Source organism: Pseudactinotalea suaedae, from assembly GCF_009733815.1.
In the GTDB taxonomy this organism is placed as follows: domain Bacteria; phylum Actinomycetota; class Actinomycetes; order Actinomycetales; family Beutenbergiaceae; genus Pseudactinotalea; species Pseudactinotalea suaedae.
This window is the reverse complement of the sequence record NZ_WNXY01000014.1, coordinates 1-57,671: the sequence shown is the minus strand read 5'-3', so window position 1 is coordinate 57,671 and position 57,671 is coordinate 1. Positions and strand designations below refer to the sequence as shown.

Genomic DNA, 57,671 nt, shown 5'->3' with positions numbered 1-57,671 from the left:
GTCGCCGAGAACACCCAGGTCACCGAGCAGGACGTGGCGTTCGGCCAGGCGAGCTTCGCGACGTACATGTACACCTCGAAGATCGTCCGTGCCTCGTTCCAGCTGCTGCAGGACTCCGGCATCGACCTCGACTCGTGGCTGGCCCGCAAGCTCGGTGAGCGCATCGCCCGCGCCGCCGCGATCCACTTCGCGGTCGGCACCGGCTCCGGTCAGCCGCAGGGCCTGGTCACGGGTCTCACCAAGGTCGTCTACTCCGGCACCGATGGAGCGATCACGTTCGACAACCTCGTCGACCTCGAGCACTCGATCGACCCGGCGTACCGCAACGGCAACCAGCGGTACATCATCGCCGACAGCGCACTGCGCGGCATCCGCAAGCTCAAGGACGGGCAGCAGCGCCCGCTGTGGGTCCCGGCGCTCGCCGGCGGCGTGCCGTCGACGATCAACGGCCACCCCTACACCGTGGACAACTCGTTCGCGGCGCTCGCGGCCGACTCCAGGTCGGTCGTGTTCGGCGACATCCGCGCCGCCTACCTGATCCGCCGCGTCCGCGGTGGCCAGGTGCTGCGGCTCACCGAGCGCTACGCCGACTACCTGCAGGTCGGGTTCCTCGGCTTCCAGCGCCTCAACGGCATGGTGCAGGACACCAACGCCGCGGCGGCCCTGGTCGCGGGCACCGCCGAGTAGCCGGCAGCGACCGGGCGCGGGAGAGATAGCCCGCGCCCGGTCGCCGCACCACCAGCACGACCCGATGACCTGAGGAGGTCAGCATGGCCAGCAAGAGCAAGACCGACACCCCGGTGGACATCGTCGCGGTGCCCTCGCTCCGCGCGGACGGCACCCCGGACCAGACCGCCGGCTTCGTCACCCTCGACGAGGACGGTGCGAAGGCGCAGAAGGAGGAGAAGGCGTCGGCCGACAAGGTCTCCGCCGAGCTCCAGGACCAGGTCGACCAGGTCTGATGTCCGAGCCCCGGCCCTGGCGGCGTCACGGTAAGGACCGCCGCCAGGGCCGCGGCGAGGTCACCTCGCCGCGCGAGACCGAACGACCCGAGCGGCCCGAGCGCGAGGCCGCGGCTGAGGTGATGCGCCCGCAGGAGCCGTCCGAGAGCGAGCGGAGGTGACGCTGTGGTCGACCTCGACGATCTGAAGACATTCATGCGGATCACCACCGCCGATCAGGACGAGATCCTCGAGGAGGCGCTCGCCGCCGCGAACGACTACGTCCGCGAGAAGACCGGCATCGTCATGACCGCCGCACCGGACGCACCGCCCACCAACGTTCGCGTGTACGCCTCCGGCCGAGCGCTGGTGCTGCCGTACATCCGCCTCGACCAGGACGCGATCCTGACCGTCACCGACCCGCACGGCAACACCGTGGAGCTCGCCGACTGCGACGTAAACGGCCGATCGGGCATCATCACCGTGCCTCGCGTCAAGGGCGGCTCGTGGACCGTCTCGCTGAACCTGCCGAAGGCGTCCGAGTCGCTCGAGCTGGCGGTCAAGATCATCGCCGAGCACCTGTTCGGCATCCAGCGCGGCACCGGCGGCGTCGGCCCCCGACAGGCCGCCTACGGGCGCCAGGAGGGCGACCGGCCCGCCATCGGGTTCGCCATCCCGCACCGCGCCAAGCAGCTGATCGAGCCCTACGTGGTCCCGGGGATCGGCTGATGGGCCAGGTCACTCGAATCGGCGAGGTCCTCGACGCCGTCCTAACGCTCGTCGGCGACGTGGCTACTGCGGACCCGCTCGGGGACGGCAGCAAGTTCCAGGTCCTCGACGGCCCGAAGGTCGGATACGTCATGGAGAACGCGATCTGTGTCGGCCTCACGGACGGACCCGAGCGACCCGGTTACGCGGCAGCAATCGAACCAGCTGCCGGGCTCGGCCGCACACGCACCATCGAGCGAGTCACCATCAGCTGCTTGCTGACGATGTCCACCGGCGACTCCGATGACGGCGTGCTCGCGCGGCTACGCACCGCCGCCACCACGGTGCTCGCCGGTATCGACGACGCACTGCGAGACCAGTCCGTGAAGCGCCCGATTTGGTCGCGGGCTGGACTCTCGGGCCAGCACGAGTGGATCCCGGTGCTGCACCAAGCCGGCGCCACCGTGAACGTCCTGTTCGCCGTCGAAGCGACGTGCTTGCTGTGACCGCGAGCACCGGAGACGTGACAGTCGGGCAGCTGCGGCGGCTGCTTCGCGACCTCTCCAGCGCACCGAAGACCATCCAGCGCGGCACCCGCGCTGTGATGCGAAGCGAGGGATCGCAGGTGCTCGCCGATGCACGCGCGAACGCTTCATGGTCGAGCCGGATCCCGCGAGCGATGCGCCTCCAGGTCACCCTCAGCGGATCCAACCCCGGGGTGGTCATCCGAGTCGATCGCAACGCGGCCCCGCACGGCCGCGTCTACGAAGGCATGGTCGGCGCCACGTTCCGGCACCCGGTGTTCGAGCAGCCCAACCGGCCCACCGTGTGGGTCGCCGAAGACGCCCGCCCCTATCTGGTCCCGGCTGCCACCGCGGCCGCTCCGCGCCTGCAGCGCGCGGTCGCGACGGCCGCCAGCCAAGCGCTGTCCGAGAACAACCTCTGAGGAGACCACCGATGGCTCGCAAGAAGCGCGCGATCTCGCGCGATGGCCGGGTGCTGATGAAGCACGCGGCCTCCGGTAACACGGCGTGGATGAGCAAGCCCACGATCCCCCATCACCGTCAGGCGGGCTGGGCGCTCGCCGACGCCACGACCGACCAGCCGCCGGCTGGCGACAACGGATCGCCCGGTGAGGGCGGCTCCAACCCCGAGAACGGAGAACAGGCATGAGCACCACCATCCCGGAGTCGGACCGCTTCTTCGCGGTCGAGATCTCCAAGGTCTTCTGGCTGCCCGCTGTGGCAGGCACCGAGCCCACGCGTCCGGAGATCACCGCGGGCACCGAGCTCGCCAACGAGATCGTCGACCTCGCCGGGTGGGACCCGACCCCGAACGCATTCAGCGTGAACACGCTCGGGTCCAGGTTCTCCCCGTCGATGACGGGCCGCACCTCGATGCAGGCCGCGACGATCACTTACGCCGCCTCGCTCGACGGGCAGGACGTCCGCACCGTGCACGACGTGGGCGACAAGGGGTTCCTCCTGATCGCCGATGGCGGTGACGAGCCCGGCTACCCGGCCCAGCTGTTCCCGGCGACGGTCTCGGCGATCACGCCGCTGCGGACGGTGGCCGAGCAGGAGCACCGTCTGACGGTGTCCTACTCGATCCCAAACAAGCCGCGCCAGGTCACCCTCCCTGCCGCCGCTGCCTGATGGGCGCGCGGGACCGGATCGAGGGCAAGGAGCGTCGCTCGACGACGATCTTCCGTGTCCCGCTCGCTGACCCCACGCAGGCTGAGGAGGCCCTGGAGGACGCGCGGACGTTCCTCACGGCTGAGACGGCCAGAGACGCGCAGGCCGGCGCTGGCGCCCCGTCGCAGGCCACCCTGGAAGCTCAGGAGGTCTACGACGGGGCGCTCGCGCGCGTCGAGGAGTGCTTCGAGCCGGTGGAGCTCGTAGCGCTGGAGCCGGCGGAGTTCGAGGAGCTGCTGGCCGAGTACGCCGGCGAGGACGGCGAGCTCGACGTCGAGACGTTCCGACCCGCTCTGGTCGCGGCGTGCGTCATCGATCCCGAGCTGAAGGACCCGGCCTGGTGGGCGGAGCAATTCGAGTCGAAGAAGTGGGCGCTCGGTGAGCGTGAGGCCATGTACGTGGCGTGCTGGCGCCTCAACTTCTCCCCGCCGCGGGGCCGCCTGGGAAAAGACTGACCCGGGACCACCTGTTCGCGGCTCGCATGCGCTACTGCGGGCCGAAGGGTATCCCGCTCGATGAGTTCCTGTCCTGGCCGCAGACCAGCCAGGACGCGGCGCTGGAGTGGCAGGCGCACGAGCAGCGCCGCTGCGGTCAGTGCGGTTACCACCCCGAGGAGCACCCGACCGGGGTGCACGCGCACGTCGATGTCTGTCCCGGCTGCGCAGCCCGCGCGAAGGGCGAGAAGGCCGCCACAGCGGCCGACGACGGCGCAGCGGTCCGACTGGCCACCGGGTCGCTGGGCACCTGCCAGCGGTGCATCACAGAGCACCAGGCGAACGTGAATCACCCACCGCCCCGATCCCGGCATAGCCCGGGCCACTGACGTCAGAAGCCCCGGGGGTGAGTCTTGGCAACCACCGGCGCCCAGCGTGACGTTCGCATTCGGCTCGAGTCCTCCTGGGAGGGAGCCGGGTTCGACCTCGCCACCCGCGCGGTCACGAAGTACGAGACCGACTACCGGCGCATGGCGCAGATGCAGATGCGTGCCGAGGCGGAGATGGCCGAGGCCGCGAAGAAGCGCGCTGCGGAGATCGAGGCGGCGAACAAGCGGCAGATGTTGGCGATGGAGGGCGCCGGTCGGGTGATCCTCGGCCTGGCGGGCGCCACGGCCGCCGGCCTGGTCCTCGCCACGGCGGCCGCGATCGACTGGGAGTCGGCCTGGGCGGGCGTCCGCAAGACCACCGACGGTAGCTCGGAGCAGATGTCGGCCCTGGAGGGCGAGCTCCGCCAGCTCGCGCGCACGCTGCCGTCAACGCACACAGAGATCGCTGCAGTCGCGGAGGCCGCCGGCCAGCTCGGTGTGAAGCGGGAGGATGTCGCCGAGTTCACCAGGGTCATGATCGACCTGGGTGAGACCACCGACCTGTCAGCGGATCAGGCCGCGACCTCGATCGCCCAGCTGATGAACATCATGGGCACCGCCGGCGACGACGTCGACGAGCTCGGCGCGACGATCGTCGCTCTCGGCAACGCCGGCGCCTCGACCGAGTCGCAGATCCTGCTGATGGCTCAGCGGATCGCCGGTGCCGGCAAGCTCGTGGGTGCAACCGAGGGTGAGGTCCTGGCGACCGCGTCGGCTCTGGCGTCGATGGGTGTCTCGGCCGAGCTCGGCGGTGGCGTGGTCTCGCGGGTGCTGCAGGACATCTACTCCGCCGTCCAGTCCGGTGGCGAGGAGGTCGAAGGCTTCGCACGGATCGCGGGCATGTCGGCGCAGGAGTTCTCCGACGCTTGGCGCGAGGACCCGATCCGCGCGCTGGCGTCGTTCGCCGACGGCCTGAACGGCGTCGAGGCGTCCGGTGGGAACGTCATCACCACCCTGACCGACCTCGGCATCAAGTCGAGCGAGGAGCAGCGGATCCTGCTGCAGCTGATGGCCAACACGGACCTGCTGACCGACTCGCTCGACCTGCAGGCGCAGGCGTGGAACGAAAACACCGCGCTGATCGATGAGGCGAACCAGCGCTACGCGACCACTGAGGCCCGTCTGCAGGTCGCCCGGAACCAGATCACGGACGCCGCGATCGACATCGGCGGCACTTTCCTCCCCGCTGTGGCGGACGCGACGAAGGTGGTCGGCCAGTTCGCAGCGGGGTTCTCGGCGCTCGACGCTCCAGGGCAGCGTTTCGTGACCATCCTTGGTGCCGGCGTGACCGGTCTCGGGTTGCTCACCGGCGGAGCTCTCATGGCGGTGCCGAAGCTGAAGGAACTCACCGCCACGGTATCCGCGCTGCGGGCTGGCTCGTCACTGCTCGGCCGCAGCGTCGGCAATGTCGCGAACCTGCTGATGGGCCCTTGGGGTGCGGCACTCGCGGCCGCGGGTGTCGCGCTCGCGATCTACACCCAGCGGCAGGGTGAGGCGAAGCAACGCACCGACGCTCTGCGGGCGAGCCTGGACGAGATGGGCAAGATCACCGATGACACCGCCCGCACGCTCAACGAGGCATTCGCAACGACGAAGGTCGACTGGCTGACCGACGACATCCGGCTCATGGGCACCTCGATCCGGGAAATCATGGACGAGGTCGGCGTCAGCGCCGAGGACGCCCGCGGCTACATCGAGGGCAACGCCGACGCCGTCGCCCGCGTCAACGCCCAGATGGACGCCTACCGCGAGCAGGGCGGCACCTTCACGATGCACCTGGCGCAGGCGAACGCGCTGAACGACTTCCTGGACGAGCACAGCGACGCACTGGTCGAGGCCACCGACCAGCAGGAGTATCTCGCGGAGGCGACGGGCGGCACCGCGCAGAGCCAGGAGGAGGCCGCGGCCGCGACGGCTGCCGCCACCGCCGAGACGGAGGCGCTCACCGCGGCGAACGAGGAGCTGCTGGCGTCCTACGCCGAGGCCGACGGCGCATTCATCGACCTGCTCGGCGGGTACCAGTCGGTGATCGACAAGAACACCGAGGTAGCGCAGGCGACCGCTGATTCCACCGAATCCTCCGAGGACTCGTGGCAGGACTACTACGACGGGTTCTCGGTCTCGCTGGCCGACTATCTCGCAGAGCTCGATGCCATGGTTGCCGCGCAGCAGGCATGGGAAGCCAACATGCTGCTGCTGTCGGGCCGGGTCTCGCAGGGCGTGCTCGACCACCTGGCGACGCTCGGCCCCGAAGGCGCTCCCCTCGTCGCTGCCCTCGTCGACGCCTCCGACGACGAGCTAGCCCGGCTCGAGGCGGTCTACGGGCAGCAGGCCGACAACGCCACCGCGGCGTTCGCTGAGAACCTAGCCGCAGCCGGGCCGATCCTCGGCCAGATCGGCGCCCAGCTCGGCGCCGAGGCGGCCGCAGAGGCGGCGTCCGCAGTCGCGTCCGGTGAGAAGACGATCCAGGACGTCATCAACGAGTACTCGCTGCAGGGCGTGACGTTCGATGTCGACGCGGACACCGGGCCCGCCGACGCCGCCCTTCAGGACTTCATCAACCGGCGCCGTCACCTGACCATCCAGGCGCGCGTGAATGCAGACCCGAACTACAGCCCGGCGACCTCGCAGAACATGATCTACCGGGCTGGAGGCGGCCCGATCACCGGCCCCGGTACATCGACGTCGGACTCGATCCCGCTGATGGCGTCGAACAACGAGCACATGTGGTCCGCTGCCGAGACCGCGGCCGCTGGCGGCCACGCGGCCGTCGCGGCGCTGCGAGCCTCGGCGCTCGCGGGCACCTTGCGCTCGATGCCCACGGGCGCCGGCACGGTGAGTGCGCCGAGCACCAGCGCCGGCGGGGCACCAGGCCACGGGTCCGGAGCGTCCTACCAGTTCGATCTTCAGGTCGACGCCGCACCGGGGTACGCGATGGAAGTGGCTCGGCTCTTCGCGACGGAGATCAAGACGAGCCTTGGCGATGCGATGGCTGCTGCTGGCGTGAGTGGCGCGGAGGTGCTGTGAACCTCGTACTGGCATCCACGCAGCCGGTGGTCGTCCCGGAGAACCCGTGGCCTGGGATCGAGCTCACCTGGACCTCACCTGACGGTTCACGGACGTGGTCGCTGACGAACGAGCTGTCACCGGTGCGGCTGGCCGGGACCCGCGGCTTGGGTAAGCCGCCGTCGACCAGGTACGCCGACGAGGCTCCCGGGCTGCCAGGCTCCCGCTATCGCGGGCACCGGGTGAATGAGCGCGAGGTGTTCTGGCCGTTCCTGGTCCTGGCCGGAGCCGACACGCAGGAGCACCTGGACGTCGAAGCTGAGTTCTGGCAGTCGCTCAGCTACGAGGAGCAGGGCACGTGGCGGGCGATCACCCCAGACCGTGGCGCCCGGTCGTTGCGGTGCCGGCTGGAGCGCGATGACACGGTCTGGGATCTCGCCCCGGGGTTGATGGAGTGGACACAGCAGGCGGCCTACCTGGTGGCGGATCAGCCGTTCTGGACCTCGGACCCGATCGTGCGGGTGTTCGGCGCTGCCGACGGTGCCCGGTTCGCTGACCCGGCCACCCCGGAGCTGTGGCGCATCTCCTCGGCCTCGACGCTGAGCACGGCGACGATCCCGAATCCCGGTGACGTGGCGGGTGCACCGGTGTGGGCCTACGACGGGCCGTTCGACTCCGCCTACGGCGGCTTCGAGGGCAAGCACATCGTCATCCCGTTCGCCGTCGCTGAGGGCAAGTCGCTCGTCGTGGACTCCAGCCGTGAGGACCGGCGGGCCCTGCTGGTCGACACCCCGGACCTGACCGGGCTGGACGCGGTGCAGCAGGTGCAGGCGATCCACGCTGCGGCGCTCGCCGGCGGCGTCGACCGGACCAAGGACCTGGGCGGGGAGACGGCGTTCGCCGAGATCCCGAAGGGAGCCAACGTGACCCTCGACGTCGGCATGGTCGGCACCGGGACCGTGCGGGTGCTGCTGACGCCGCGGCACGAGCGGGCTTGGGGCTGACGTGGACGAGATCGACATCCGCGTCTACTCCAAGACGTTCGAGCGACTCGGGTGGGTCGGTGACCCGCTGTCGGTCACGGCCACGCCCCGGCACAACCAGCAGCCCTCAGGCCAGCTGGTCGTGTCAGAGGCGGCCGTCTCGACGCCGCTGCTGCTCGAGCCTGGCGCCCGCGTGGTGATCCGCCACCGGGATGAGGTCGTGCTGAGTGGCCCGTGCCGGCTGGTCTCCTGCGAGGGCCGCATCGGCGCACGGAAGTACACGATCCAGGTGCAGGACGACTGGCGGCTGCTGCAGCGGATGCTGGGCTGGCAGGTGCCCGGCTCGGGGCTCGGGTCGCAGACCTCGGAGTACGACGTGCGCACCGGGCCCGCGGAGACCGTGGTGAAGCAGCTGGTGGCGGCGAACTCATCCCGGCTCGGGCTGCCGGTGACGGTGGTCCCGACCCAGGGTCGCGGCGCAACGATCACGGTGCAGTCCCGGATGGACCGGCTCAACGACGTGCTGTTCCCGCTCGTGGACCAGGCGGGCATCGGTGTCACGGTGCGGCAGAGCGGGGCCGGGCTGCGGGTCGACTGCTACACCCCGGCCGTGTTCCCGCTGAACCTGTCCGAGGCGGCGGGAACGGTCGCAGGGATGTCCTGGTCGCGGCGGCCGCCGGAGATGACCCGTGTCGTGGTCGGCGGCCCGGGTGAGGGCACGGCCCGAGTGTTCCGCTCCCGGGTGAGCTCGACGCTGGAGACAGCGTGGGGTGACGTCATCGAGGGGTACATCGACGCCCGTGACATCAAGGCCGACGACCCGAACCGGAACGCGCTCATGGACGCCCGCGGCGACGCCGCGCTCGCGGAGGCCGGACTGAAGTACGGGCTCTCAGTGCAGCTGCTCGAGACGTCGATCTTCCGATACGGCGGCACCGGTGTGCACGTGGGCGATCTGGTTCAGATCGAACCCCAGCCAGGTGCAGCACCGATCACCGACGTGCTCCGCGAAGCGACTCTCTCCTGGAGCAAGGACAACGCCGTCCCGCGGTGGACACCCGTCGTGGGCGATCGCAGCGACGACAACGACAAGAAGTTGGCCACGGTCCTCGGCCGCGCTATCGCCTCGCTCCGCAGGCTGCAGAAGGGAACCTGACATGCCCGTCACCTCATCCATCGGCTACGCCGGCACCGTCGACGAGACCGACTGGGCGCGGTACGCCGGCGCGATGGGCGCCCGGTACACCGTGGCAGGCCCCGGCGACCTCGCGGCCTCGGTCAACACAGCTCAGGCCCGGACCGTCCGGATCGCCCCTGGCGTAGCCATCGGGTGCGGTGTGATCGACACCGTCAGCACGACCGATGTGCAGCTGCCCGTGGTCTCCTCGGGAAGTCGCTGGTTCCTGATCGTGCTCAAGCGGGTCTGGGGTGCGACCAAGGCGTCGACGATCACGTTCGTCAACATCCCCCAGACCGGCATCACTCTGCCGGCTCGGGCCACCACCCCAGGCACCGAGGACGACCAGCCGCTCGCTCTCGCGCTCGTGAGCGCGAACCAGGCGCAGGTGCAGAACCTGATCGACGCCCGTGTGTGGTCGACCAACGGCGGCGCCGTCGCTCGTGACGACATCGTGCGCCAGTACCTGACCCAGGTCGGCTCGACCGTCACGATCGGGAATGTCCTGCACGTCCGCCAGATGGCCGGCAACACCAGCGCCGCCTGGGTGTCCTACGACCTGAGCGACCAGCGCGGCACTCGTCCGAGCATCCTCATCGCACGTGACGGCGCCTACAACCAGGTCACGACACCTGGGTCGTGGCTGGTGGGTGCGGCCGCCGCGAGCACCGAGACCGAGGGCGATGTGGTGGGCGTGGGTATGTCCCACGTCGTCGGCAACACCCAGACCGCTCCGACGCGGCTGAACCTGCCGCAGGCGGGCTTGTATGCGATCGGGTTCCGGGTCGCGTTCGCTTCCACGGCGGCGCTGCTGGCCCATGGTCACCTCGGAGTCTGGGCCGGATCCGGCATGGCGCCGTCCTCCCAGGTCCCGATCTGCACGGTCGAGTACGGGGGCGGAAGCCGAACGGCGTATCTGTCGATGACCGACACCCGGTGGGTGCGCGGTGGAACCCAGCTGGGCGTGCGGATCATCGCGACCGCGAACGTCAGCATTCAAAACTGGCGCCTGTGGGCGACCTGGCTCGGAAACTGAGAGGGCATCCCCATGGTTCTGTTCCTGCACACCCAGGTCCGCGACGCCGCAACCGGTGAGCTCCTGGAAGCTCTGCGCGGCCAGACGGTCACCGTCTGCCTTCAAGGCACCAACACCCCGCTGGAGATCACCGAGGCGCCCTCTGGGGTGCCGGTGCCCGGCGCGGTCCTCAAGGTCACCGAGCAGTTCGCCGTGCCCTCCTTCAACACCCCGGACGACATCTTCACGGTGGACGTCGTCGCAGCGAACGGCGCCCGCGCCACCCTGCAGTCTTTCGAGGGTGGGATCTTGGCCGCCCAGCAGGCGCGCGCCGCGGCCCAGCAGGCGCTCGCGGCCGCGCTGCTGGCACAGCAGGCAGCTGAGAACGCGGCGCTGGCAGCGGGACCGCTGCCACCTGGTGGCACCACTCAGCAGGCTCTGGTGAAGGCGTCCGACGTCGACCGGGACGTCGTGTGGGGTGACGTCAGTTCCGGCCCTGGTGGAGAGGGCACGGTCACCGCGGTTGGTGGCGTCGCACCTGACACCACCGGCAACGTGCCGCTCACCCCGGACAACATCGGCGCTGCGGCGACCACACACAGCCACCCCGCCAACCAGATCACGGCCGAGAACGGCGCCCAGCTGCCAGTGGCTGCGATCCCCGACATCCCCGCTGGGAAGGTCACGGCCGGCACCTTCGACGCCGCGCAGATCCCGAACTTGAGTGCGAGCAAGATCAACACCGGCGTGCTCGGCGCGGATCGCATCCCCACCGATCTCACGACCTACGTGCGATCGACACAGGCCACGGCAGCGGAGGGTGACCTGCTCGGCGTCGGACCCGGCAAGGCCGTCGTGCCGGTCACCGTCGAGGCGGCCGACGCCGGGGACATCGACTATGACGGCTCGACGACGGTCGCCGACCGTATCGCCGAGCTGCTCACCGACGTGGCCGCGCTCAAGACCACCGGTCCGTCGGTCACCAACACGGCCATCCCGGTCATCTCGGGCACGTTCGAGGTCGGTGAGACGGTCAGCACGACCACCGGCTCGTGGGACCCGACCGCCGACTCCTACACCTACGAGTGGCAGCGTGACGGCTCGGCGATCAGCGGCGCCACGAGCGATGACTACGTGCTCACCTCGGCGGACCTGGGCACCAACAAGGTCCGGGTCAAGGTCACCGCGATCAAGGCCGGCCACACCAGCGGTGTCGCGTTCTCCACGCCGATCTCGGTCACCGCGGACCTGATGTACGTGGGCCTGGCCGACGTCTTCGAGTCGGCCAACACCTCCTCGGACGTCACCCTCGTCCGCGGCGGCAGCGTGCAGGAGGGCGACTACCTCGTCGCGATCCTCGGGTCTGGTCACAACGCGGCCACCGCCGACTTCTCAGCGCAGTCCGGGTCCGGTACCTGGGCCCGGCTCGGCCCGGCATGGCCGGGTACCGGTTCGGCAGCCAACCGCGTCTGCGGCATCTTCGGCCACGTGGTCGGGTCGCTCGGGATCGAGCCGGACGAGTACGTGTTCGCTCACACCCCAGGGACCGCGACCGCCAAGGCCGGTCAGCTCCTCGTGTTCCGCTACGTCAACCCCGCGGCGCCGGTCAACGTCGCCGTGACGGACTACCTCGGGACCTCGATCAGCAACGGCCGGCGCACCGCCGACCTGGCGGTGACGAAGGCCGGCGCGATCATGCTGTTCGTCGGTTGGAAGGAAGGCTCGAGCTCCTCCAACGTCACGGTCAACGCGCCGCCCGCTGGGATGACGCACGTCGACCAGACCATCGGCGGTGAGCTCGGGGTCTCCTCGATCACCGTCATCGAGTCCTACGTCCAGGACGTCGACGCCGGCGCGACCGGTACCCGCGACATCGTCTGGTCGGCGGCCACGAACCCGCGCGCGCAGGCGATCGTCCTGCAGGGGGTCTGATGCCCACCATCAAGTCCGTGGTCGTGGTCGACGGGCAGGCGCTCACGTTGACGCCCTCGACCGGCGGAGCAGGCGAGGCGATCCTCAACACCTCGGCACCCTCGATCTCCGGCATCCCGGAGACCGGGCGGACCCTGGTCGCCAGCACCGGCGAGTGGTCGGTGACGGGGCTCTCGTTCGCCTATCAGTGGCGCCGGTCAGGTTCACTCATCGCCGGCGCCACGGCCCCCTCCTATGAGGTTGCCGTGGCCGACGAGGGTCGGCTGATCAGCGTCACGGTGACGGCCACCCGCTCCGGCTACTCGGCAGGCTCGGCGACCTCGGGAAGTGTCCTGGCGGAACCGCCGACCGTGGTGCTGCCCGAGCCCACGGCGACGCTGTGGTTCCGGATGCCCGAGTACACCTCCCCCCGGTACTGGGCGCACTACTTCCCGCCCTACCCGCCCTCGCTGGTGGTCAACGGCTCCGGTGGCAACACCGCCGGCACCAACTACTACAACACCGGCTACCTGGCCCTGAACGGCGAGTCCGGTGCGCACGCCGCCTACGGTGGGCTGCTGCGGGATATGCCGATCCGGCAGAACGCGCCGTGGCCGACCTCGCCGACCTGGCAGTACAACGCGATCCGCGAGGACATCGTCCTGGCCCGCCGGTTCGGCATCCACGGGTTCATGTGCGACATCCTCGGCAGCTCAGGGAACAACTGGAACGTTGCCGAGTGGATGTTCGACGCCGCGTCAGAGACCATCGGCGGTGTCCGGTCGTTCCCGGGCTTCTACGCGATCCCGATGCTGGACGGCAACGGCGGCACCGGGCAGGGCACCTCCGCCAACGCCGCGACCGCGCTCAACACGCTGCTGTCCAAGGCATGCGCGCTGCGGGTCGAGGGCGACTACGTCGTCTCGACCTACCGCCCGGAGAACTTCGGCGCCCTCGGCTCGGCCGCTGCCGCCGCAGGGTGGTGGGACGACGTGATCAACCGGCTGCGCAACACCTACGGCAAGAACGTGCGGACCTGGCACTGCTTCGGCAACCCGGCCAACGCCACCGCGTTCCGCAACTCCGCGAACCCGCAGGAGGTGACCGGCCGCTGGGGTCTGGGCGGCGCTGACCCCGGCATCATCTCGAGCACGTCAGCGGCCAGCTACATCACCCAGGCTCACACCGCCGGCGAGCGGGCCATGCTCACCATCTTCCGTGGGTGGCAGCGGCCCAAGCATCGCGAGTTCGACGAGTCCAAGGGCACCCAGGCGCTCCGTGCGGCGTGGGCTCGAATGCGGGCGCTCGCGGGCCCGAACGACGTGGCGCAGGTCTCCTCCTGGAACGACTACTCCGAGACGCACCACATCGGCGTCAGCGCTGCGACAGGCGGCGCCTACGCCGCCGTCTCGGCATGGGAGGCGGCCAAGTGGTTGCGTGGCTCGGCACCGCAGATCGTGCGGGACGCCGTCGTGGTGTCCTCCCGCGCCCGTACCGCGTCCCCGACGATCACCGGCGGGCAGACACAGTTCATGGCGCAGCGCTCCGGCACGGGCCGCTCTGCGGTCACGCACGAGGTGGAGGTGGGCACCTACCTGACGATGTCCGACGTCGTCCGGGTGCAGATCGGTTCCAACGTCCACACCTACACCGCACCGGCCGGCGAGTACTACGTCCGGTTCCCGATCGCCGCCGGCGCCATCAAGGTCACCACCGACCGCGGCGTCGAGCTCACCGCTCCATGGGCGGTGCGCTCGAGCAGCGGCAACGACGACTGGCAGTACTTCGCCGCCTACGCCGTCGGCAGCACCCAGTACACCGCGGGCCAGTCGAACCCGACACCCGCCTAGCCCTCAGCTCCACACGAACCGATGGCCCTCGGCCAGATCGGAGGCTCTGCCATGTCCACCCCACTCGAGCTCATCGAGGACGACCAGGCCCCGGAAGTCGCTGCCGTCCCCGCTGAGCAGATCCCGCCGTTCCCGGAGGAGCTGATCGAGGGAGTCGCTGACGACCCCGACGCCCCTGACCTGGACGAGCTGGACCGCGCCGACGCCGAGACACGCTGATGGCGCTGCCCACCGTCGCCGAGCGGGTTCGCCGCGCTACCGCCGCCATCGGCAAGGGCGCCAACTTCGCCGGCATGTGCGAGAAGTTCACCCGCGGGCACTTCGGGTTCCCGGCGCGGTACGCCTCCGCGCGCCTGGCCCGGATCGCATCCCAGGGCGCCGGCGGCTGGCACGCCGGCGACTACAACGCCCCCGCCGGGGTGCCGGTGTTCTTCGACCTGCACTACGGCAAGAACGCCTCCTACGACCACGTCGCCATCAGCGTGGGCGGCGGGTACTGCATCAGCACCAGCGCCGGCCCTGGCGGCACCGTGGCGAAGGTCCGCATCAAGGACCTCGAGCGGGCCTGGGCAGGCGTCGGCTGCGACTACCAGGGCTGGGCCGAGATCTACCACGGCCAGCGCGTCTACACGAAGCCGAAGGCCAGCACGCCGCCCAAGCAGGCGCCCAGCGGCGGGCTCACCATCCCCGGAGTCACCTCCTCCCGCGACTACCCCTACGCGGCGATGTCGACCAGCTCGACGGCCTCGAACCTGGACAAGGCGTGGGCGACGCTGCTGTTCGCGGCGGGTTACCGCACCCGCTACCTCAAGGACCGGATGCGGAAGTGGCTGCAGGCGTCCAACGTCGCCGAGTACGACGGCCCAGCCGGCACCGCCAAGGCCCACGACAAGGCCCAGATGAAGGCGCTGCAGCGGGTCCTGCGCTCGCGGCGCTACTACCTCGGCGCAATCGACGGCATCCGCGGTCCGCTGATGCTCGCCGGCGAGGCGAAGTGGCTCAACTCCCAGGCACCCAACGTGGTGCGGATCATCCGCACCGGAAAGTGAGTACTCCCATGCAAACCGCAACCCGCATCCTCTGGAAGGTCGCGACGCTGCTGCTCGCGATCCTGATCGGCCTGGCGTTCACGCTAGCCCTGCTGGCCGACCCCGCGCACGCCTCGACCGGTGCCGAGCTCGCACCGACGCCGGCGATCACCTTCGGGCTGGACTGGATCGCAGGGCTCAACCTGCTGGTCTCGCTGGTGCTGCCCGCGTTCGTCGCGTTCGTCACCACGCGGCTGACGCAGTCCCGCACCAAGGTCGTGCTGCTGGCCGGCCTGAACGCCCTCACGGCCGCGCTGGGCGAGCTGCTCCGCACCGCCAGCGAGGGCGCTACCTACGACGCCGGCACCGCGCTCCTGACGTTCGTCGCCGGCCTCGTGGTGTCCTGGCTCGCCTACGACAAGGCGTGGAAGAAGGCCGGCATCACCTCCGAGACCGTGGGGCGCGGCCGCGTCGTCGAGGGCACCTTCACCGACGGGGCCGGCCGGCACGCCGCTAACGGCGCAGAGCCGGTCTGAGTCGTGCGAGGCGACCACACCAACCGGCGGCTGTGGCCCCGCATCAACGGCCGGCGCGGGACGTACCTGCTGTTCAAAGGTCTGCTGTTCATCTTCATCGGACTGGCCTACCTCGTCCCCACGCCCTCACCCGGAACCGAACGCTCCTTGTCGTTCCTGCTGGAGTTCCGAATCCCGTTCTGGGCGATCGGCGTGGGCTGGTTCCTTGCAGGCCTGGTCGGCATCGTCGGGGCGTTTTTCCGCAAGGACGGGTGGGCGTTCGGCATGCTCGCTGCCGTGGCGTCGGGGTGGACCCTGATCTACCTGATCAGCTGGGCCACCGGCGGATCGCCCCGCGGGTACTTCCTGGCCTTGCCGTTCGCTGCGATCGCCGGCGCCACCATCATCGTCTCGGGGATGGTGTCGGCGGGCGAGGTGCTGCGTCAACGTCCGGACGGCGGCGGGTGAGCGGCGCACTGGCCTGGTGGCAGCTGCTGATCGGCGCCGTCGTCACCGTGGCCGGCTCGTGGGTCGCTGCCCGGTACGCGAACCGGGCGTCGGTGAAGGTGGCTCAGGTCTCGGTCGAGGAGGGTGCGTTCTTGCGGGCGGAGGGGATCTACAAGAACGCCATCTCTCGACTGGAGGAGGAGCTCGACGTCGAGCGGAAAGCCCGGCAGGCGCTCGCCGCCGAGTTCAAGACCGCTCGTGAGGAGTGGAAGACCGAACGCGGCGAACTCCAGGCGCGCATCGAGACCCTCGAGAAGGCCTGAACCGCACCGCCACGATTCTGAGCCCCGCTCGACCCATCACAGGGTCGGGCGGGGCACATTCGTCGTACCCGGGTGCGACGCTCCGTGCCGTGGTGGGAGCCTGGTACGACGATCAGGAGCAGCTGCTCAACGGGTTGCCCGTACCGACGCGCTTCACCGAAGCTGGCTGGCCACCGATCCCGATCGTCGCCCGCCTGGTGTGGGAGTCCGGGGAGAAGTACGTCGACACCGTCGCTGAAGCGTGGACCCGTGCGGCGGTGCTGGTCGAGCAGCTCGACCCACGTTCACCCTTCCGGGGAGTCTGGATCCCCGCCGAGGACGTTGTACGTCGCCGCCGGGGTCCGAGTCAGCAATAGGACGTAGAAATGCCATCCCGGCCTTGTCGGTGACAAGGGGCTGGTGTATACTAGTGCATAAGCCAGGCAACCGGTTTGGCGAAACTCAATAGGGACGAAAGGAGGTACCCCCTCATGGCCAAGGGTCAGCGACCCGAGGACCTTGTCGCACTGGCAGAGTCACAGGGCTGGGAGAGCAAGTCGACCAAGAACGGTTGGCATCTCATACCACCCGATCCGACGAAGCCGATCGTGGCGCTCCACAGGACACCAAGCGATCATCGTTGGTTCCAGAACGCACTGCAGCGACTGAAGAGGTCGGGCCTGATCACCGGCTAGTTGTGATCAGACCTACGGGTGGTGAGGTGGTAGCCGTCGCGCCAACGGCGGCTACCACCAAACCATAGGACCAACGCCGCTCATGAGCAACCGGTACCGACCGACTCCCTACCGAACACCGAGAGAGGAAGTGAATCCAATGACCACGGCCACGTGGTACGCCGACATCGACTTTGTCTCCCCCCGGCCCTTGACCGAGGACGACATCGATGACGCGCTCACCAAACTGCTCGACCGTGGAGGCGTTGTTAGCGTCTCCCGCGACGGCAGTAAGGGAGGCGCATCGTTCACAGTAGATGCCGAGACGGCCACCGAGGCATCTGCGGTCGCTGCATCAACCATCACTCGCACTGTTCCTGGCCTCGGCCAGGACAGCATTGTGAGGCTTGACATCCGCACTGAGGAAGTAGCTCAGGCAGATGCCGAAGCTCCGTCCATCCCCGATCTCGTCGGCTACGCCGAGATCGCCACACTGGCCGGTGTGTCTCGCCAGCGTGCGAGGGAGTTCGCCGAGAAGGCAGACTTTCCCGTCGCAGTGGTGGAGACATCCTCCGGACCGTTGCGGTTGCGGACGGCAGTTGAGCGGTGGATCGCTCATCGCAAGACGCCCACGCGCGGATAGTACGCGCCGGGCATAGCAGGCAGGGCCCCTCATCCGTTCCAGGGTGAGGGGCCCTGCTGCATTGGCCGAACCGCCATGCTCAGACACCCGCGCCCGCTCGCGCTGCCACAATCTGACCGACCTACTCGGGTCGTGTGGGTGAAGTCAGGTCTTAGTGATCAGCGTGATCATGACCCAGCCGGGTACGTCGCCGCGGTCCGGCTCGGCCCACAGAGCGGCCCAGCGCCGCCGGAGAGCTTTCATGTCGGTGTCCTTCCATCGGAGGTCAGAGGGTGATCGCGAGCACGGACAGGCCCGGGAACACGGCGAACAGGATCGTGACCGGCAGCATCAGGAAGACGACCGGGATCATCATCAACACCTCGCGGCGGCCGCCCTCCTCCATGAGGGCTCGGTGACCGACCTCGCGGGCGTCCTGTGCCTGCGCGCGCAGGACGTCCGCGAGCGGCGTGCCTCGCTCGACGGCGGTGGAGACGCCATCGGTGAAGCGCGCGATGCTCGCGAGCTCGGTTCGGCGGGCCATGGCGTCGAGCGCGACGGCGAGACCCACCCCGGAGCGGACATCGGCGAGGGTGGTGCGGATCTCCGTGGAGATCTCGCCGCGGGTGGTGCGGCTGACGCGCTCCAGGGCCGCGAGCGGTGACTCCCCGGCACCCACCGCGAGCGCCAGGAGCTCGGCGATGGTGGGGAACTCGGCGATCATGCGCCGCTCGCGCCGTGCCACCTGCTGGGTGAGCAGCTGGTCGCGCAGCAGCGCACCGCCCACCGCGCAGAGCACGACGAGTGCGACCAGCGGGACCAGCGAGACACCGCGTGCGACGCCGATCACCAGCGCCAGCACCAGCCCGATCGCCAGGCCGAGGGTCGCCCAGATCACCTGCTCGGTACGGAAGGCCTCGAGCGTGGTGGGGCTGCCCGCGCGGACCAGCCGACGTCGGATCGAGTGGGCGCCGCTGCCCAGGCGCTCGAGGAGCCGACCGACGTCGCGAACCACGGGGCGCACGATCCGTTCCACGGTGGGGAACGGTGTGATGACGTGGCTGTCCACGAGAAGTCGGGACGTCGTCGGGCGTTCTTGCAGGTACGGGGCAACCCGGTCGACGAGGCGGACACGGCGGGCTGAGAGACGCCAGAGCGCCAGGACGAGGCCGACGCCGAAGACCAGACCGATGCCGGCGCCGGTGAGCCCGGCGGGCGTGAGCAACGCGGTCACCGGAGCACCCGGACGTCCTCGGGCAGCCGCCCGAGCCGGACCATCGCCTGATAGGCGACCGCCGAGGCGACCGCTCCGACGAGCAGCACGAGCACCCCGGTGGCCGAGTTGTACGCCTGGATCGTGCTCGACTGGGTGCTGAGCATGGCCAGGACGAGCCAGGGTGCCGCCGCGGCGAGCCGTGCACCGTTGACGGTCCAGGACTGGCGCGCCTCGAGCTCGCCCCGCGCGCGCAGGTCGTCGCGCAGGAACTGCGAGAGCGTGCGGAGCAACCGGCCGAGATCGGTGCCGCCGACGTCACGGGTCAGCCGCAGCGCCTCGACGAGACGGTCCGCGACCGGGTCCGCGAGCCGTGCCTTGAGGAGATCGAGGGAGTCGGTGAACCGCCCCGAGGCGCGGTAATCACGCGCGAACTGGGTGAACTCGGCACGGAGCTGCTCAGGGCCACGCTCGGCGAGCGCGATCAACGACTCCGGCAGCGACAGCCCGGCGCGGATGCCGGAGGCGAGGTCGTCGACGACGTCGGGCCACAAACCACGCAGCTCATTGCGGCGGCGACGCGACTTCGCTCGCACGTACGCGGTCGGTGCGGCACCGGCCATGACCGCGAAGCAGACCGCGATCGGCGGCGTGGCGGTGATCGCGAGGCCGACGAGCAGGACCGCGGCGCCGAGACCGATCGAGGTCCCGACGAACGCCCCGACCGAGACGCCTGGCATGCCCGCCTGGGTGAGCATGTCGCGGGCGCGGGTGGTCCAGGGTGAGGGGACGCGCTCGCGTCGCGGCCAGAACGACCACCACACGCAGAGCAGTCCGGCGCCCAGCAGCAGCCCTGCCGCGGTCCCCATCAGCTCAGCCCGCGTGCGCCAGCAGCGCGTGCAGGTCGTAGCCGGCGCGGCGGAACCGGTCCTCGTGCGGTGGGTAGCCATCGGTGCGGACGAGGTTCTCCTCGCGACGCTCGAACAGCGAGGACGTCTCGATCATGCCCTCCTCGACGCGGCCCGCGAGGGCGATGATCTCCCGGGTGCGGCGGACGCCGTCGCGGTCGAGGTCGAGATGGACCACCAGGTCGATCGCAGCCGCCACGGTGGGCACCACGAACCGGTCGGAGACGTTCTCACCTGCCAGCAGCGGTAACGTGCACATCTTCGTGACGGCCTCGCGGGCGGAGTTCGCGTGGATGGTCGCCAGCCCGGGGTTGCCGGCGTTGAGGGCGATCAGGAGGTCGAGCGCCTCGGCCTCGCGGACCTCCCCGATGATGATGCGGTCCGGCCGCATCCGGAGGGCCTCCTTGACGAGCCGCCGCAACGGGATCTCGCCGGCACCTTCAAGATTCGGCTGCCGGCACTGCAGGGCGACGACGTCCCTGCCCGCGAGCCTGAGCTCGAAGACCTCCTCGCACGTGATGACGTGCTCGTGGCTCGGGATGCTGCCGGCCAACGCGTTGACCATGGTGGTCTTCCCGGCCTGGGTGGCGCCGCTGACCAGCACGTTCAGGCCGGAGACCACGGCCGCGTCGAGGAACGTGGCCGCCTGCGGGGTCACCGATCCCAGCGCCACGAGGTCCTGCAGCCGGCTGGCGCGCGCCACGTACTTGCGGATGTTGACGGCCCAGTGCGTGCGGGTGACATCGGGTATGACCGCGTGCAGCCGCTCACCCGTGGGCAACGAGGCATCCACGAACGGCGTGCTCAGGTCGAGCCGCCTGCCGCTGCTGCGGAGCATCCGCTCCACCAGGTCACGGACCTGGGCGGCGGTGAGGATCGTCGTCGTCAGCTCGGCACGACCGGAGCGGGCGACGAAGATCTTGCCCGGCTCGTTGATCCAGATCTCCTCGATCGCCGGGTCGTCGAGGTACTTCTGGAGCGGACCGAGGCCGACGACGGCGTCATGGAGCGCCTTCGTCGCCTCGTTCGGATCCACCAGGCGCGGCACCCGGCCCAGGAGCGAGCGCTCGTCGTAGTCCGCGACGGCATCGGCGATCAGGACCCGGGTCGCCTCCGCATCGGCGCTCGGGTCCAGCCCGCGCCGACGGATCAGCTCACGGACCTCACCCTCGAGGATCGCCACCCCGTCCGCCATCGGCCCCTCCCCTGGCTAGGCGGCACAAACTACCGCCGTCGTCACCAGCACCGCTAGCCCCCCGACCTCGGCTGTGGACAACGCTGGGTCGGCGCAGATCAGTCGGGCGGCCGCGGGTGCTGTCCGAGGGCGCGCTCAGACCTCGATGGCCAACCGGCGGATCAGTCCGTCCTGGAGCTCGAACTGGTACCGCAGCGTGGCCGTGCCGCCAGGGAAGTTCCCGTCGATCCGGATCTGCACGACCACGTGGTCCTCGTCGACGACCTGCTGGCCGATGCGGGTGCTGGTGTAGGTGTACTCGCTCGAGGACCGCTTCATCCAGTCCCTGATCGCCTGGATGCCCTCGTAGGTCCTGCCCTCGTCGAGCACGGTCGCGTCCGGCGTGAACACCGCTGCCGCGTCGAGGTGGCGCTTCTCGTCATGGGCGTCGAGGTAGATGGGCACCGCGGCGGGCACGTGGGTGGGGTCGTAGTCGGTGTAGGTCTGGGTCATGGGGGTCTCCGAGTCTTGTTGGGGTGTCGGGCGGCGTGGGTCGATCGGAAGTGTCTCGCTCCTGACGCACGGATACATCCCCGCCGCGATCACCGCGACGAGGATGTAGCCGTGGCTGCCGAGGTGTGGATCAGCCTCAGCGAGCGGTCTTCTCGGCGGCCTGCAGGATGACATCGGTGACGACTCCGGGCTGGGAGACCGTCACCGCGTGGGAGGCGTCCACCTCGATCAGGTGGGCGTTCGCCCGGTCCGCCATGAAGCGCGAGAGCGCTGCCGGGACTGCGAGGTCCTGCCCCGCCGCCAGCACCCAGGACTCGATCGTCTTCCAGGCGGCACGCGTCGATGCCGCCTCGAACGCGGCCAAGGCCAGCGGGCGCTGGGCCACCGCCATCTGCTGAGCGATGCCGGCGTCGACGTCACCGGCGAACAGCTCGTGGAACCGTGCCTGGTCGATGTAGAGCTCCGAGGCCGTCTCGCCGTACGGCGTCGGGTACGGGACCGGTTGCGCGGCGTCGCCGAGCCGCGCGCCGGGGAACTTGGTCACGAGGTCGACGAGGCTCTCGCCCGGCTCGGCGAGGAAGCTCGCGACGTAGACGAGCGCGGTGACGTCCGGGTGCCCCTCGGCGGCATGGCTCATCACCACACCGCCGTAGGAGTGCCCTGCGACGACGATCGGTCCCTCGATGCTGTCGAGCACGCTGCGCAGGTACGCGGCGTCGCTCTCGATCCCGCGCAGCGGGTTCGCGGCCGCGATCACGGGGTAGCCCGCGTCCCGGAGCGCGTTGATCGAGCCGTTCCAGCTCGAGGAGTCCGCGTAGGCGCCGTGGACCAGCACGATGGTCTGCTTCACAGGGGTGGTGCTCATGAGTGTTCCTTTCGGTGAGGACGCGCTGGTGCGCGCCACATGGGTGGTGACGAAAACGGGTTCTGATGGGGGTGACGGTGCGAGTGCCGCTCGGCTCACGCCGAGTGGGCGTGGGGCCGCTCGGCGACCTCGACCTCGACCTCGAGCTCGATCTCGACGGGCGAGCCGAGCGGCAGCCACGCGACACCGACGGCGGAGCGGGCATGGCGCCCGCGCTCACCGAAGATCTGGCCGATCAGGTGCGAGGCACCGTCGACGACGACCGGTTGCTCGATGAAGCCGTCGGCCGAGGCGACGTAGCCGACCAGCTTGACGACCCGGACGACGTGCTCGAGCGGCACCAGGCCGTGCACGGCGGCGAGGGCGTTCATGACTGCCACACGCGCCAGGTCGGACCCCTCGGGCACGGTGATCGCCTCACCCAGCCGACCCGTGGTAGGCAGGTTGCCGTCGACGAACGGGAGCTGACCGGAGGTGAGCACGCGCGTGCCGACGTGCAGCGCCGGCACGTAGGCAGCCACCGCGGCCGGCGCCAGCGGCAGTCGAAGGCCGAGCTCGGCGAGTCGGACGAGCGGTCCGGTCGCCGGCTCGGCAGCCGTGGCCGAGCCCGAGGTGTGGGTGTCCATGGGTTCTCCTTGCTCGGACGGCGACGCATGTCGTGCGCCGGCGGTCGCGGTGCTAGACCATGTGGTTGACGGCGGCCCGGCTCACGTACTTGGCGGCCGTACGGATGGAGTCGGTGACGGCGCCTGCCTGCGACACGGTGATCGCGTGGGAGGCGCCGGGGACCTCGACGGTCTCGATCGCACCGGCGCGCTCGGCCATGAGCCGGTGCAGCGCCACGGGGATGTTGCGGTCCTGGTCGGGGAAGACGAACCACGAGGGCAGCCGCTTCCACGCCGGGTCGACCGCCGCCTCCGTCAGCGCGACGTCCCGCAACGGCCGTTGGGTCGCCGCCATCTGCACGGCGATCCCGAGGGGGACGTCGGCGCAGAACTGCTGGTGGTACAGGTCGGCCCTGATGTAGAAGTCGGTGGTCCCGTCCGCCAGCTCGACGGTCCGGAGCGTCAACGGCAGGGTGCTGCCGGGCAACCGGTTGGTGAGGTCGCCGCAGCTCTCCCCCACCTCGGGCGCGAACCCGGCCACATAGACCAGGCCGACCACGTTGTCCGCTCCCTGAGCGGCCTCGCTGATGACGGCGCCGCCGTAGGAGTGGCCGGCCAGGAGGACCGGACCGTCGATGGCGGTCACGACGCTCCTCACGGCCGCCGCGTCGGCAGCCAGGCTGCGCAGCTCGTTCGGCGCCGCGACGGCCCTGATGCCGCGCTCGCCGAGACGGCTGATCACCTCGTTCCAGCTCGCCGACTCGGCGAAGGCGCCGTGGACGAGGACGACGGTGGGGGTGCTGTGGCTCATGACATCTCCTGGGGGTGTGCCACCACCGACGGTGGCGGATGGGTGATGAGCACGAGCGTGTCGCGGTGCCGTTGGGGCGGCATCCGGGTCGTGCCTAGGCGAGGCCCTAGTCCGCCTCCTGCCCCGCGCACGGCAGGAGCGGACCAGGGGCACCCCGGTAGGTGTCCGGATGCGAACGATCACCCGCAGGCCGACCGTGGGGGTGCTCAGCAGCACCTCCCCCCGTCCGACAGGAGATCCCGATGCCTGACTTCTCGCAGCTGCTCGTCGTCGTCACGATCGCGCTGGCGGTCCCGCTGCTGCTGAGCCTGCGCTCGAGCGCCCCGGTCCCGGCCGTGGTCGTCGAGATCGCTGCGGGCATCGCCGTCGGACCCGCCGTTCTTGGATGGGTGACCATCGACCCGACCATCGAGGTCGTCGCCCTGATCGGGCTGGCCTTCGTGCTGTTCCTCGCCGGCCTCGAGCTCGACCTCGGCCCGCTCCGTGGCCGGGTGCTCACCGTCGTCGGGCTCGGTTTCGTGGTCTCCTGCGTGCTCGCGGCGCTGGCGGCACTCGTCCTGGCCGCGACCGGCCTGGTCGAGACGCCGACCCTGGTGGCCGTCGTGCTGTGCACCACCGCTCTGGGCGTGCTGGTCCCGGTCCTCAAGGACTCGGGCATGCTCGGCTCGCCGTTCGGCTCGGTCGTCATCGCCGCCGGCTCGATCGCCGACATCGGGGCGATCGTGGCCCTGAGCGTGCTGTTCTCCACCGGGGGCAGCCCGGCCTCGAGCGCGGTGCTGGTGTGCGCGCTCGTCGCGGCCGCCGTGCTGGTGTGCCTCACCGCGCGAGGTGCGGCGAGACTCCGCCTGCTTCACCGGGCGCTGCAGCGCCTCGAGGGCTCGAGCGCCCAGATCCGGGTCCGGATCGCGATGGCGTTGCTCATCGGGTTCGCTGCGTTGGCCGAGGCGCTCGGCCTCGAGGTCATCCTCGGCGCGTTCCTGGCCGGCGTCGCGCTGGGCCAGATCAACCGCTCCCACGCCCACAGCGAGCAGTCGCGCTCGAAGCTCGAGGCGATGGGCTACGGGTTCTTCATCCCTGTCTTCTTCGTCGCCAGCGGCGTGACCTTCGACGTCGGAGCGCTCGTGAGCGAGCCCGGCAGCGCGACGCTGGTGCCGATCTTCCTGCTGGCGATGCTCGCTGTCCGCGGGTTGCCGGTGCTGCTCTACCGGCCCACCGTCACGGGCGCGCCCGCTGCCGCCGCCGCGCTGCTGCAAGCGACGTCGTTGCCGTTCGTGGTCGTCGCGACCGCGATCGGGGTCGAGCTCGGCCTCATGGGTACGCAGGAGCAGGCCGCACTCGTGGGTGCGGGACTGCTCTCCGTGCTGCTCTTCCCGGCCGCGGCGACGGCGGTGCTGGCCCGTGCCGCGGCGTCCCAGCCCCGTGGACCGCTCAGCGCGGCGGCAGCGCCGCCCGCAGCTGGGCGCGGGAGGTGATGCCCAGCTTCGCGAACACCTTGTGCAGGTGGTACTCGACAGTGCGCGCGCTGATGAACAGCTGCATGCCGATCTCGGGGTTGGAGAGGCCCTCGACGGCGAGTGCAGCCACCTGGGCCTCGCGCTCGGTGAGATCGACGAGCGTGTCCGGGGTCCGGCGGCGCGCCTGCTCTCCGGTGGCGCGGAGCTCGAGCGAGGCACGGGTCGCGAACGCGGCGGCGCCGGCGGCCTCGAACACCTCCAGCGCCTGGCGCAGTGGCGTCCGTGCGTCCACCCGGCGGGTCTGTCGGCGCAGCCACTCGCCGTACAGCAGCTGGGTCCGCGCGAGGTCCAACCTCATGCCTGCCCGCACCAGGTGCCGCACCGAAGCATCGAAGTGCGCCTCCGCCGCGCCGTCGTCGGCAAGGAGTGCCAGGCACCTGTGCTCGACCCCGAGCGCCCAGGACGAGCCGGTGGCGTCGCTGACGGACCGGGCCACCTCGATCGCGTGCGCCGCCAGGTCCGGCCGGCCTGCGCGTACCGCCGCCTCGACGACCTCGGGCACGGCCCAGGACGAGACGAACGGCTCATCGAGCTTGAGCACGCGCAGCGCCTCGCACAGCGCCTGCTCGTACCGCCCCGATGCCGTGTGTGCCATGGCGCGACCGAGGTCGAGAAGAGCCTCGGCACCACCGGGACCGCCGCCCCGACCTGGGCCACCCGCGCTGGGACAGCCCTCGAGCGCGTCGTCCTGACCTGTGCCGGAGGATCGCCACGCCGCCATCAGGACCGGTGCGAGCACCGGCTCGGCGGCACCGATGCGACGAGCGATCGCCGCCGCCTCCTCCGCGCTGCTCGCGGCAAGGGCGACCTCTCCCCGCAACAGGTGCAGGCACCCCTGGAGATCGAGCGCCCTCGGCAGCCGGGCCAGCTCGCCGGACCTGCGGGCCAGGTCGACCTGTCGCTGCGTGAGCGCCACCCACGCGCCTTCGTCCCGCAGCTCCATAGCCACCCGGACCGCCATCGGCAGCACCGCGGACTCATCGTCACGGCATGCCGCGAGCGCGCGCGCCAGCCCGGCGTGGTCCGGCGTGCCCCCACCGCTCCATCGTGCGACGACCGCCCGGAGCAGCCCGCCGGCCGCGGTCCCGGCAGCGCTGCCCGCCAGACTGCGTGCGTGTCTGGCGACGTCGAGCACACCCCCGCCTGCGCCGAGGCGGCCCGCCGCGGCCGCGGCCTCCAGCGCCGCCAGAGCCACCGACGCCGACAGCACCGGGTCCGTCACCTCGAGCTCGTGGGCCGCGGCCAGCAGGTCACCCGCTGCGTCCACGTGCCCGATCGAGGCGGCGACCTCGGCGGTGACGAGGTACGCCGTCGCGGGTGTCGTCGAGCCCACCAGCCGGTGGTCCAGATCCGCGACGAGCCGGAGCGCGTCGTCGAAGGCGCCGCCGCGCGCGTGCAGGCGCGCAGCCTCGAGCGCGCGTCGCGACCTTTCGCCAGGGTGTTCGCTGAGCGTCGCGGCCATGTTGAGGAACGCCGCCGCGGCGGCGACGCCACCGGCCCGTTCCGCCTGGGACCGAGAGCGCTCGGTCGATGCGGCGAGCCGCTCGTCCTGACCGGTCCACGCTCGCGCTCGGTGCCACGCCGCGTGGTCCGCCCGGTTCTCGACAGCGGTGGCGAGGACGGCGTGAGCACGACGACGCTGGGTCTCGGACGCGGATCGGTACACCAGGTGCCGCATCAGCGGGTGCCGGAAGAGCACCCGTTCCTCGAGCGTGAGCAGCTCCGTCGCGACTGCCGCCTCCGGTGCGGCGGTCGGCAGACCGGCTGCCGCTACCGCGCGGTGGAACGTCGCCACATCTCCCAGCGGTTCGGCTGCGGCCAGCAGCAGCGCGAACGCTGCGTCGTCGTCCGCGCGGCCGACGCGTGCGGTCACGCGGGCGTCGAGTGCGGCGTCCACCCAGGTCGTGGTGTCGACGCGGAACCCGCCCGCGAGCGCGAGCGAGGAGGTGGAGCGGGCGAGCTGGCGGACGACCAGCGGGTTGCCGCGGGTCTCTGCGATCACGCGGTCGCGCACATCGGGATCCAGCCGCCCGAACAGCTCGAGGTCGAGCATCGCGCCTGCCTCGGCGTCTGAGAGCGGGTGGATCCACATCTCGTCGACGCCGGCGAACGCCGCGAGCGTGGCGGGACTGCTCGACGCGAGCAGCAGCGCCACCCGCAGACCAGCCAGCCGACGCGCGGCGACCCCCAGGGCCCGCGCCGAGCTGTCGTCGATCCACTCGGCGGCGTCGAGGACGCAGACGACCGGTCGTTCCTCGGCCAGGTTCGTGAGCAGCGAGACCAGCGCGAGCCCGACGAGCGAGGGCTCGGGTGCTAAGCCTGGAGTCAGCGCGAGCGCGGTCGCGAGCGCCTCCGCCTGGGGCCTCGGCAGCTCGGCGATGCGGTGCTCCACCGGGCCGCACAGCTGCTGCACCGTGCCGTAGGCGATCCCGGACTCCACCTCCACGCCGCTGGCGCGAAGCATCATGCACTCCGCGGTCTGCGCCGCTACGGCCTCCAGCAGATGGGTCTTGCCGCTGCCGCGCGGACCGCGGACCATGACGGCGCGGCCGCTGCCCTCACGTGCGCGATCGATCACCGCGATCAGCGCGGCCCGCTGGTCCTGCAGGCCGATCGTCGTGCGCGTGGGGCCCGAGCGGATCCGAAGCACTCGGCCAGGACCCTGTGTCGGTCCCGCCGCGTGGTCGACTCGGGTGGGCGGTCGCGTCGTCGCGGGGTTCACCGTCATGGTCATGGTCGTCCTCCACGCATCGGATGTGACTCGATGCTGCCCGCGCGCGTGCGTGCGTCGCGTCCTGCATCTGCGTAGTCGTGAAGCTGGGCCATCCGGTGCGTGACTACGTGATCTCTGCGCGAGGCCCACGTGCTCGCGACCGACGACGCGCCTGCGGACCACCGGTCCGCGAATGGCCGGCAACGGTCTCAGAAGCCTGGTGATTCGCCAGACCAGGCAACACACAGATGCGTACACTCAGGATCTGTGATAGAGCGCTGCGTCGCCCGACGTGTCGCGCTGTCCTGACGTGGCGCTCCTGGGCCGCCAGCCCGAGCTCGATCGGCTGGTCGACCTTCTCGAGGCCGCCCGCTCTGGCGCGAGCGGCGCGCTGCTGGTCCGCAGCGCCGCCGGCATGGGCAAGTCGACCTTGCTCGCCGAGGTGGCGACACACGCCCGAAGCATGGGGATCCGCACGAGCGAGCTCCGGGGGGCAGCGGGCGAGGCCGACTTCGGGTTCGCGGCGCTGCAGCGACTGCTGATCCCGTTCATGGACGGCTACAGCGGGTTGCCCGCGCCCCAGCGCGAGGCGCTCGGTGCGGCGATCGGCCTGGCGAGCTCCACCGCACCTGACCGGTTCCTGGTCGGCCTGGCCACCCTCACGCTCCTGGCCGAGACCGAGGCAGACCGTGCCAAGCTGATCGTGATCGACGACGCGCACTGGCTCGACCGGGAGTCCCTGGACGTCCTGGTGTTCGTGGCCCGTCGGATCCAGGCGGAGTCGCTCGCGCTGGTGTTCGCTGCTCGACCCGACGACCGCGTGGCCCGTTCTTTCGACGGTCTCGCCACGGTGGAGCTCTCCGGGCTCTCGGCGGCGGCGACCACCGAGCTCTTGTCGACCGCATCCGGGTCGGTCGTGGATCCTGACGTGGGTCGGCGCCTCGCGGTCGGCACGCAGGGGTGCCCGCTGGCTCTCGTCGAGCTCGTCCGAGCGCTCTCCCCCGGGCACCTGGTCGGCACCATCGACCTGCCCGACCCGCTGCCGATCGGCGATCAGCTCGAGGGCGTCTACGTCGAACGAGTCCGTGTGCTCCCCACGAGCACCCAGCAGATGCTCCTCATCGCTGCTGCCGACTCGCGTGCGGAGCTGGCCACCGTGCTGTCGGCAGCGGCGCTCGGCGGCCTCAGCGCCGACGCCCTGGACGCGGCACGGCACGAGGGTCTGATCGACGTCGCCGGTGCCATCACCTTTCGGCATCCGCTCGTACGCTCGGCGGTCTACCGGAGTGCGACGCCCGCGAGCCGCCGGAGCGCCCACTCCTCCCTTGCGCGGGTGATCGATCCCGCGGCCGAGCCCGACGCGTGGGTGTGGCACCGAGCGCACTCGGTGAGCGGCACCGACGAGGACGTCGCAGCCGCGCTCGAAGCCCGGGGCAACGAGGCCGAACGACGTGGACGCTACGCGGCCCACGCCGCCCTGCTGACACGGGCCGCCGAGCTCACGCCCGAGCCCCGGGTCCGTGCCCAGCGCAGCATGATCGCGGCGAACGCCCTCCTGCTGGCCGGAGCGCCGGGTGAGGCGGCCACGCTCCTCGAGACCATCCGCGTCGAGCACGCCGAACCACTCGTCCAGGCGCAGGTGAAGCGGTTGCGGGCCACGCTCACGTCCATCGTCCGGCTGGCGGAGTCGCTGCCGCTGATGCTCGATGCGGCTCGGGCAACCGAGGCGCTCGAGCCTGCACTGTCGCGGATCATGTACGCCGACTGCCTCTTCATGGTCGTGCTCAGCTCACATCTCGCACAGCCCGATGTCGCGGAGCAGGTCGCAGTCTCCGCCCTCACGTCCCTGGGACCCGACGACACGTCGGTCGTCGACGACCTGATCCGGGCGTTCGCCGCGCGGCTGACCGGGGGCCACACCAGCGCCGTCGGCGCCCTGCGCACCGCGATGCAGTCGATGACGCAGCGCAGCCTTCCGAGCACCTTCCCGCGATGGAGCACCGTCGGCGCCACGATCGCGATCGAGCTGCTCGACATCGACGCCTATCGGCAGATCACGGCACACCACGCCGCGGAGCAACGGTCGCGAGGAGCGCTCGACCTGCTCCGCAGCACGCTGGCGAACCAGGCTCAGGGCGAGGTGTGGTGCGGCAACTTCGGTGCGGCAGCCACCATGTGCGAGACGGTGGCGGAGATCGCACGCTCCATCGGTGACGACACCCTGGCGTGGAAGCTCCTCAGCTCGGAGCTGAGCGCCTGGTGCGAGGACGAGACCGAGTGCCGAGCGATCATCGGCGCCACGCGCTCGGCAGCGATCTCGGAGACGGGCAACGGCCTCATGGTCAACGCCGGGAGCCTGTCGTTGGCGGTCCTGGAGAACAGCCTGGGCAACTACGCCGCCGCGCTGGAGGCGGCGTGGCCCGTGCTGGAGCGGGATCCCTTCATCCAGGGCGGGCGAATCCTCGCCGAGGTCATCGAGGCGGCGCACCGATGTGGCCACGACGACACTGCCGCGACGGCTCTCGACAGGCTGGCCGCGAGGTCCGAGGCCTGCGGCACGGCCTGGGCCGCCGGCCTTCACGCCCGGGGACGAGCGATCCTGGCCGGGGACGACGCCGAGCCGCACTTCCACCGCTCCATATCGGAGCTGCGGAACACGCCCGTCCGAACCGATCTCGCTCGGACGCACCTGCTCTACGGCGAGTGGCTGCGCCGCCAGAACCGACGCAAGGACGCCAGAACCGAGCTCACGACGGCGCACGCGATGTTCGTCGAGATGGGCGCTCCTCGCTTCGCCGGCCGCGCCGCCAGAGAGCTCGCCGCGACAGGGGCGACGGTGCGGCGGCAGCGGACGCCCACGGGCGTGGATCCCCTGACGCCACAGGAGGAGGCGATCGCGCAGCTCGCTGCCGGTCCGGCCACCAACCGCGAGATCGCCGCCAGCCTCTTCCTGAGTGCCAGCACGGTCGACTACCACCTCCGCAAGGTGTACCGAAAGCTGGGTGTCGACTCGCGCAGGCGGCTGGCGGAGGCGCTCGGAGCGCGCTCGACCCCCTGACCCGCAGCGCGCCACACCACGCACCGTGCGGGTGCCCTCTGGGGCCGGGCCGTTCGACACCATGCCCACCCCAGGGTGCGGACCAGGGAGGGCACGGGGGCGACCAGCCCGGTGGTCGCGCACGCTCGTATGACAGCGACCGCGCGAGCCATCGACGCACGCAACGGTCTACCGCACCCTGAGCAAAGGACACGGACATGCACACCTCCCAGGTGATTCTCGAACCCCAGGCCGCGGAGTTCGCGGCAGCCACCGCCGACCCGCCGTACCTGTTCGACCTCGGACCGGTCGAGGGCCGCAAGACCGTGGACGCGGTGCAAGCCGGCGACATCGCCAAGCCGGAGGTGCACGAGGAGTGGCTCACCGTCGAAGGCGGTCCCACCGGATCGGTCGAGGTTCGGGTCGTCAGACCTGTCGACGCGCCCGAGGTGGTGCCGGTGATCCTCTACCTCCACGGCGCCGGTTGGGTCTTCGGCAACGCCCACACCCACGACCGGCTGGTGCGCGAGCTCGCCACCGGCACCGGTGCCGCCGTCGTGTTCCCCGAGTACGACCCGTCGCCCGAGGCCCGCTACCCGACGGCGATCGAGCAGGGCTACGCGGTGGCGCGCTGGGTCGTCGAGCACGCGGCCCACCGGGGTTTCGACCCGACTCGGATCGCCGTCGCCGGTGACTCGGTCGGCGGCAACATGGCGACCGCGCTGGCGCTGATGGCCAAGGAGCGCGGCGACGTCCCGATCGTGCAGCAGGTGCTGTTCTACCCCGTCACCGACGCGTCGTTCGACACCGAGTCCTACCGGCAGTTCGCCACCGGCTACTTCCTGCGTCGTGACGCGATGCAGTGGTTCTGGGACCAGTACACGACCGACGACGCCGCACGCGCCGAGATCACCGCGTCACCGCTGCGGGCCACGCTCGACCAGCTCGCCGGCCTGCCCCCGGCCCTCGTGATCACCGCTGAGGCCGATGTGCTGCGGGACGAGGGAGAGGCGTATGCGAACAAGCTGCGCGCAGCCGGCGTGCCGGTGGTCGCCACCCGCTACCAGGGCATCATTCACGACTTCGTGATGCTCAACGCACTCCGCAGCACCCACGCCGCGCAGGCCGCGATCGACCAGGCCACATCGACCCTGCGTGCGGCGTTCAGCTCCGCTGACCGCCCGCTGCGCGAGCTCCAGGCTCGATGAGAGCACGACCCCGCCGGTGCGTCCGGCGGGGTCGACCTCGCAAGCCCTCACGTGTCGCGACGGCCCGTGCCGCCGCGGCCGTTCGCCGCGGTGGCGGAGCGGATCTCTGCGAAGCTGACGCAGCGCGCGATCAGAGCACGTCCGCTGCTGCGAGGGACCGGTGCTTGCGCACGGCCGCGACGCCGAGAAGGACCGCGAGGACTGCTGCCACCACCGGGACGATCAACGCCCGCCCGTAGTCGTCGAGGCCGGCGGCCCCGTGAGAGCCGGCCAGCACGATGGTCGCCAGGGAGATCCCGAGCGCGGCACCGAACTGGAAGCCCGTGTACACCACCCCACCTGCAACTCCGTGCTCGGCCTCGTCCACGCCTTCGGCCGCCGCCGCGGTGAGCGGTCCGTAGACCAGCGCGAACATGACCGCGATCAGCACCAGCGAGGGGAGCAGCTCCCAGTAGCCCCACATGCCGTCGAACCGCAGCGTCAGGGCGAACGCCAGCGCACCCGCCACCAGGCCCGCGACCATGACCCGGGTGTTGCCGAACCGTTCGACGAGTCGGTGCGTGAGCAGGGGCGCGAGCAGCATGTCGGCACCCATGACCACGAAGGTCAGACCGGTCGCGAGCGGGGTCCAGCCGCGGAAGTCCTGCAGGTAGAGCGTCACCACGTACTGGAAGGCGAAGAACGCGCCCATGAACAGCAGCCCGGCCAGGCTGACCCGGAGCAGCAGTCCTTCACCGAGGACGCCCAGCCGCAACAAGGGGTCGCGCACACGGCGCTCGATGGCCACGAACCCCACCAGCAGCACAGCCGCAGCCGCGACGGCCGCGATCCCGAACGCGTCACCCAGGTCCTCGCCGAGCGCCACGATGCCGTAGATCAGGGAGACCATCGCCAGCGTGAGGGTGATGGCACCACCGACGTCGAAGCCCCCGCGCCGACGTGCCGGGGCATCGGGCCGGATGACCGCTCGGCCCGCTAACCACAGCAGCGTTCCGAGAACCACCGGCGCGAAGAACACCAGGCGCCAGCTGACGTTGGTGAGCATCCCGCCGACCACCACGCCGAGCGTGAAGCCACCAGCACCGATCGCTCCGTAGATCGCCAGCGCGCGGTTCCGCAGGGAGCCCTCGGGGAAGCTGGTGGTCAGCAGGCTGAAGCCTGCCGGCGTCATGAATCCGGCAGTGGCCCCCGTGACGAACCGAGACACCACCAGCACCCAGGGGTCCTGGGCGAGCCCGCCCAGCCCGGAGAACAGGATGAAGACGGCCAGCGCGATCAGGAACACCCGACGGCGACCGAGCAGATCGGCGGTGCGTCCGCCGAAGATCATGAAACCTCCGTAGGCCAGCACGTAGGCGCTGATGACCCAGTGGGCGGTGCCGGTGGTCAGACCGATGTCCGCAGCGATCGCCGGGACCGCGACGTTGAGCATCGCGATGTCGATCCCCTCGAGGAACAGCGCACCGCACACGACGACCAGCACGGCCCAGGCCCTGCGACGGGTGGGATCTGGGGCGGCTGCTTCCGCCACGGTCGACGACGTCACAGTGCGTTCTCCTTGGTTACTCATCATGCCCTAGGCACTACTTGTGCCTAGAAAGATCATGAGTCACCATCGAGACATGGCACAAGAAGGCACTGTGGAGATACCGGGTTCCTCCCAGGTAACCGAGCCGGCCTCGGCCTGCGAGACGTCACCCGACGCCTGCCAGTGGGACGTGCGTGAGGACTGCGACGTCCGCCAGATCCTCGATCGCATCGCCGACAAGTGGTCCTTGTTGGTCATCGCCCTCCTGGAGGTGAAGACGATGCGCTTCGGGGAGCTGAGCAAGGCGATCGACGGCATCAGCAAGCGGATGCTGACCGTGACCCTGCGCAACCTCGAGCGCGACGGCCTGGTCCACCGCACCGTCTACGCCGAGGTCCCGCCTCGCGTCGAGTACCGACTCTCACCGTTGGGTTGCACCCTGCTCACCACGATCCAGTCCCTGGTCAGCTGGACCGAGGAGCACCAGGAGCAGATCGCCCGAGCGAGGGAAGCGTTCGACGCCGCACAGAGGGACCGCGCTGTCGCGGGATCGTGACACCGTGGTCGACGACGACCAGATGCTCGCCCTCGCACACACCTGAGGATCCGAAGGACACATGGACGCTCCCACCCGTGCCTACGACGCCGTCGTGTTCGACATCCTGGGCACGATGGTCGATCAACCCAGCGGGATCGAGTCGGGCATCCGCACCGTGCTCCCGGACCTGGAGGGTGCCGAGGTCCGTCGCCTCGCCGACCTCTGGGACAGGTACGTGGAGGACGAGCAGAACGCCATGCTCGCCGGTAGGCGTCGGTTCGCGACCAGCAGCACCCTCACCCTCGAGGCCGCGACGGCGGTCGCAGCCGAGGCCGGCCTGGGAGGAGAGGAGCAGATCCGGACCCTCGCGGCTGCGAGCGAGCGACTGACGCCGTGGCCGGACTCGGTCCCGGCGCTCGCACAGATCGCCGCGTCCTTTCCCGTCATCGGCCTGTCGAACGCGAGTCGTCAGGCACTCGCCCGCATCAACGCCCATGCCGGACTCCGCTGGCACCAGGTGCTCTCGGCCGAGGACGCCCGAACCTACAAACCCGCACCCGAGGTCTACCGGCTCGCCGCCACCGCCATGAGCTGCCCGCCGGATCGCCTGCTCATGGTCGCGGCGCATGCCTGGGACCTGCGCGGCGCCCAGGCGATCGGGATGCGCACCGCGTACGTGAGCCGTCCCGTCGGTGATCCCCCGAGCCCGGCGGACGCCTTCGACCTCCGGGCCTCGAGCCTCAGTGAGCTCGCCGGGATGCTGAAGCCTGCGTGACCGAGGCCAGGCTGCTCCTGGCCGGCGTGGGCATCCCGGAACGGTCCGGAAAGGTCTCGTCGGCCGGCGTGACCGCCGTCAGCCAGGTCAGCACATCGCGCGCGAGGGCGTCGGCGGCCTCCAGCGGCACCAGGTGCCCGGCGTCGGGAAAGCTGAACACCTCGACCGTTCCTGGGAGTCGGCTCGCGAGCTCGGTCGCCTGGGCGCGAGGGATCCAGGGGTCACGCTCACCCCACCCGATGCGCACCGGGCAACGGACCTGGTCGAGCCGGGCGACAAGCAGTCTGGTGTGCTCGGGCCGCAGCTGGGCGATCTGCCGGTAGAACGCGCGCTGCCCGCGCGGGGAGCACCACGGTCGAGCCAGCTCGTCGACCCACGCGGTGTCGAGGCCCGCGCCACCGGCGCCGGCGATGTACTCGTGGACGAGGGCCGCGTGCAGGTTCGCGGGCAGGGCTGCGAAGACCGCTTCGTGGTCGCCGACGAGCCGGAAGAACGGCGAACCCCACGGGTCGAGCACCACGACGTCGAGAAGGTAGAGCGAGGCGAGATCACGCGAGGTCAGCAGGTGGGCTCCGAGGGCGACGGCGCCACCGATGTCGTGGGCCAGCACATGGGGCCGGTCGAGCCCCCAGTGATCCAGCAGCGCGGCGAGCCGCCGCTGCTGGTGGAGGAGGTCGACGTGCTGCTGGTCCCCGTCGCCGATCGATGCGCCGTAGCCCGGCATGTCCCACAGGAACACCCGGTACCGGGTGGCGAGCGCGCGGACGAGGGGCAGCCACGCCGCTGCGGACCACGGCGTCCCGTGGCAGAGCACCACGTCCGCAGCGGCGGCCCCGTGCTCGGGCTTGATGACGTAGGCCGCGATGTCGGCGCCATCGACGCGGACCGTCTCGGGCTGCGGCAGGATGTCCGGCTCCTTCATGCCGGTCACGCTAAAACTTCAGGTCGACCTGAAGTCAAGCGACCATCATGGGGCCATGAAGATCGGAGAGGTCGCCGCTCGGCTCGGCGTCGCGACCCACGTGCTGCGGCACTGGGAGGACGAGGGCGTCGTCGTTCCTGACCGGACCTCCTCGGGGCACCGCGACTACGCGGAGGAGCACCTGCGCCGTCTGCGGATCGTTCAGTCCTGCCAGGCCGTGGGCCTGCGGCTGGCGGAGATCCGCCTCGTTCTTCACCATGACCAGCAGGGTCGCGAGACTGTGATCGACCGTCGCCTCGACGCGATTCGGCGCCAGCGTGCCGAGCTCGAGAGGGCTGAGACGTTCCTGACGCACGTGCGCACCTGCCGGCACGACCTCGTCACGCGGTGCGCCGCCTGCTCGGCGTACGCGCGGACAGAACGAGCGCGCGAGGTCACCAGCGACTGCTGAGCCGTCGGGACGGCACCGCTCCTGACGTCAGCCGGTGCTCACGTGCACATGGTCGTCGTGGTTCGCCGTGGGGCTGCCACGGTCGGCCATGTACTCCCAGGCGCCGGCGGCGCTCCCGGCCGTCCACATCTGCTGCTCGTAGATCAGGTAGGTGATGCCGAGCTCACCGGCGTGCGCCTGCAGGTAGCGGGCGATCTGCCAGCCCGCGGCGCCGCTCACCATGATGTCGAGGGCGTGGCCGGAGCCGTGGTCACCGCCGTCACCGGGGCGGTAGCCGCCGTAGGACGAGGCCACGCCGGGGAACGCCGCGCACACCGCGCGGTAGGTCGCCGCGGCGTTCGCCGCCAGCGACGACTCGATGCCTGCGCTGGTCCCGCAGGCCGCGCTGGAGACGCCCTGATCAGCGGGCTCCTCGGGCTCCTCGGCGACCGGCTCCTCCTCCGCGAGGTAGTCCGAGGCCACCCAGGCCGCCGCGCCGTCCCAGATCACCTGGGTCCAGCCGTCGGCGCTCTCGCCGGTGACGTCGACCTGGTCGGCCCACGCGAGCGTGGTGAGCTGCTCGTGCTCCACCGATGGCCCCGACCGCACGTTGACGGCGGCGGTCACCCACAGCTGCCCCGTCACCGCAGGCAGCGGCTCGGCCAGATTCGTCCCGACGGCGGAGAGCGGCACGGGTGCGCCGCTCGGCTCGCGCATCTCGGACCGTTGCGCGGCGACCTCGCTGCGTCCCTCGAGAACCACACCGTCGGTGCCGTCGAACGTCATCGGGAGCTCCGCCGTCGGGTCGCTCGGGGTGGCCTGGCCACCCGGCACCGCACCGGCGAGGCCGACGAGCGCGAGAGCGCCGACGGCTGCGGCACCGAGCGTCCGGGACCACGGCGACCGCCGGGTCGCGGCGGCACGGCGACGGCCTGCTGGCACGGGGCTCCTTCACGGTGGATCGGGCGGGAAGTCGAGCCATCGTAACGAAATCGTTATCGAGTGTCAGATCCCGTGACGTGGGTCACGAGCCCGCGCTCCCCCGCCCGCATCACGCGGGCGTGTGCCCAGGCCGCCGGCCCCGCGACGACCGGTCCCAGCACGCGCAGCAGACCTCGCGCGGGCGCCACGTGCCAACGGATCGTGGCCACGCAGCCGGCGTCGTCAGCCTCGACCGTCCAGCTCCCCACGCCCACGAGGTCGCCCACGACGCGCGCGCGGGCGCGATGCGGCGGGTCCGTCTCAAGGATCTCGACCCCGAACGCGAGCCGGTAGCCGAGCGGGCTGCGCACCACCACGTGGATGCGCTCGCCCTCCCCACCCGGTCCCGGCGGCCGCACCACCGTGGTCGAGGCCATCCCCGGCCACCACCGCGGCCAGTCCCCGACCCGCTCGACGGCGTCCCACACCGTTCCCGGGGCGGCCGGGAGGTGCCAGGTGGAGGTGAGCCGATACATGGCGTCAGTCTCCCGGGCTCGGCAGGCATAGACAGCGCCATCCTCACTCAGCTCGAGAGGGGCTGACCTCTTAGGGCGGCCCGTCGCAGCCCCGACTGTTGTCGGTCCCTGGTGCGAGGATGGGCACATGTGCGGCCGCTACGCCTCGTTCAAGGAGTCACAGGACCTCGCGGACGCGTTCGACGTCGAGGACATGACCGAGGCAGCGCGCAACGTGCTGGCCAGCTGGAACGTGGCGCCGACCGATGGCGCGCGGATCGTCGTCGACCGGGCACCGAAGCTCGATGGCGACGCCGCCGAGGAGGAGTCAGCGGTGCGCCGCGAGATGCACCTGGCGCGCTGGGGCCTGGTGCCGCCCTGGGCGAAGGACATCTCGGTCGGGGCGCGGATGTTCAACGCCCGCAGCGAGACCCTCGCCGAGAAGCCGGCGTTCAAGAAGGCAGCCGCCACCAAGCGGTGCCTGGTCCTCGCCGATGGCTACTACGAGTGGCAGAAGGTCACCGCCCCCGGTGAGACCAAGCCGGCCAAGGTGCCGCACTACATCCACCCCACCGATGGCGCGCCGATCTCGTTCGCCGGCCTGTACTCGTGGTGGCGCGACCCGAGCAAGGCCGACGACGACCCCGACCGCTGGCTGCTCTCCACCACGATCGTCACGGCGCCCGCGCGCGACGGGCTCGAGACCATCCACGACCGCGAGCCCGCCATGCTCACCCGCGATGTCGCCGAGTCCTGGCTCGACCCCACGGTCACCGATCTCGAGGCTGTGCTCGCGATGCTGGCCGAACCCGCGCCCGAGCTGTCCTGGTACGAGGTGGGCCGCGCCGTCGGAAACGTCCGCAACAACGGTCCGGAGCTGATGCAGCCGGTCTGAGCCCGGTCCACCGCAGGTCTGACACCCCACTCGTCCCGCAGCGGGACGCCTTCGCCTGCTGCGGTCCCTAGGCTGATCGGCGTGACCGCCCCGCCGACCGAGCACGCGCCACCGCCGGACGGCGGCGCTCCGCAGCCTTCGGCCGGCGACATCTGGCTCGCGATCGCGCTCGCTGCCTCGTTCGGGCTGCTCCCCATCGCCTACGGCGGCATCGCCATGGCCGGCGGGCTCGTCCTCGCGCTCGCGACGTTGTTCGGCATGGTGCAGCTGGTGGCGCTGATCTGGCGGCGCTCCCATCCGCAGCGCACCGCGATCGTGGTGGCCGCAGGGGCGGTGGCTCACTTCGCGCTCGGGCAGTTCCTGCAGCCCTCCGACGTCGCCGTGCTCGTCGCGCTGTACTCGGTGACGGCGTTCCGGCGTTCCGGCAAGAGCCGCACCTGGGTGCTCGTCGCCACGGCCGGCGCCGTGATGGTCGGCGCGGCGTTCGCGCTGACGGACTGGGTCGGTGTGGGCCCGGCGATCGCGACCGGGCTGTTCTTCTTCACCGGCTGCGCGGCGCTCGCGCTCACCGCCTGGGCGCTGGGCCTGATGCGTCGTGCCCGCTACCTGCAGCAGGAGTCCCTCGCCGAGCGGGCCGCTCGTCTGGAGCGTGAACGCGACCAGCTCGCCCAGATCGCGACCCAGGCCGAACGCACCCGCATCGCCCGCGAGATGCACGACATCGTCGCCCACTCCCTCTCGGTCGTGATCGCGCAGGCCGACGGCGGTCGGTACGCCGCGAAGTCCTCTCCCGAGGCCGCCGAGCGGGCCCTCCTCACGATCTCCGAGACCGGCCGCGCGGCACTGGCGGACATGCGACGCATCCTCGGCGTGCTCAGGACGGACGCCGCCGACAGCGCCGAGCTCGTTCCGCAGCCCGCCGACACCGACGTGGCCGCGCTGGTGGCGTCGATGAAGAGCACGCTGCCGGTGTCGCTGATCGAGATGGGCACGCCCCGGCCGCTGCCACCGGGAACCGGGGCGACCATCTACCGGATCGCCCAGGAGTCCCTCACCAACATCCTCAAGCACGGTGGCCCCGACGTGAAGGCGACCGTGCTCATGCACTGGGCGCCCCAGCACGTGGTGCTCCAGGTCGACGACGACGGTCGCGGCGCCGCCGCCACCTCCGACGGCGCCGGCCACGGGGTCCTCGGCATGCGTGAGCGCGCCGCCATGCTCGGCGGCACGCTCTCGGCCGGCCCTCGCGCCGGCGGCGGCTACCGGGTCCGCGCCGAGATCCCGGTACCCGGCGGGCAGGCGAGGCCGCCGGACCCCGGTGGCTGGCCGCCGTCAGGGCCTCCGCCCGCCCCGCCCACCACGCCAGCCCCACCGATCGAGGACAGAACCCCATGACCGAGCTGCCCGAGCTGCCCGAGGCCACCACCGACACCCCGATCCGCGTCGCGCTGGTCGACGACCAACAGCTCGTCCGGGCCGGGTTCGCGCTGGTGATCAACTCCCAGCCCGACATGCAGGTGATCATCGAGGCGGGCGACGGCGCCCAGGCGCTGCGGCTGCTGGGAAGCCACCCGGTCGACGTCGTGCTCATGGACGTGCGCATGCCCACGATGGACGGGCTCGCTGCCACCGCCGCACTCACCGACCCCGCCGGCGGCGACGGCCCGAAGGTGATCATCCTGACCACGTTCGACCTCGACGAGTACGTGCTGCGCGCCATCAAGGCCGGCGCCTCCGGGTTCCTGCTGAAGGACACCCCGCCCGAGGACATGCTGGCCGCGATCCGCACGGTGCACCACGGCGAGGCGGTGATCGCGCCGTCCTCGACCAAGCGCCTGATCGGACACCTGGCGAGCGTGCTGCCGGACGCCGAGCGCACTCCCCCCGCAGTCCTCGATGCCCTCACCGAGCGCGAGCGCGAGGTGCTGGTGCTGATGGCGCGCGGTCGCTCGAACACCGAGATCGCCTCCGACCTGTTCGTGGCCGAGGCGACCGTGAAGACCCACGTCGGGCGCGTGCTGTCCAAGCTGGGGGCCCGCGACCGGGTGCAGGCGGTCGTCGTCGCCTACGAGACCGGGCTGGTCAGCCCCGGATCCTGACGCCGCACCGGTGAGCGCCGTATCGCGGCGTCGCGCATCGCCGCATCTGGTGGATTCTCGGTCTACCCGGTGGACCGCTGCGACCCCAAAGCGCTTTCCGGGTGTGGGGTGCCCGAGGGTGGGGTGGTGCGCCGGGTGTAGGTGACGCCGGAGGCGGGCGGTGCCAGCGGTGAGGAGGACGTCGGGGGTGGGAGGTCCACCTACGGGATGACGGCAGGACCCGACCGGAGCGCGACGCGGCGGCACCGGTCACGTCCGTAGCGTCGTCACCATGACGCAGACCTTGCCCACACCAGCCCCTGACCACAGCGCCCGCAGCGCCGTCCGCGCCGTCGGACTCACCAAGATCTACGGCCGCGGAGACGTGGCCGTGCACGCCCTCGACGGCGTCGACGTGACCTTCGCAGCGGGTGAGTTCACCGCGATCATGGGGCCTTCCGGTTCCGGCAAGTCGACGCTGATGCACCTCCTCGCGGGCCTCGACACCGCGACCGCCGGGCAGGCGTGGCTGGGCGGCACCGAGCTGACCTCGCTCAACGACGACCAGCTGACGGTGCTGCGCCGCGAGCGCGTCGGGTTCGTGTTCCAGTCCTTCAACCTGCTGCCAATGTTCACGGCGGAGCAGAACATCGGGCTCCCCTCCCAGCTGTCCGGCGCGAAGCTGGACCAGGAGTGGAATGACACCCTGATCACCACCCTCGGGCTGGCCGACCGGCTCTCGCACAAGCCGCACGAGCTCTCAGGCGGGCAGCAGCAGCGTGTCGCGATCGCGCGCGCGCTCTCGACCAAGCCCGACGTCGTGTTCGCCGACGAGCCGACCGGCAACCTCGACTCCCGCTCCGGCACCGAGGTGCTCTCGTTCCTGCGCCGCTCGGTGCGTGAGCTCGGGCAGACCGTCGTCATGGTGACCCACGACCCGGCTGCCGCGGCGTACGCGGACCGGGTCGTGCTGCTCGCCGACGGCCGCATCGCCGGGTCGATCTCCGACCCCACCCCGGAGAGCGTGCTCGCCGGTCTCGACGCCCTGCGTCAGCCTGCTGCGACGGTGGTCGGCTGATGCTGCGCGCCACCCTCGACCAGATGCGAGCCTCGGCGGGCAGACTCGCCGCCGCCGGCATCGCGATCCTGCTGGGCACCGCGTTCGTCGCGGCCAGCCTGCTGGCCTCGGCCACGATGCGCCAGGCCACGCACGATGCGTTCACCGCGTCCTACGCCGACGCCGATCTCGTCGTCAGCGCCGACGCCGACCCGCTGACCTCGGCCGTCGTCGAGGACATCCGGGGCGTCGACGGCGTCCACGCCGCCGACCTCCAGACCTACTTCGGCCTGGACATCACCGGGGCGGGAGCGACCGAGTGGGTCTCGATCTCGCCCACCCCGAGCGATCCCAGCCTGCAGGTGGGCGAGCTCGCCGAGGGCCGACAGGCCACGGCTCCAGGCGAGATCGTGCTGTCCTCCGACGTCGCGGAGCGACTCCAGGTCTCCGTCGGTGACACGGTCCAGACGTCCTGGACGCCGTGGGACCCGGACGCGGAGAGCGCGGGCGACCCGCAGGTCGAGTCCTTGCAGGTGGTCGGTCTGATCGCGAGCACCGAGAACTTCTTCATGTCCGGATCCGGTGGGCAGATCCCGGCCGACCAGCTCGAGGAGTGGCGGGTCGCGCAGAACGGCAGCGACGAGTTCTGGGGCTCCGTGTTGCTCGCGCTCGCCGACGATGCCGACCCGGCCGCGGTTCGCACCGCCGTCGAGGGCCTCTCGACGGTCGCCGGTGCTGCCGTCCAGACGGTTCCCGAGATCGCCGAGCAGCGCACCGCTGAGCAGACCGGCTCCGACGTGACGTTCCTCGTGGTGATGCTGGCGTTCGCCGCCGTGGCGCTGTCGGTGGCCGGCCTGGTGATCACCAACACCTTCCAGGTGCTGGTGGCACAGCGCACCCGCACGCTCGCGCTGCTGCGCTGCGTGGGTGCCAGCCGCGGCCAGATCCGCAACTCGGTGCTCGGCGAGGCCGCGCTGCTCGGACTCGTCGCCTCGACGGCGGGACTCGCGCTGGGCGCCGGGGTGGTGCTCATCGGGGTCAGGGTGGTCGACAGCTTCTTCCCCAGCTCGACGCTCGGCAGCGCCGTGCCGTTCAGCTGGACCGTGCCCGTGGTGACGGTCGGCGTCGGCATCGTGGTGACGTTGCTCTCGGCACTGGTACCGGCGCGGATGGCCACGCGGGTCGCCCCGGTCGCCGCGCTGCGGCCCGTGGAGGGCCCCTCGGACGAGCGCGCCGGCCGCGGTCGACTCGTGCTCGCGATCAGCGCGACCGTGATCGGCGCCCTGATGCTGGCCGGTGGCGTGACACTCTCGCTCAGCCTCAGCGGGACCGACGCCGCGGACGCCGGCATGCTCGGCGGTCTCGCGCTCGGCGTCCTGGGTGGCCTGATCTCGCTGTCCGGGCTGCTCATCGGCTCGGTGTTCCTGATGCCGAAGCTGCTCCCGGCGCTGGGCCGGCTCGCCGGCCGCGGCATCCCCGCGCGGATCGCCACGGCGAACGCCGTGCGCAACCCGCGCCGCACCGCCGCGACCACGAACGCCCTGGTCATCGGTGTCGCCCTCGTGGTGATGATGTCCACCGGCGCGTTCTCGGCCCGCCAGACCCTGCTCACCCAGCTCGACGAGCAGTTCCCGGTCGACGTGGCAGTCGGCGTCAACGACCGTTCGCAGTCGGTGACGCCCGCCCAGGTCGAGACCGTCGCGGACACCGAGGGCATCGCCTCGCACGTGACGCTGCGCACCTCGGACGGCACGCTCGACGCCTCCGACGGCTCGATCGGGGTCCGGGTGACGTCGTTCGCCGAGGGCGACCCCGCATCGGTGCTGCGCTCGGACGTGCTCGACGGCCTCGAGGACGGCGTCCTGCTGCTGGGCTCGGCCCAGGGGCTGACCATCCCCGACGGCGAGATGCTCACCCTGACCGGGAACGACGGCGGCTCGATCCAGCTGCGCGTGGTGCGTGCCGATGTCGGGAGCTACACGGCCATCGTCACGCCGGCCGCGCACGAGGCGATCGCACCGGACGCCCCGATCACCACGGTCTGGGCTCAGCTGGAGGACGGGTCCGACCCGATCGGCGTCATTGCCGCCGTGCAGGAAGGGCTCAACGAGATCTCGGCCAGCGACCCGGAGGCAGCCGTGCTCGAGGTGGGTGGCGCCGCCGTCGAGCGTGCCGCGTTCAGCCAGGTGATCGACACGCTGCTGGCCGTGGTGCTGGGTCTGCTCGGCGTCGCGGTGGTCATCGCGCTGGTCGGGGTCGCGAACACGTTGTCGCTGTCGGTGCTGGAGCGCCGTCGCGAGAACGCCACCCTGCGCGCGATCGGCCTCACGCGAGGTCAGCTTCGCGGCATGCTCGCCGTCGAGGGCGTGCTGATCGCCGCGGTGGGCGCCCTGGTGGGCGTGGTGGCCGGTCTGCTCTACGGCTGGGCGGGTGCGGCGGTCGTGCTCGGAGGCTTCGGAGCCGTCGAGCTCGGGGTCCCGTGGCCGCAGCTGGGAGCGGTGGCGGTCATCGCCCTGGTGGCGGGACTGCTCGCCTCGGTGCTGCCGGCACGATCCGCCGTCCGGCAGTCGCCGGTGGCAGCACTGGCCACCGACTGACCCCACCCCCGGTTTCAACGCGATTCCGTCCACCCACCGGTTTCAACACGATTCCGTCCACCCACCGGTTTCAACACGATTCTGTCCACCCATCAGGTGAACGGAATCGTGTTGAAACCGGTTGTCCACAGGGGCTCAGCGCGGCGGGGTCCTCCCCCGGCAGCATGACGGCGTGAGCCGCGCAGGAACCCGGTACCACCTGGCCGTCGTCGGCGGGCCCGACGTCGGCTGGGTGGCGCCGTTGCCCGATGACCGGGAGGTCGTGATCGGCCGGGGCGAGGGTGCCGACCTCGTCCTGGCCGATGCTCGTCTGTCCCGTCGCCACCTCGCGGTCCGTGACCGCCGCGGGCGGCTGACCGCGCGCGCCCTCCCCGGCGGAAGCGCGAGCGCGCGGCTGGCGCGGCGCACCCGCGCCGGCCGCACCCGGCTGGGCCGGCGGCTTCGCCTCGGTGCCCGTAGCCGGGACCTGCGTCCGGGCTCCCAGATCGCGCTCGGTCGCAGCGTCGTGGAGATCCGTGACCACCCGGGCCTCGCGGCCCGCCCGCCCCAGGTGGACCTCTCCGACGGCCTCGGGATGCGGCTGCTCGTCCCGCTCGGCATGTCCGCCACGGTGCTCCCGCTCGCGCTCAGCAGCAGCGCCACCAGCCCGTGGCGCACCGTCACCTGGCTGATCCTGCCCCTCGTGCTCGTCGCCTCGGTGCTGTGGCCGTGGTTGCGCGAGCGCGCCAGCCGCCGGCGTCGCCGCGACCTGCCCGACGACGACCCGCCCCAGCCACCCGACCCGGCCGGTCTGCTCGCCGTCGCCGATCACCCGGGCACCGGGCCGCGACCTGACTGGGACGTCGGCACCGAGCCGCACCGCCGCCGACGGCGGCCCCGCACCCTCCCGCCGCCCTCACCCGGTCAGGGGCTGGCTCTGGTCGGTGCTCCCGAGGCGTGCCGGTCGATGGCGCGCTGGGTGGTGTGCCAGGCCGTGCACCGCGCACGGCCCGAGGATCTCGCGCTCGTGGTGCCGCCGGGCTGGGACTGGGCGCAGGACCTGCCGCATGCCGGCACGGTGCCGGCCACCGCGTCGTTGCGCGTGGTCGAGGCGACCGAGGGTCGCGGTGCCACGACGACGCCGGCGAGCGACGCCGTCGGGATCGTGCTGGCCAGCTCGCTGGCCGAGGTACCGAGCTGGTGCACCACCGTGATCGAGGTCGAGCCGGAGCACGATCGGCAGGTCTCGGTCGCGTGGGCGCACGAGGTGGCCTCAGCGGTGTCGCGTGCGAGCGCCGCAGCAGGCGGGTTGCCGGCGTCGGTGCCGCTGGCCGAGCTCGTGGGCGAGCCCACCGCAGCCGAGGTCGTGGCGCGCTGGCGACGTCCCGCCACGGGTCTGACCGTGCCGCTGGGCAGAGGCGCCGAGGGGCCGCTGTGGCTCGACCTCGCCGAGGCCGGTCCGCACGCCCTGGTCGCCGGCACCACCGGCTCGGGCAAGTCGGAGCTGCTGACCACATGGGTGCTCGGGCTCGCGCTCGGGTACGCCCCGTGCGAGCTGCACGTGCTGCTCGTCGACTACAAGGGCGGCGCGACGTTCGGCGCGCTCGCCGCGCTGCCCCACGTCGTCGACGTGCTCACCGATCTCGACACCGGGACCACCGCCCGTGCGCTGGCGAGCCTGCGCGCCGAGCTGGTGCGGCGCGAGCGGGTCCTCGCGGAGGCGGGTGCGCGCTCGCTGGCCGAGCTCTCCGAGGGTCGGCTGCCGCGGCTGCTGGTGATCGTGGACGAGTTCCGCACCCTCGCCGACTCCCATCCCGAGCACCTCGACGCGCTGGTGCGGCTCGCCGCGCAGGGGCGCTCGCTGGGGGTCCACCTGGTGCTCGCGACCCAGCGACCCGGTGGCGCCGTGACCGCCGACATGCGCGCGAACATCTCCGTGCGGCTGTGCCTGCGGGTGCTGGAGCCGACCGATTGCCACGACGTCCTCGGGGACGACTCGGCGGCGCGGCTGCCCGCGATCCCGGGCCGGGCGGTCATCCGGACGGACGTCACGACCACTCTCCAGGTGGCGTGGCCGGGCACGCTCGACGACGGCGTGGCCCGGTTGGTCTCGACCCTGGCGGCGGCGAGCGCGGCGGCTCGTGCGATCGATCCCGACCTGGTGCGGGTGACGCCGCCGTGGGCACCCGCGCTGCCGAGCTCGGTGCGGACGAGCGAGCTGCCGGAGGTGCGCGAGGACGCGCTCCCGCTGCTGCTGGTCGACCGGCCCGAGGAGCAACGGACCTCCTCGGCGCACGTCGAGATCGGCGACACCCTGCTCGTCAGCGGACCCTCGCGCAGCGGCCGCACCACCGCCGCACGCACGATCGCGGTCGAGGCGATGCGGCGGGGCATCGTCACGCACGTGGTCGCGCCCGACCGGCTGCTCCCCGATGACGCGCCGGCCCGCGGCACCGCGTGCGCGCCGGAGGACGCGCGCCGCGTCCACCTGCTGCTGCGAGCGCTGGAGCAGCCGCGCCGCGTCCGGGAGCTGCTGGTCGTCGACGACGTCGACGCGATGTGCCGGGCGCTGGACGCGGCGCTGCCGTTCGGGTCCGGCGGGGAGGCGATGCTCGAGCTGCTCCGCTCGGCGCACCGCCGGGGTCTCGGCATCGTGCTGACCTCCGCGCCGCCGGCCGCGCGTTGGGCCGCCGCGACACGGCGCCATCTCGTGCTGGCACCGCGCGACGTCGGTGACGCGCTGGTGGCCGGGGTGCCGCGGGATCTCGTCGACCTGGGCGCGCCACCGGGGCGCGGGGTGCTGCTCGACGGCGGTTCGGCGCTGGTCGGGCAGGTCGCCGAGGCGGTGCCGCACGGGCCGTGGCAGCCGCCCACGCAGGTGCCGCTGCGGATCGAACCGCTGCCGACGGTCGTGGCGCTGGACCCCGACCTCGGCACCGACTCCGGAGGCGTCCGCCTGCTCCTCGGCCTGGGAGGTGAGGACGCCGGACCGGTCACCGCGACGCTGCGCGAGGGCGGGACGTTCCTGGTGCTGGGTGGCTCGCGCACCGGGCGCACCACCACGCTGCGGATGCTCGCCGCGCGGCTGCGCGCGGCGGGGCGAACGGTGTGGACCGAGCCGGCCGCGGTGGGCACGCATCCGCGCGGTGTGCTCGTCGTCGACGACGTGGACCGGCGCTCACCGGCTGCTGCAGCCGCCGCGGCCGAGGCCGCTGCGGGGGTCGCGCTCCTCGCCGCCGCGCGGCCCGAACCGCTGGGCGCCGCCTACCACGAGCTGGCGCGACGGCTGCGGGACCCGGACGCGGTGCTGGTGCTGGGGCAACCCGCCGGCACCACACCCTGGACGGGTGCGGACATCCGGCCGTTCGTCGACCCCGAGCAGCACCTCGGCCGCGGCGTGCTGGTCAGCGAGGGGTTGGCGACCGCGGTGCAGGTGGACCGCGGCGCTCCGGCTCAGAGAACGGGGCCGGAGGTCGACGAGGGACGGCTGGTCGCCGCCACCGACGCCGGCAGCAGCATGCCCACCCCGACGACGAGCGAGGCCAGCAACGTCGGGTAGACCGCCCACGGTGGGGCGATCCCGATCACGCTGACGGCGATCGCGGCCTGGATCAGCTGCCAGGTCAGTACCGGGCCGCGGCCCCAGCGGCGACCGAGCCAGAGCGCGTGGATCCCGAGGACCAGCAGCCCGACGAACAGCAGCATGAAGACCGCGAGCGCGACCGAGAGCGCAGCGCCCTCGAAGTCGGAGCGCACCATGTCCACGATCGACCACACCGCGGCGGCGATCAGCAGCAGGCCCTCGAGCCCGGCGACGACGAGCGCGACCAGCAGCGGCAGGTTGCGCCACGGGTCCTCGACGGGTGCCGGCACCGGCACACGCGCGGGCCCGTCGGCGGTACTGCGTTCGGTCACGCGCTCAGCCTACGACTGCGGCGCACCCGCCTCCGGACGGTGCCCGGCCGCCGTCGACCAGGCCGGCAGGATCAGAACCCGACGCGAAGTGCAACGTGAGAGAGGTCTCACCGAAACCCGACATCTGTTTGGTAACACCCCTTGTGCCCGGCCTGGGCGCGTGTGAAACTAGATATCGGTCAATTTTCGGGGCAACGGGACGACCACGCCCAACCGGTATCGCCGGAATCAGCGTAGTTCATTGTTCGTCCACGTACGCCCACGCTCGCTAGGAGGACTCATACATGGATTGGCGTCACAAGGCTGCCTGCCTGACCGAGGACCCGGAGCTGTTCTTCCCCATCGGGAACACCGGTCCGGCGCTCGTGCAGATCGAAGAGGCCAAGGCTGTCTGCCGTCGCTGCGACGTCGCTGACGCATGCCTGCGCTGGGCGATCGAGTCCGGTCAGGACTCAGGCGTCTGGGGCGGGATGTCCGAGGACGAGCGTCGTGCGCTCAAGCGTCGCACCGCTCGCGCCCGCCGCGCAGGCTGACACACAGCATTCCGAAAGCCGCCCTGTGCACCCCATTTCTTGGGTGCGCAGGGCGGCATTCTTTGTTCCCCTTTGAGGAATTGCGGCCAAACGTTCCTCGCCGCCATTTCCACGGCCCTGGGAACGGCGAAGCGCCTTGTCGGGCGGTTACGCCTGGTCGGCGACCTCACCCAGGCGGGTCTCCAGCTTGACCTCGGTGCCGCCGCCGCTGCGGCTGGCCCACTCGATCGAGCCGTCCAGGACCGTGTCCACCAGCGTGGTGACGATCTGCGTGCCGAGCCCGTCCATCGACGCGGGGTCGACGCCGACGCCGTCGTCGATGACCTGGACCGCCAGCGTGCGGCCCTCGCGCTGCGAGCGCACCGTGACCGTGCCTCCGGTCTTGCTCAGACCGTGCTCGACGGCGTTGGTCACCAGCTCGGTCAGGATCACGGCCAGCGAGGTGGCGTCGCTGGCCGGGACGCGGCCGAAGGTCCCCTCGCGCACGAACGTGACCGGGGGGCTGTCGACGGCGGCGACGTCGGCGGCCAGGCGCAGCGCGCGCCCGAAGACGTCGTCGAAGTCGACGATCTCGTCGATCGTCTGGGACAGCGCCTCGTGCACGGTCGCGATGGTCGCGACCCGCCGCATCGCGCCGTCCAGGGCCTCCCGGACCTCGCGCGAGGTGCTGCGCCGGGCCTGCAGCCTCAGCAGCGCCGCCACCGTCTGCAGGTTGTTCTTGACGCGGTGGTGGATCTCGCGGATCGTCGCGTCCTTGGTCATCAGCTCGCGCTCGCGCCGCCGCAGCTCGGAGACGTCACGGACCAGCAGCACCGCGCCCATACGGGTGCCGTGCTCGGTCACCGGCAGAGCGCGCAACGAGAGCGAGACCCCGCGCGACTCCAGGTCGGTGCGCCAGGCCGCCCGCCCCATCAGCACCAGCGGCATCGACTCGTCCACCGGGGCGGAGTCCTCGATCAGCGGCGTGATCACCTCGGCGAGCGAGCGACCGACGATCTCGTCGGAGACACCGAGCCGGTTGAACGCCGACAGAGCGTTCGGGCTGGCGTACAGGACCTCGCCCTCGCTGTTGAGGCGGATCAGGCCATCGCCCACGCGCGGGGCGCCGCGGCGCGGACCGGTCGCCGCGTTCGGCGCCGGGAACTCGCCGCGCGCGATCATCGCGCACAGCTCGTCGGCGGACTCGACGTAGTTGATCTCCAGCCGGCTGGGGGTGCGGCTGGCGCCCAGGTGCGTCTCGCGAGCGATGACGGCGATGGTGCGGCCCGCCCGGACGACCGGGATGGCCTCCTCGCGGATCGCGTAGGCGCCGGTCCACCGTGCCTCCCCGACACGCACCAGCTGCCGCGCGGTCAGCGCCTCGCGCAGCGTGGAGACGAACCCGCGGGGGGCCGCCTTCCCGACGATGTCCTCGTGGTGCACGGTCGCTGCGGTCGAGGGGCGGCACTGCGCGACCGCGACGAAGTCGTCGTCCTGGGTCGGCAGCCACAGCACCATGTCGGCAAACGCGAGGTCGGAGATGACCTGCCAGTCGCCGACGAGCAGGTGCAACCACTCGCTGTCGGCGCTGGAGAGGTTCCCCCGCGAGTCGATCAGATCGCTCATCGTGGACACGACGGATAGCGTAGGTGCGCCGCCGACCCTTGGAGAACGCGATGTCCCCGTTCAGCGCCCGTATCACCTACACCGCCCCCGCCAGCGAGGTCGCCGCGATGCTGGCCGACCCCGCCTACGTCGAACGCAAGGTGGCCGCGAGCAAGCCGGTGAGCTCCGCCGTCGACGTCCAAGGGGCTGCCGATGGTGCGTTCACGGTGACCACCCAGCGCGCCCTGGCCACCGACGACCTGCCGAGCGCGGTGCAGAACCTCATCGGCCGCACCATCGAGATCCGCCTGACCGAGGCGTGGGACGCCTCCGACGCCGATGGCTCCCGCAACGGGACCATCCAGCTCGAGGTACTCGGCAAGCCCGCGAGCGCGAGCGGCACCGTGAGGCTCGCCGCCGTCGGGCCGAGCGAGACCGTGCTGACCTACGAGGGCTCGGTCGAGGCCCGTGTGCCCCTCGTCGGCCGCAAGATCGAGCAGCAGGCCGTCCAGCAGGTGCAGAGCGTGCTGAACGTCGAGCAGGCGGTCGGGTCCGCCTGGCTCGCGGAGCACTGACCTAGCCTGCTTCACACCTCGCCAGACGCCTGTGTCCCGGGTACCTCTGCGGACAGAGGTACCCGGGACCAGCCGGGATGGCGTCAGGCGGTCATGACTGGCTGCTGCTTGCGGCGTGCCAGGCCCAGGAGCAAGGCCGCTCCCAGGAGGGTGAGGATGCCGCCGCCCAGAGCGAGGGTGATCATGCCCTCCGTCCCGGTGTTCGGCAGGGCCGTGCTCGCCGCGGAAGCCGTGCGGTGCTCGGTGGCGCAGTCCGGGTTGCCGTCGGCGGCCGGGACGCACAGCGCCCGGTCGTCGGGGCTGGTGACCTGGTTGTACAGGGTGGCGTCGGGCCGTTCGCCCACGGTCACCGAGTACGTGATGGTCACGACCTGATCCACCTCGAGGTCACCGGTCCAGGTCAGCTCGTTGCCGGCCCTGGCCACGTCGCCGGAGGTGGTGGCGGCGTCATCGTTCCAGTCTGCCGCACCCAGCACCCCGGACAGGTCGTCGACCACGACCGCGTCCTGCACGGCGGCGCTGCCGACGTGCTCGACCACCACCGTGTAGGTGACCACATCGCCTGCCACGACCTGAGACCCGGACTCGGGGTCGGAGGTCTTGGAGAAGACGTAGGCGCCGTTGAAGTGCTCGGTGGTGCACGCCTCGTCCTGACCCTCGGCCGGGATGCACTCCCCCGGAGTCGTCACGACGTTGACGAGGTGCCGGTCACCAGCAGCGGTGACCGTGACCGAGTAGGTCAACGTGACCTCCTCACCCAGCTCCAGCGGACCGGACCATGTCAGGGTCGGCTCCCCGTACGCCGCCTCACCGGCCGAAGCCGCGAGGTCGTCGTTCCAGGTCGCGTCGTCCAGCACGTCGGTCAGGTCGTCCTCGAGCGTGGCCTCCGCGACCGGCGCGACACCGATGTGGTTGACAGTCACGGTGTACTCGATGACATCGCCCACCTGCACCTCGGATCCCGAGACCGGGTCGGAGGTCTTCACGACCTCGTAGTCACCGACCTGGTGACTCGTGGTGCAGTCGGCGTTCTCGTCCGGTGCCGGGATGCATGCTCCCCGGTCGTCCTCGGTGGTGACCACGTTCATCAGCTGGTCATCACCCTCGCCGGCGGCGGTGACCGTCACCGTGTACGTCAGCGTGACCACCTCGCCCACGGCCAGGTCGCCGGACCAGGACAGGGTCGGCTCCGCGAAGGACACCTCACCCGCACTGGCGACGACATCGCCGTTCCAGGTCGCGTCGTCCAGCACCGCGGTCAGGTCGTCCGTGACGGACGCACCGGCCACAGCACCCTCGCCGACCTGCTCGACGAGAACGGTGTAGGTGATCACCTCACCGACCTGCACCGTCGAACCCGGTGCAGCCTCCGAGGTCTTCGAGAACTCGAAGTACCCGACCATGTGCTCGGTCGTGCACTCACCCTGGCATCCGGGCGACGTCACCACGTTCGTGATGTACGTGTCGCCGTCGGCCTGCAGACCAGGCACGTCCTTGACGTCCACCGAGTAGGTGATCGTGGCCACCTCTCCGACCGGGACCACGCCCTCCCATGAAAGGAGGCCGTCCTCGACACTCACCGTGCCGATGTCGGCGGTGACGTCGTCGTTGTAGACGGCGTCATCCAGGACTGCGGACAGGTCATCGGTGAACCAGGCGCCGGCCGGGACCGGACCCTGCTGGGTCACCAGCACCGTGTAGGTGATCGTGTCGCCCGGCTCCACGGTCGAGCCCGACTCGGGGTCCGAGGACTTCGCGACCACGTAGTCGGTGACCACCAGCGAGGCCGACGTGCGCATCACCAGGTCGGTGTGCTCGGCGCGAGCCTGTGCCTGGTTGACGTAGACGTCCTGCGGCTGGGCCCCGTCCGTGGTGATGACCACCTGGAAGGAGAACGACCCGCCGCTGATGAGCTCGCCGCCGATCACACGGATCGCCGTCGGGTTCTCAGGACGCTCGGTCGACCAGTTCACCGTGTTGCCCGTGATGTCGCCCGCGGTGCCGTTGGACGGATCCGCCGGGTCATCGCTCAGATCAGCCGGCGCGGCATCGGTGTAGTAGACCGTTCCGCCGTCGTTCAGAACGACCTCGTCGAGCGTGTAGCTGCCCGAGAAGGACGTCCCGCGCTGGTCACCGACGTACGGGAGGATGTCGATCGTGTCGGTGAACGCCTGCGGCTGCGGGTCGCGCGACTCGATCTCCACCGTCCACGAACCGGTGCCCACCCCGTCACCGTTCTGGTTCGGGATGAACTCCACATCCGCGGTCTTGAGGATCGTGGTGTAGCCGTTGGTGGCCGTCGTGACCGTCTCCGTGACCGGTGACGCCGAGTTGCCGCCGTAGGAGGACACCGCGGTGTTCGTCAGCTGCGTTCCCGCCGCCACGCTCGAGTCCGCGACCGCTTGGTACGTGAGCTCGTTCGGGGTGTTGGTGGGAACCCCGTCGAGTGTCCAGGTCAGCACCTGGCGTCCCTGGAGGTCAACCGTCACCACCGGCTCAGGAGACGCCGAACCGGGCTCGTACGTCATCCCCAGCGGCAACGTGTCCACGATCTCGTAGTCGTCCACCGTCTCCGGGATGATCCCGGAGCCGTTGGCCGAGTACGTCAGCGTGAAGTCCGCCGGCACACCAGGCGTCACAGTCGACGCTGCCGCCTCCTTGGTGATGTGCGGCACCGCCGTGGAGATGCGGACGATGTCCCGGCGTCCGTTGGTGTTCGGGTAGCGCGCGTCGGGCGTCGCGACCCTGGCGTCGGCCCGCTCCGGTCCGGTCCATGCGCCGTTCCACAGGGCAGAACCGAACATCCACACGTCCTGGCCGACCGGAACGTCGTCGTGGAGCTGGACGTAGGTACGCAGCTGCAGGCCGTCCCAACCTGACTCGGCATAGAAGGAGTGCGTATGCGTGAACCGCACCGCCTTGATCGTCGTCAGATCGGTCGGCCGTGTGGTGGTCCAGGAACCGTCCGCGATGCCGCAGTCGAACTGATCGGGGTTGTACTGCGGACTGCTCGGATCCACCAACGCGTTGGTGCCGACGTAGTACTCGAGCGCTGGCGGGTTCTCCACCTCGCCCGATGATCCCTCGCCGCTCTGGTCGAAGCCGACGATCTCCCCTAGCTGGCCCTCAGGCACCGGGACGTAGGTGACATACCTCGTGTCGAGGACCTGACAGTCCCCCCACATGCTGGTCGGGGCGGCGGCAAGCGGGCCGCCGACGACGTTGATGTACTGCATCAGCACGGTGCCGGGCGAGACGCGGTAGGTGTCATCCCAGTTGCTACCACCTGACCCGGTGAGGGCGCGGAACCAGGGCGCAGCCCAGCCGCCCGGCAAGACGTAGGTCTTGTTGGTGCTGTTGTTACCGCCGAGGTCGATGGACTGCAGACCTGTCGGCGACGTGTAGGTCGGGGCGTTCGTCGTCAGGGTGACCGACCCGGACTGAGCGGTGTATACGCGGAAGTACAGCGATCCGCTAGCCACGTAGTCCCAGTCCAGCGGCAGCGGGTTGCCGGTGCCGTTCACTGAGCTCGAGTCGTGGCTCGGCACGGTCGCCAGGTCGTAGTTGATGCCGCTCAGCGTCAGATTGAACACGCCGGGTGTGCCGGTCTCGGTCAGGATGCACTCGTCGACGAACGAGGTCTGCTGCTCCGCTGGGTAGCCGGGCAGCTCCGACCAGGGGTGGCCGTCAGCGCGCCCGTAGTCGAAAGGTGTGCAGCCGATGTTGGTCGGCTGGTCGTAGTGCGGTCCCGCGTCGACGTTGGCCCCGGTGTTCGAGACCACCTGGATCTGGTAGGTGACCTCGTCCGGGCCCGGATCCGAACCGACACCCAGGCGAAGCGACCACTCGAGGTCGAGGTCGACGTAGGTGGGGTCGGTCGCGTCGTCCCACCGGTAGCCGTTCGTGTTGCCGCCGTAGTGCATGTCCATCGCGAAGGTGTTCACGATCGGGATGCGCGGCAGTGCCACGGTCTCACCACCGGGGCTCGTGCCCTCCATCGAGATCTCCTCGCCGGTGATCCCGTTGGCGATCACCGCCGCCTGGAGGACCAGCGCGGTACCCGTGACCACAGGGCCGAAGTTGCAGGTCAGCGTCGTGCCGTCCTCGGAGATGCTCGAGGGCGTGGTGACATCGGTGACCAGGCAGATGTCCGGGATCTCGTCGAAGACGGCAGTGCCGAGCGTGAACGTCGCAGTGACGTCGTCGATCGGCTCGTTGCTCGGCGGGGTGTTGGCGTCGTTGACGTTGATCCGCCACTCAGCCACCACAGGGTTGCCGCGGGCGATCGTGGCGGGTGGGCTGACCCACGCGCCCTCGATCTCGTACACCGGTGCTGCAGCCAAGATCTGGACATCGCCAACGGCCTGCGGTGCGACGGCGGAGCTCGCCACCTCGGGCGTCTCCGAGCCAGACGACTCGTCCTGGCTTGTCGCCTGCTCCGTGGTGGTGTCGTCGCTCGACCCCGCCTCGTCGCCCGCCGGCGGCGTCGACTGCTCGCCATCCTCCTGGGCGTCCTCGGTGACAGTCTCGTCCGCGCCCTCTTCGGCGGTCTCGGCGGCCTCCGAGGTCTCGGAAATCTCGCCGGTCTCGGCAGCGTCGCCGGTCTCGGCAGCGTCGCCGGTCTCGGTCGTGGCGTCTTCGGAGACGGCTCCGAAGGCCAGCGGTGCTGTCATGACCGTCATGCTCGCCAGCAGGGCGAGCAGAACCGCGAAGACCATCGCGATCCGTGCCAGCGACGCGCTGGTGGTGGCGGTGGCCAGCCCGACAGATGTGCGCTGACCTGAGCCACTCCGTTCAGATCTCGCGCCCACGTTGTGAAGCCGCCCGAAAGGCGACCTCGACCCATTACCGATATTCATGCTTCCCCGCATTCATGGCACCACTGATGAGTCATACCGGTGGTGCTCCCCGAAGCGGGCCCCCCCGTCACAAGAAGTAGTACCACCAGGCCAGTCGCCTGCACTAGGGGCTCTGTTGACAAATTGCTGATCGCTGGCAAATACCCCGTATTCTTAGGGTGATTTCAGGGTGAGCGCAGGGTGATGAATGCGCATCGCGCCATTTCGGACAGTCCGACTCGCGCCGTCGCTGACGCACCCGACAGCACTAATGTTGCGCTGGACCGACGAGAGGGCAGTGGCGTGAACAAGCGTCGAAGCGCACCTACCCTCGAGGACGTCGCAGCCGAGGCCGACGTCTCCCGGGCCACGGTGTCGCGGGTCGTCAACGCCGACCCCCGGGTCTCCGCGAGCGCCCGCGAGCGCGTGCTGGCCGCGATCGAGGCGCTCGGGTACGCACCGAACCGGGCAGCCCGCTCGCTCGTGACGCGGCAGGCGGACTCGATCGCGGTCGTCATCCCCGAGTCCGACGCACGGGTCTTCTCCGACCCGTTCTTCGCCGGCACTCTGCACGGCATCGCCACAGCACTGTCCCGCACCGACCTCCAGATGGTGCTCGTGATGGGCCAACCCGACGACGGCGACGGCCGCCTGAGCAAGTACCTGCGCGGCGGCCACACCGATGGCGCGATCATCACCTCTCACCACCGGCGGGACGAGTTCTGGCGCACCGCGCAGGCAGCCGGACTGCCCATGGTGTTCCTGGGCCGCCCGTTCGCACCGATGGCGGGCATGCCCTACGTCGACGTGGACAACGTGCACGGAGCCGCGCTCGCGGTGAAGCACCTGGTGGAGCAGGGCCGTACCCGGATCGCCACGATCGCCGGACCCTCCGACATGGTCGCCGGTGCCGATCGGTTGACCGGCTGGCGCCGCGAGCTGCGTGCGGCGGGGCTGCCCGACGACGCCGTGGTGCACGGCGACTTCAGCGCGGCCGCCGGCGCTGCCGCGATGGCGGAGCTGCTGGCGAACCACCCGGACCTCGACGGCGTGTTCGTCGCCTCGGACGTGATGGCGGTCGCCGCGCTCGAGACGCTGCGCCGGCACGGGCGATCGGTCCCGGACGACGTCTCCGTCGTCGGGTTCGACAACACCGACGCGGCCGTCGAGGCGACACCGGCGCTGACGACCATCGTGAACCCGATCGTGCCGATGGCACGGCAGGCGGTGGGGCTGCTGCTCGGGCTGCTCGACGGCGACCAGGTGCCGGCCGCGGTGACGCTCTCGACCGAGCTCGTGGTCCGCTCCTCCAGCATCCCCGCCGACCGGCAGCACTGACCACCCTTCACCACCGCGCCGCTGCCTCGCCTGCCGGTGAGGTAGCGCCCACGTCCCGCAGGTGGCGGTGAGATAGCGCCCACCTCCGGCGCACGCCGGTGAGATAGGGCCCAAGCGCGAGCGCCACGTGGGCGGTAGGTCACCGCCGCTCCAGCTGGGTGGTCGCTGAGGCACCACCGCCTGCTTCCCGTGAGACAGCTGCCACTTCCCACAGGTGTCGGTGACTTAGCTGTTGCGTCTCATGAGGTTGGTGACGGGGGTGTGAGCGAGGGGTAGGTCCCGGCGGCAGGATGGAAGTACCTCTACGACCGTTCTGCTTGAAGGACCTACCCCTCGATGTCTCACGCTAACGCCCCG

The 57,671-nt window shown here is 70.9% G+C and carries 52 protein-coding genes (1 of these 52 running past the window's edge); 37 read left to right on the top strand and 15 right to left on the bottom strand.

Going from position 1 to position 57,671, the window contains the following annotated elements; genetic code table 11:
- From GPA04_RS20195 to GPA04_RS20090, 22 genes are all read left to right on the top strand, one after another.
- Nucleotides 1-687 carry the 3' portion of a phage major capsid protein gene (locus tag GPA04_RS20195; RefSeq protein WP_156226028.1) on the top strand. The gene continues 570 nt to the left of window position 1, outside the view, so only the last 687 of its 1,257 coding nucleotides appear in the window; its start codon lies off the left edge, out of view; its stop codon occupies nt 685-687.
- Nucleotides 688-770: 83 nt separating this feature from the next.
- Entirely contained in the window at nt 771-962 is a 192-nt protein-coding gene (locus tag GPA04_RS20190) for a hypothetical protein (RefSeq protein ID WP_156226027.1), read from the top strand.
- Nucleotides 962-1,123 (top strand): hypothetical protein, encoded by a 162-nt coding sequence (locus GPA04_RS20185; RefSeq protein WP_156226026.1) that lies wholly within the window; start codon nt 962-964, stop codon nt 1,121-1,123. Before GPA04_RS20190 ends, GPA04_RS20185 begins: the two co-directional genes overlap by 1 nt.
- A 4-nt stretch (nt 1,124-1,127) precedes the next feature.
- A complete protein-coding gene (locus tag GPA04_RS20180) occupies nt 1,128-1,670 on the top strand; it encodes a phage head-tail connector protein (protein WP_156226025.1) in 543 nt (180 codons plus the stop codon).
- The gene (locus tag GPA04_RS20175) at nt 1,670-2,155 is read left to right on the top strand and encodes a hypothetical protein (RefSeq protein WP_156226024.1); all 486 of its coding nucleotides are present in this window, start codon (nt 1,670-1,672) and stop codon (nt 2,153-2,155) included. The genes GPA04_RS20180 and GPA04_RS20175 overlap by 1 nt, the downstream gene beginning before the upstream one ends.
- The gene (locus GPA04_RS20170; protein ID WP_156226023.1) at nt 2,152-2,595 is read left to right on the top strand and encodes an HK97 gp10 family phage protein; all 444 of its coding nucleotides are present in this window, start codon (nt 2,152-2,154) and stop codon (nt 2,593-2,595) included. Before GPA04_RS20175 ends, GPA04_RS20170 begins: the two co-directional genes overlap by 4 nt.
- Before the next feature lie 11 nt (nt 2,596-2,606).
- Nucleotides 2,607-2,822, top strand: a complete 216-nt coding sequence (locus GPA04_RS20165) for a hypothetical protein (protein ID WP_156226022.1) — start codon at nt 2,607-2,609, stop codon at nt 2,820-2,822.
- A complete protein-coding gene (locus GPA04_RS20160; RefSeq protein ID WP_156226021.1) occupies nt 2,819-3,304 on the top strand; it encodes a phage tail tube protein in 486 nt (161 codons plus the stop codon). The genes GPA04_RS20165 and GPA04_RS20160 overlap by 4 nt, the downstream gene beginning before the upstream one ends.
- The gene (locus GPA04_RS20155; protein WP_156226020.1) at nt 3,304-3,798 is read left to right on the top strand and encodes a hypothetical protein; all 495 of its coding nucleotides are present in this window, start codon (nt 3,304-3,306) and stop codon (nt 3,796-3,798) included. The genes GPA04_RS20160 and GPA04_RS20155 overlap by 1 nt, the downstream gene beginning before the upstream one ends.
- 392 nt (nt 3,799-4,190) lie before the next feature.
- Nucleotides 4,191-7,232, top strand: a complete 3,042-nt coding sequence (locus GPA04_RS20150; RefSeq protein ID WP_156226019.1) for a phage tail tape measure protein — start codon at nt 4,191-4,193, stop codon at nt 7,230-7,232.
- Entirely contained in the window at nt 7,229-8,215 is a 987-nt protein-coding gene (locus tag GPA04_RS20145; protein ID WP_156226018.1) for a hypothetical protein, read from the top strand. Before GPA04_RS20150 ends, GPA04_RS20145 begins: the two co-directional genes overlap by 4 nt.
- Before the next feature lies 1 nt (nt 8,216).
- A complete protein-coding gene (locus GPA04_RS20140) occupies nt 8,217-9,350 on the top strand; it encodes a Gp37-like protein (protein ID WP_156226017.1) in 1,134 nt (377 codons plus the stop codon).
- 1 nt (nt 9,351) lies between these two features.
- Complete coding sequence (locus tag GPA04_RS20135; RefSeq protein ID WP_156226016.1) at nt 9,352-10,407, top strand: hypothetical protein; 1,056 nt, start codon at nt 9,352-9,354, stop codon at nt 10,405-10,407.
- A 12-nt stretch (nt 10,408-10,419) separates the two neighbouring features.
- On the top strand, nt 10,420-12,318 hold the full coding sequence (locus GPA04_RS20130; protein WP_156226015.1) for a hypothetical protein: 1,899 nt from the start codon (nt 10,420-10,422) through the stop codon (nt 12,316-12,318).
- Nucleotides 12,318-14,147 (top strand): endo-1,3-alpha-glucanase family glycosylhydrolase, encoded by a 1,830-nt coding sequence (locus GPA04_RS20125; RefSeq protein WP_156226014.1) that lies wholly within the window; start codon nt 12,318-12,320, stop codon nt 14,145-14,147. Before GPA04_RS20130 ends, GPA04_RS20125 begins: the two co-directional genes overlap by 1 nt.
- 51 nt (nt 14,148-14,198) lie before the next feature.
- Complete coding sequence (locus GPA04_RS20120) at nt 14,199-14,366, top strand: hypothetical protein (protein ID WP_156226013.1); 168 nt, start codon at nt 14,199-14,201, stop codon at nt 14,364-14,366.
- Nucleotides 14,366-15,196, top strand: a complete 831-nt coding sequence (locus GPA04_RS20115; protein ID WP_156226012.1) for a hypothetical protein — start codon at nt 14,366-14,368, stop codon at nt 15,194-15,196. Before GPA04_RS20120 ends, GPA04_RS20115 begins: the two co-directional genes overlap by 1 nt.
- Nucleotides 15,197-15,204: 8 nt before the next feature.
- Nucleotides 15,205-15,711 carry a hypothetical protein gene (locus GPA04_RS20110; RefSeq protein WP_156226011.1) on the top strand — a complete coding sequence of 169 codons (507 nt, stop codon included), beginning with the start codon at nt 15,205-15,207 and terminating at the stop codon, nt 15,709-15,711.
- Between the two features lie 3 nt (nt 15,712-15,714).
- Nucleotides 15,715-16,158, top strand: a complete 444-nt coding sequence (locus GPA04_RS20105) for a hypothetical protein (RefSeq protein ID WP_156226010.1) — start codon at nt 15,715-15,717, stop codon at nt 16,156-16,158.
- Nucleotides 16,155-16,460 carry a hypothetical protein gene (locus tag GPA04_RS20100; protein ID WP_156226009.1) on the top strand — a complete coding sequence of 102 codons (306 nt, stop codon included), beginning with the start codon at nt 16,155-16,157 and terminating at the stop codon, nt 16,458-16,460. Before GPA04_RS20105 ends, GPA04_RS20100 begins: the two co-directional genes overlap by 4 nt.
- Before the next feature lie 89 nt (nt 16,461-16,549).
- The gene (locus tag GPA04_RS20095) at nt 16,550-16,816 is read left to right on the top strand and encodes a hypothetical protein (protein ID WP_156226008.1); all 267 of its coding nucleotides are present in this window, start codon (nt 16,550-16,552) and stop codon (nt 16,814-16,816) included.
- Between the two features lie 457 nt (nt 16,817-17,273).
- Complete coding sequence (locus tag GPA04_RS20090) at nt 17,274-17,756, top strand: hypothetical protein (RefSeq protein WP_156226007.1); 483 nt, start codon at nt 17,274-17,276, stop codon at nt 17,754-17,756.
- A gap of 265 nt (nt 17,757-18,021) precedes the next feature.
- Here the strand turns inward: GPA04_RS20090 and GPA04_RS20085 are convergent, their stop codons facing one another.
- The 7 genes from GPA04_RS20085 to GPA04_RS20055 form a co-directional block, all read right to left on the bottom strand.
- A complete protein-coding gene (locus GPA04_RS20085; RefSeq protein WP_156226006.1) occupies nt 18,022-18,969 on the bottom strand; it encodes a type II secretion system F family protein in 948 nt (315 codons plus the stop codon).
- Entirely contained in the window at nt 18,966-19,817 is an 852-nt protein-coding gene (locus GPA04_RS20080) for a type II secretion system F family protein (RefSeq protein ID WP_156226005.1), read from the bottom strand. Before GPA04_RS20080 ends, GPA04_RS20085 begins: the two co-directional genes overlap by 4 nt.
- Before the next feature lie 4 nt (nt 19,818-19,821).
- Nucleotides 19,822-21,051 (bottom strand): TadA family conjugal transfer-associated ATPase, encoded by a 1,230-nt coding sequence (locus tag GPA04_RS20075; RefSeq protein WP_156226004.1) that lies wholly within the window; start codon nt 21,049-21,051, stop codon nt 19,822-19,824.
- 135 nt (nt 21,052-21,186) lie between these two features.
- Nucleotides 21,187-21,543, bottom strand: coding sequence for a nuclear transport factor 2 family protein (locus GPA04_RS20070; protein WP_156226003.1), 357 nt, complete (start codon nt 21,541-21,543; stop codon nt 21,187-21,189).
- Between the two features lie 136 nt (nt 21,544-21,679).
- Nucleotides 21,680-22,408, bottom strand: a complete 729-nt coding sequence (locus GPA04_RS20065; protein WP_156226002.1) for an alpha/beta fold hydrolase — start codon at nt 22,406-22,408, stop codon at nt 21,680-21,682.
- A 95-nt stretch (nt 22,409-22,503) separates the two neighbouring features.
- Nucleotides 22,504-23,034 carry a RidA family protein gene (locus GPA04_RS20060; protein ID WP_156226001.1) on the bottom strand — a complete coding sequence of 177 codons (531 nt, stop codon included), beginning with the start codon at nt 23,032-23,034 and terminating at the stop codon, nt 22,504-22,506.
- Nucleotides 23,035-23,086: 52 nt separating this feature from the next.
- Nucleotides 23,087-23,824 carry an alpha/beta fold hydrolase gene (locus GPA04_RS20055; protein ID WP_156226000.1) on the bottom strand — a complete coding sequence of 246 codons (738 nt, stop codon included), beginning with the start codon at nt 23,822-23,824 and terminating at the stop codon, nt 23,087-23,089.
- 242 nt (nt 23,825-24,066) lie between these two features.
- Between GPA04_RS20055 and GPA04_RS20050 the strand changes: the two genes are divergently transcribed.
- On the top strand, nt 24,067-25,296 hold the full coding sequence (locus GPA04_RS20050) for a cation:proton antiporter (RefSeq protein WP_156225999.1): 1,230 nt from the start codon (nt 24,067-24,069) through the stop codon (nt 25,294-25,296).
- On the opposite strand, the gene GPA04_RS20045 is transcribed toward GPA04_RS20050, so the two are convergent.
- Nucleotides 25,253-27,988, bottom strand: a complete 2,736-nt coding sequence (locus GPA04_RS20045) for a helix-turn-helix transcriptional regulator (RefSeq protein WP_162458677.1) — start codon at nt 27,986-27,988, stop codon at nt 25,253-25,255. The genes GPA04_RS20050 and GPA04_RS20045 overlap by 44 nt on opposite strands.
- Before the next feature lie 373 nt (nt 27,989-28,361).
- On the opposite strand from GPA04_RS20045, the gene GPA04_RS20040 reads away from it, so the two are divergent.
- Nucleotides 28,362-31,109 carry an ATP-binding protein gene (locus tag GPA04_RS20040; protein WP_162458676.1) on the top strand — a complete coding sequence of 916 codons (2,748 nt, stop codon included), beginning with the start codon at nt 28,362-28,364 and terminating at the stop codon, nt 31,107-31,109.
- A gap of 197 nt (nt 31,110-31,306) precedes the next feature.
- Nucleotides 31,307-32,296, top strand: a complete 990-nt coding sequence (locus tag GPA04_RS20035) for an alpha/beta hydrolase (RefSeq protein ID WP_156225996.1) — start codon at nt 31,307-31,309, stop codon at nt 32,294-32,296.
- Between the two features lie 130 nt (nt 32,297-32,426).
- Here GPA04_RS20035 and GPA04_RS20030 read toward each other — a convergent pair whose 3' ends face one another.
- Nucleotides 32,427-33,842, bottom strand: a complete 1,416-nt coding sequence (locus tag GPA04_RS20030) for an MFS transporter (RefSeq protein WP_241680946.1) — start codon at nt 33,840-33,842, stop codon at nt 32,427-32,429.
- A 94-nt stretch (nt 33,843-33,936) separates the two neighbouring features.
- On the opposite strand from GPA04_RS20030, the gene GPA04_RS20025 reads away from it, so the two are divergent.
- Nucleotides 33,937-34,380, top strand: coding sequence for a winged helix-turn-helix transcriptional regulator (locus GPA04_RS20025; protein ID WP_241680945.1), 444 nt, complete (start codon nt 33,937-33,939; stop codon nt 34,378-34,380).
- Between the two features lie 61 nt (nt 34,381-34,441).
- On the top strand, nt 34,442-35,137 hold the full coding sequence (locus tag GPA04_RS20020) for a haloacid dehalogenase type II (protein ID WP_156225994.1): 696 nt from the start codon (nt 34,442-34,444) through the stop codon (nt 35,135-35,137).
- Here the strand turns inward: GPA04_RS20020 and GPA04_RS20015 are convergent.
- A complete protein-coding gene (locus GPA04_RS20015; protein WP_156225993.1) occupies nt 35,103-36,059 on the bottom strand; it encodes an alpha/beta fold hydrolase in 957 nt (318 codons plus the stop codon). The genes GPA04_RS20020 and GPA04_RS20015 overlap by 35 nt on opposite strands.
- Before the next feature lie 55 nt (nt 36,060-36,114).
- Here GPA04_RS20015 and GPA04_RS20010 point away from each other — a divergent pair, with 55 nt between their 5' ends.
- A complete protein-coding gene (locus GPA04_RS20010; protein WP_156225992.1) occupies nt 36,115-36,510 on the top strand; it encodes a MerR family transcriptional regulator in 396 nt (131 codons plus the stop codon).
- A 27-nt stretch (nt 36,511-36,537) separates the two neighbouring features.
- Here the strand turns inward: GPA04_RS20010 and GPA04_RS20005 are convergent, their stop codons facing one another.
- Complete coding sequence (locus GPA04_RS20005; protein WP_156225991.1) at nt 36,538-37,431, bottom strand: SH3 domain-containing protein; 894 nt, start codon at nt 37,429-37,431, stop codon at nt 36,538-36,540.
- A 53-nt stretch (nt 37,432-37,484) separates the two neighbouring features.
- Nucleotides 37,485-37,946: an SRPBCC family protein gene (locus tag GPA04_RS20000; RefSeq protein ID WP_162458675.1), complete on the bottom strand. Its 462-nt coding sequence runs from the start codon at nt 37,944-37,946 to the stop codon at nt 37,485-37,487.
- Nucleotides 37,947-38,073: 127 nt separating this feature from the next.
- Between GPA04_RS20000 and GPA04_RS19995 the strand changes: the two genes are divergently transcribed.
- From GPA04_RS19995 to GPA04_RS19970, 6 genes are all read left to right on the top strand, one after another.
- Nucleotides 38,074-38,820: an SOS response-associated peptidase gene (locus GPA04_RS19995; RefSeq protein WP_156225989.1), complete on the top strand. Its 747-nt coding sequence runs from the start codon at nt 38,074-38,076 to the stop codon at nt 38,818-38,820.
- A gap of 81 nt (nt 38,821-38,901) precedes the next feature.
- A complete protein-coding gene (locus GPA04_RS19990) occupies nt 38,902-40,215 on the top strand; it encodes a sensor histidine kinase (RefSeq protein ID WP_241680944.1) in 1,314 nt (437 codons plus the stop codon).
- On the top strand, nt 40,212-40,919 hold the full coding sequence (locus tag GPA04_RS19985; protein WP_156225988.1) for a response regulator: 708 nt from the start codon (nt 40,212-40,214) through the stop codon (nt 40,917-40,919). Before GPA04_RS19990 ends, GPA04_RS19985 begins: the two co-directional genes overlap by 4 nt.
- A gap of 271 nt (nt 40,920-41,190) precedes the next feature.
- Entirely contained in the window at nt 41,191-41,976 is a 786-nt protein-coding gene (locus GPA04_RS19980; protein WP_156225987.1) for an ABC transporter ATP-binding protein, read from the top strand.
- The gene (locus GPA04_RS19975) at nt 41,976-44,552 is read left to right on the top strand and encodes an ABC transporter permease (RefSeq protein ID WP_156225986.1); all 2,577 of its coding nucleotides are present in this window, start codon (nt 41,976-41,978) and stop codon (nt 44,550-44,552) included. Before GPA04_RS19980 ends, GPA04_RS19975 begins: the two co-directional genes overlap by 1 nt.
- A gap of 172 nt (nt 44,553-44,724) precedes the next feature.
- On the top strand, nt 44,725-48,090 hold the full coding sequence (locus GPA04_RS19970; RefSeq protein WP_156225985.1) for an FtsK/SpoIIIE domain-containing protein: 3,366 nt from the start codon (nt 44,725-44,727) through the stop codon (nt 48,088-48,090).
- Here the strand turns inward: GPA04_RS19970 and GPA04_RS19965 are convergent.
- On the bottom strand, nt 47,985-48,446 hold the full coding sequence (locus GPA04_RS19965; protein ID WP_156225984.1) for a hypothetical protein: 462 nt from the start codon (nt 48,444-48,446) through the stop codon (nt 47,985-47,987). The two genes, GPA04_RS19970 and GPA04_RS19965, sit on opposite strands and share 106 nt — an antisense overlap.
- 284 nt (nt 48,447-48,730) lie before the next feature.
- On the opposite strand from GPA04_RS19965, the gene GPA04_RS19960 reads away from it, so the two are divergent.
- A complete protein-coding gene (locus GPA04_RS19960; protein WP_156225983.1) occupies nt 48,731-48,979 on the top strand; it encodes a WhiB family transcriptional regulator in 249 nt (82 codons plus the stop codon).
- Between the two features lie 147 nt (nt 48,980-49,126).
- Here GPA04_RS19960 and GPA04_RS19955 read toward each other — a convergent pair whose 3' ends face one another.
- The gene (locus GPA04_RS19955; RefSeq protein ID WP_156226071.1) at nt 49,127-50,584 is read right to left on the bottom strand and encodes a sensor histidine kinase; all 1,458 of its coding nucleotides are present in this window, start codon (nt 50,582-50,584) and stop codon (nt 49,127-49,129) included.
- A 50-nt stretch (nt 50,585-50,634) separates the two neighbouring features.
- Here GPA04_RS19955 and GPA04_RS19950 point away from each other — a divergent pair, with 50 nt between their 5' ends.
- The gene (locus GPA04_RS19950; protein ID WP_156225982.1) at nt 50,635-51,138 is read left to right on the top strand and encodes a DUF2505 domain-containing protein; all 504 of its coding nucleotides are present in this window, start codon (nt 50,635-50,637) and stop codon (nt 51,136-51,138) included.
- A gap of 83 nt (nt 51,139-51,221) precedes the next feature.
- Here GPA04_RS19950 and GPA04_RS19945 read toward each other — a convergent pair whose 3' ends face one another.
- Nucleotides 51,222-55,811, bottom strand: a complete 4,590-nt coding sequence (locus GPA04_RS19945; protein WP_156225981.1) for a DUF7927 domain-containing protein — start codon at nt 55,809-55,811, stop codon at nt 51,222-51,224.
- Nucleotides 55,812-56,279: 468 nt separating this feature from the next.
- On the opposite strand from GPA04_RS19945, the gene GPA04_RS19940 reads away from it, so the two are divergent.
- Nucleotides 56,280-57,314: a LacI family DNA-binding transcriptional regulator gene (locus GPA04_RS19940; protein WP_241680943.1), complete on the top strand. Its 1,035-nt coding sequence runs from the start codon at nt 56,280-56,282 to the stop codon at nt 57,312-57,314.
- Nucleotides 57,315-57,671: the final 357 nt, after the last annotated feature.

What these genes read in the sequence shown, in the direction of transcription:
- GPA04_RS20190 (WP_156226027.1), top strand. Translation starts at nt 771, where the DNA reads ATGGCCAGCAAGAGCAAGACCGACACCCCGGTGGACATCGTCGCGGTG.
- GPA04_RS20185 (WP_156226026.1), top strand. Translation starts at nt 962, where the DNA reads ATGTCCGAGCCCCGGCCCTGGCGGCGTCACGGTAAGGACCGCCGCCAG.
- GPA04_RS20175 (WP_156226024.1), top strand. Translation starts at nt 1,670, where the DNA reads ATGGGCCAGGTCACTCGAATCGGCGAGGTCCTCGACGCCGTCCTAACG.
- GPA04_RS20165 (WP_156226022.1), top strand. Translation starts at nt 2,607, where the DNA reads ATGGCTCGCAAGAAGCGCGCGATCTCGCGCGATGGCCGGGTGCTGATG.
- GPA04_RS20160 (WP_156226021.1), top strand. Translation starts at nt 2,819, where the DNA reads ATGAGCACCACCATCCCGGAGTCGGACCGCTTCTTCGCGGTCGAGATC.
- GPA04_RS20155 (WP_156226020.1), top strand. Translation starts at nt 3,304, where the DNA reads ATGGGCGCGCGGGACCGGATCGAGGGCAAGGAGCGTCGCTCGACGACG.
- GPA04_RS20135 (WP_156226016.1), top strand. Translation starts at nt 9,352, where the DNA reads ATGCCCGTCACCTCATCCATCGGCTACGCCGGCACCGTCGACGAGACC.
- GPA04_RS20130 (WP_156226015.1), top strand. Translation starts at nt 10,420, where the DNA reads ATGGTTCTGTTCCTGCACACCCAGGTCCGCGACGCCGCAACCGGTGAG.
- GPA04_RS20125 (WP_156226014.1), top strand. Translation starts at nt 12,318, where the DNA reads ATGCCCACCATCAAGTCCGTGGTCGTGGTCGACGGGCAGGCGCTCACG.
- GPA04_RS20120 (WP_156226013.1), top strand. Translation starts at nt 14,199, where the DNA reads ATGTCCACCCCACTCGAGCTCATCGAGGACGACCAGGCCCCGGAAGTC.
- GPA04_RS20115 (WP_156226012.1), top strand. Translation starts at nt 14,366, where the DNA reads ATGGCGCTGCCCACCGTCGCCGAGCGGGTTCGCCGCGCTACCGCCGCC.
- GPA04_RS20110 (WP_156226011.1), top strand. Translation starts at nt 15,205, where the DNA reads ATGCAAACCGCAACCCGCATCCTCTGGAAGGTCGCGACGCTGCTGCTC.
- GPA04_RS20090 (WP_156226007.1), top strand. Translation starts at nt 17,274, where the DNA reads ATGACCACGGCCACGTGGTACGCCGACATCGACTTTGTCTCCCCCCGG.
- GPA04_RS20080 (WP_156226005.1), bottom strand. Translation starts at nt 19,817, where the DNA reads ATGGGGACCGCGGCAGGGCTGCTGCTGGGCGCCGGACTGCTCTGCGTG.
- GPA04_RS20075 (WP_156226004.1), bottom strand. Translation starts at nt 21,051, where the DNA reads ATGGCGGACGGGGTGGCGATCCTCGAGGGTGAGGTCCGTGAGCTGATC.
- GPA04_RS20070 (WP_156226003.1), bottom strand. Translation starts at nt 21,543, where the DNA reads ATGACCCAGACCTACACCGACTACGACCCCACCCACGTGCCCGCCGCG.
- GPA04_RS20065 (WP_156226002.1), bottom strand. Translation starts at nt 22,408, where the DNA reads ATGAGCACCACCCCTGTGAAGCAGACCATCGTGCTGGTCCACGGCGCC.
- GPA04_RS20060 (WP_156226001.1), bottom strand. Translation starts at nt 23,034, where the DNA reads ATGGACACCCACACCTCGGGCTCGGCCACGGCTGCCGAGCCGGCGACC.
- GPA04_RS20055 (WP_156226000.1), bottom strand. Translation starts at nt 23,824, where the DNA reads ATGAGCCACAGCACCCCCACCGTCGTCCTCGTCCACGGCGCCTTCGCC.
- GPA04_RS20050 (WP_156225999.1), top strand. Translation starts at nt 24,067, where the DNA reads ATGCCTGACTTCTCGCAGCTGCTCGTCGTCGTCACGATCGCGCTGGCG.
- GPA04_RS20035 (WP_156225996.1), top strand. Translation starts at nt 31,307, where the DNA reads ATGCACACCTCCCAGGTGATTCTCGAACCCCAGGCCGCGGAGTTCGCG.
- GPA04_RS20020 (WP_156225994.1), top strand. Translation starts at nt 34,442, where the DNA reads ATGGACGCTCCCACCCGTGCCTACGACGCCGTCGTGTTCGACATCCTG.
- GPA04_RS20015 (WP_156225993.1), bottom strand. Translation starts at nt 36,059, where the DNA reads ATGAAGGAGCCGGACATCCTGCCGCAGCCCGAGACGGTCCGCGTCGAT.
- GPA04_RS20010 (WP_156225992.1), top strand. Translation starts at nt 36,115, where the DNA reads ATGAAGATCGGAGAGGTCGCCGCTCGGCTCGGCGTCGCGACCCACGTG.
- GPA04_RS20000 (WP_162458675.1), bottom strand. Translation starts at nt 37,946, where the DNA reads ATGTATCGGCTCACCTCCACCTGGCACCTCCCGGCCGCCCCGGGAACG.
- GPA04_RS19995 (WP_156225989.1), top strand. Translation starts at nt 38,074, where the DNA reads ATGTGCGGCCGCTACGCCTCGTTCAAGGAGTCACAGGACCTCGCGGAC.
- GPA04_RS19985 (WP_156225988.1), top strand. Translation starts at nt 40,212, where the DNA reads ATGACCGAGCTGCCCGAGCTGCCCGAGGCCACCACCGACACCCCGATC.
- GPA04_RS19980 (WP_156225987.1), top strand. Translation starts at nt 41,191, where the DNA reads ATGACGCAGACCTTGCCCACACCAGCCCCTGACCACAGCGCCCGCAGC.
- GPA04_RS19975 (WP_156225986.1), top strand. Translation starts at nt 41,976, where the DNA reads ATGCTGCGCGCCACCCTCGACCAGATGCGAGCCTCGGCGGGCAGACTC.
- GPA04_RS19960 (WP_156225983.1), top strand. Translation starts at nt 48,731, where the DNA reads ATGGATTGGCGTCACAAGGCTGCCTGCCTGACCGAGGACCCGGAGCTG.
- GPA04_RS19955 (WP_156226071.1), bottom strand. Translation starts at nt 50,584, where the DNA reads ATGAGCGATCTGATCGACTCGCGGGGGAACCTCTCCAGCGCCGACAGC.
- GPA04_RS19950 (WP_156225982.1), top strand. Translation starts at nt 50,635, where the DNA reads ATGTCCCCGTTCAGCGCCCGTATCACCTACACCGCCCCCGCCAGCGAG.
- GPA04_RS19945 (WP_156225981.1), bottom strand. Translation starts at nt 55,811, where the DNA reads ATGACAGCACCGCTGGCCTTCGGAGCCGTCTCCGAAGACGCCACGACC.